Annotated in this window: 46 protein-coding genes and 2 rRNA genes; 14 read left to right on the forward strand and 34 right to left on the reverse strand. The window is 44.1% G+C overall.

Annotated elements, in window-relative coordinates; all coding sequences use genetic code 11:
• Positions 1–803 precede the first annotated feature (803 nt).
• Positions 804–1,028, forward strand: coding sequence for a DUF1659 domain-containing protein (locus A7D23_RS08790; RefSeq protein WP_025205451.1), 225 nt, complete (start codon positions 804–806; stop codon positions 1,026–1,028).
• A 38-nt stretch (positions 1,029–1,066) separates the two neighbouring features.
• On the forward strand, positions 1,067–1,306 hold the full coding sequence (locus A7D23_RS08795) for a DUF2922 domain-containing protein (protein WP_025205449.1): 240 nt from the start codon (positions 1,067–1,069) through the stop codon (positions 1,304–1,306).
• A gap of 81 nt (positions 1,307–1,387) precedes the next feature.
• Here A7D23_RS08795 and A7D23_RS08800 read toward each other — a convergent pair whose 3' ends face one another.
• The 4 genes from A7D23_RS08800 to A7D23_RS08815 all read right to left on the reverse strand — a co-directional run bounded on the left by A7D23_RS08800 (position 1,388) and on the right by A7D23_RS08815 (position 7,248).
• Complete coding sequence (locus A7D23_RS08800; protein WP_068883569.1) at positions 1,388–2,278, reverse strand: DUF3102 domain-containing protein; 891 nt, start codon at positions 2,276–2,278, stop codon at positions 1,388–1,390.
• Positions 2,279–2,875: 597 nt separating this feature from the next.
• Positions 2,876–4,324: an aminomethyltransferase family protein gene (locus tag A7D23_RS08805; protein ID WP_025205448.1), complete on the reverse strand. Its 1,449-nt coding sequence runs from the start codon at positions 4,322–4,324 to the stop codon at positions 2,876–2,878.
• Between the two features lie 357 nt (positions 4,325–4,681).
• On the reverse strand, positions 4,682–6,055 hold the full coding sequence (locus A7D23_RS08810; protein WP_019226671.1) for an aminomethyltransferase family protein: 1,374 nt from the start codon (positions 6,053–6,055) through the stop codon (positions 4,682–4,684).
• Positions 6,056–6,369: 314 nt separating this feature from the next.
• Complete coding sequence (locus tag A7D23_RS08815) at positions 6,370–7,248, reverse strand: LysR family transcriptional regulator (protein ID WP_019226672.1); 879 nt, start codon at positions 7,246–7,248, stop codon at positions 6,370–6,372.
• Positions 7,249–7,794: 546 nt separating this feature from the next.
• On the opposite strand from A7D23_RS08815, the gene A7D23_RS08820 reads away from it, so the two are divergent.
• Entirely contained in the window at positions 7,795–9,351 is a 1,557-nt protein-coding gene (locus tag A7D23_RS08820; protein ID WP_019226674.1) for a helix-turn-helix domain-containing protein, read from the forward strand.
• 356 nt (positions 9,352–9,707) lie between these two features.
• Here the strand turns inward: A7D23_RS08820 and A7D23_RS08825 are convergent, their stop codons facing one another.
• From A7D23_RS08825 to phoU, 10 genes are all read right to left on the reverse strand, one after another.
• Positions 9,708–10,964, reverse strand: a complete 1,257-nt coding sequence (locus A7D23_RS08825) for a malic enzyme-like NAD(P)-binding protein (RefSeq protein ID WP_019226675.1) — start codon at positions 10,962–10,964, stop codon at positions 9,708–9,710.
• Positions 10,965–11,310: 346 nt separating this feature from the next.
• A complete protein-coding gene (locus A7D23_RS08830; protein WP_019226676.1) occupies positions 11,311–12,192 on the reverse strand; it encodes a CoA ester lyase in 882 nt (293 codons plus the stop codon).
• Positions 12,193–12,320: 128 nt separating this feature from the next.
• Positions 12,321–13,217 (reverse strand): CoA-binding protein, encoded by an 897-nt coding sequence (locus tag A7D23_RS08835; RefSeq protein ID WP_019226677.1) that lies wholly within the window; start codon positions 13,215–13,217, stop codon positions 12,321–12,323.
• 105 nt (positions 13,218–13,322) lie between these two features.
• Positions 13,323–13,613: a hypothetical protein gene (locus tag A7D23_RS08840; protein WP_019226678.1), complete on the reverse strand. Its 291-nt coding sequence runs from the start codon at positions 13,611–13,613 to the stop codon at positions 13,323–13,325.
• 9 nt (positions 13,614–13,622) lie between these two features.
• Entirely contained in the window at positions 13,623–14,897 is a 1,275-nt protein-coding gene (locus A7D23_RS08845; protein WP_019226679.1) for an ATP-grasp domain-containing protein, read from the reverse strand.
• Positions 14,898–15,136: 239 nt separating this feature from the next.
• Complete coding sequence (gene rnhA, locus A7D23_RS08850; RefSeq protein ID WP_019226680.1) at positions 15,137–15,583, reverse strand: ribonuclease HI; 447 nt, start codon at positions 15,581–15,583, stop codon at positions 15,137–15,139.
• An 8-nt stretch (positions 15,584–15,591) separates the two neighbouring features.
• A complete protein-coding gene (locus A7D23_RS08855; protein WP_019226681.1) occupies positions 15,592–16,050 on the reverse strand; it encodes an N-acetyltransferase in 459 nt (152 codons plus the stop codon).
• Positions 16,051–16,096: 46 nt separating this feature from the next.
• Complete coding sequence (thpR, locus tag A7D23_RS08860; protein WP_019226682.1) at positions 16,097–16,636, reverse strand: RNA 2',3'-cyclic phosphodiesterase; 540 nt, start codon at positions 16,634–16,636, stop codon at positions 16,097–16,099.
• A 48-nt stretch (positions 16,637–16,684) separates the two neighbouring features.
• Positions 16,685–17,908 carry a hypothetical protein gene (locus A7D23_RS08865; protein ID WP_019226683.1) on the reverse strand — a complete coding sequence of 408 codons (1,224 nt, stop codon included), beginning with the start codon at positions 17,906–17,908 and terminating at the stop codon, positions 16,685–16,687.
• A gap of 168 nt (positions 17,909–18,076) precedes the next feature.
• Positions 18,077–18,730 carry a phosphate signaling complex protein PhoU gene (gene phoU, locus A7D23_RS08870; RefSeq protein WP_019226684.1) on the reverse strand — a complete coding sequence of 218 codons (654 nt, stop codon included), beginning with the start codon at positions 18,728–18,730 and terminating at the stop codon, positions 18,077–18,079.
• A gap of 217 nt (positions 18,731–18,947) precedes the next feature.
• Between phoU and A7D23_RS08875 the strand changes: the two genes are divergently transcribed.
• Positions 18,948–19,463: an HDOD domain-containing protein gene (locus A7D23_RS08875; RefSeq protein WP_242837048.1), complete on the forward strand. Its 516-nt coding sequence runs from the start codon at positions 18,948–18,950 to the stop codon at positions 19,461–19,463.
• Positions 19,464–19,595: 132 nt separating this feature from the next.
• Here A7D23_RS08875 and A7D23_RS08880 read toward each other — a convergent pair whose 3' ends face one another.
• The 17 genes from A7D23_RS08880 to A7D23_RS08960 form a co-directional block, all read right to left on the reverse strand.
• The gene (locus A7D23_RS08880; RefSeq protein WP_015042395.1) at positions 19,596–19,850 is read right to left on the reverse strand and encodes a hypothetical protein; all 255 of its coding nucleotides are present in this window, start codon (positions 19,848–19,850) and stop codon (positions 19,596–19,598) included.
• Positions 19,851–19,913: 63 nt separating this feature from the next.
• Positions 19,914–21,083, reverse strand: a complete 1,170-nt coding sequence (locus A7D23_RS08885) for an aminotransferase class I/II-fold pyridoxal phosphate-dependent enzyme (protein ID WP_019226686.1) — start codon at positions 21,081–21,083, stop codon at positions 19,914–19,916.
• Positions 21,080–21,922: a PHP domain-containing protein gene (locus A7D23_RS08890; protein ID WP_019226687.1), complete on the reverse strand. Its 843-nt coding sequence runs from the start codon at positions 21,920–21,922 to the stop codon at positions 21,080–21,082. Before A7D23_RS08890 ends, A7D23_RS08885 begins: the two co-directional genes overlap by 4 nt.
• Before the next feature lie 23 nt (positions 21,923–21,945).
• On the reverse strand, positions 21,946–22,899 hold the full coding sequence (locus A7D23_RS08895) for a dipeptidase (protein WP_019226688.1): 954 nt from the start codon (positions 22,897–22,899) through the stop codon (positions 21,946–21,948).
• A gap of 190 nt (positions 22,900–23,089) precedes the next feature.
• Complete coding sequence (locus A7D23_RS08900) at positions 23,090–23,350, reverse strand: stage V sporulation protein S (RefSeq protein ID WP_015042391.1); 261 nt, start codon at positions 23,348–23,350, stop codon at positions 23,090–23,092.
• Between the two features lie 152 nt (positions 23,351–23,502).
• Complete coding sequence (locus tag A7D23_RS08905; RefSeq protein ID WP_019226689.1) at positions 23,503–24,273, reverse strand: TIGR00282 family metallophosphoesterase; 771 nt, start codon at positions 24,271–24,273, stop codon at positions 23,503–23,505.
• A 33-nt stretch (positions 24,274–24,306) separates the two neighbouring features.
• Entirely contained in the window at positions 24,307–24,819 is a 513-nt protein-coding gene (locus A7D23_RS08910; protein WP_019226690.1) for a hypothetical protein, read from the reverse strand.
• A 286-nt stretch (positions 24,820–25,105) separates the two neighbouring features.
• Complete coding sequence (gene rny / locus A7D23_RS08915) at positions 25,106–26,674, reverse strand: ribonuclease Y (protein ID WP_176714405.1); 1,569 nt, start codon at positions 26,672–26,674, stop codon at positions 25,106–25,108.
• A 249-nt stretch (positions 26,675–26,923) separates the two neighbouring features.
• A complete protein-coding gene (locus tag A7D23_RS08920) occupies positions 26,924–27,454 on the reverse strand; it encodes a regulatory protein RecX (RefSeq protein ID WP_019226691.1) in 531 nt (176 codons plus the stop codon).
• Entirely contained in the window at positions 27,444–28,484 is a 1,041-nt protein-coding gene (gene recA / locus A7D23_RS08925) for a recombinase RecA (protein ID WP_019226692.1), read from the reverse strand. The genes A7D23_RS08920 and recA overlap by 11 nt, the downstream gene beginning before the upstream one ends.
• 133 nt (positions 28,485–28,617) lie before the next feature.
• On the reverse strand, positions 28,618–29,862 hold the full coding sequence (locus A7D23_RS08930) for a competence/damage-inducible protein A (protein WP_019226693.1): 1,245 nt from the start codon (positions 29,860–29,862) through the stop codon (positions 28,618–28,620).
• Positions 29,863–30,191: 329 nt separating this feature from the next.
• Positions 30,192–30,755: a CDP-diacylglycerol--glycerol-3-phosphate 3-phosphatidyltransferase gene (pgsA, locus tag A7D23_RS08935; protein WP_019226762.1), complete on the reverse strand. Its 564-nt coding sequence runs from the start codon at positions 30,753–30,755 to the stop codon at positions 30,192–30,194.
• Positions 30,752–32,077, reverse strand: a complete 1,326-nt coding sequence (rimO, locus tag A7D23_RS08940; protein WP_019226763.1) for a 30S ribosomal protein S12 methylthiotransferase RimO — start codon at positions 32,075–32,077, stop codon at positions 30,752–30,754. The genes pgsA and rimO overlap by 4 nt, the downstream gene beginning before the upstream one ends.
• A 60-nt stretch (positions 32,078–32,137) precedes the next feature.
• Positions 32,138–34,309 carry a YgiQ family radical SAM protein gene (locus tag A7D23_RS08945; protein WP_019226764.1) on the reverse strand — a complete coding sequence of 724 codons (2,172 nt, stop codon included), beginning with the start codon at positions 34,307–34,309 and terminating at the stop codon, positions 32,138–32,140.
• A gap of 229 nt (positions 34,310–34,538) precedes the next feature.
• Positions 34,539–35,336, reverse strand: coding sequence for a helix-turn-helix domain-containing protein (locus A7D23_RS08950; RefSeq protein WP_019226765.1), 798 nt, complete (start codon positions 35,334–35,336; stop codon positions 34,539–34,541).
• 32 nt (positions 35,337–35,368) lie between these two features.
• Positions 35,369–36,412, reverse strand: a complete 1,044-nt coding sequence (mnmH, locus tag A7D23_RS08955; RefSeq protein ID WP_019226766.1) for a tRNA 2-selenouridine(34) synthase MnmH — start codon at positions 36,410–36,412, stop codon at positions 35,369–35,371.
• A gap of 87 nt (positions 36,413–36,499) precedes the next feature.
• Complete coding sequence (locus A7D23_RS08960) at positions 36,500–38,917, reverse strand: DNA translocase FtsK (RefSeq protein ID WP_051408095.1); 2,418 nt, start codon at positions 38,915–38,917, stop codon at positions 36,500–36,502.
• A gap of 349 nt (positions 38,918–39,266) precedes the next feature.
• Between A7D23_RS08960 and A7D23_RS08965 the strand changes: the two genes are divergently transcribed.
• From A7D23_RS08965 to A7D23_RS09010, 10 genes are all read left to right on the forward strand, one after another.
• Positions 39,267–39,449 (forward strand): Flp family type IVb pilin, encoded by a 183-nt coding sequence (locus A7D23_RS08965; protein ID WP_025205434.1) that lies wholly within the window; start codon positions 39,267–39,269, stop codon positions 39,447–39,449.
• 188 nt (positions 39,450–39,637) lie between these two features.
• Positions 39,638–40,033 (forward strand): TadE/TadG family type IV pilus assembly protein, encoded by a 396-nt coding sequence (locus tag A7D23_RS08970; RefSeq protein WP_019226768.1) that lies wholly within the window; start codon positions 39,638–39,640, stop codon positions 40,031–40,033.
• Positions 40,034–40,044: 11 nt separating this feature from the next.
• On the forward strand, positions 40,045–40,989 hold the full coding sequence (locus tag A7D23_RS08975; RefSeq protein WP_019226769.1) for a pilus assembly protein TadG-related protein: 945 nt from the start codon (positions 40,045–40,047) through the stop codon (positions 40,987–40,989).
• Positions 40,990–40,999: 10 nt separating this feature from the next.
• Positions 41,000–41,746, forward strand: coding sequence for a Flp pilus assembly protein CpaB (cpaB, locus tag A7D23_RS08980; protein ID WP_019226770.1), 747 nt, complete (start codon positions 41,000–41,002; stop codon positions 41,744–41,746).
• Between the two features lie 16 nt (positions 41,747–41,762).
• Complete coding sequence (locus tag A7D23_RS08985) at positions 41,763–42,983, forward strand: response regulator (protein WP_019226771.1); 1,221 nt, start codon at positions 41,763–41,765, stop codon at positions 42,981–42,983.
• 4 nt (positions 42,984–42,987) lie between these two features.
• A complete protein-coding gene (locus tag A7D23_RS08990; RefSeq protein ID WP_019226772.1) occupies positions 42,988–44,358 on the forward strand; it encodes a CpaF family protein in 1,371 nt (456 codons plus the stop codon).
• Positions 44,359–44,389: 31 nt separating this feature from the next.
• The gene (locus A7D23_RS08995) at positions 44,390–45,337 is read left to right on the forward strand and encodes a type II secretion system F family protein (RefSeq protein ID WP_025205431.1); all 948 of its coding nucleotides are present in this window, start codon (positions 44,390–44,392) and stop codon (positions 45,335–45,337) included.
• A gap of 11 nt (positions 45,338–45,348) precedes the next feature.
• Positions 45,349–46,290, forward strand: coding sequence for a type II secretion system F family protein (locus A7D23_RS09000; RefSeq protein WP_019226773.1), 942 nt, complete (start codon positions 45,349–45,351; stop codon positions 46,288–46,290).
• Positions 46,291–46,364: 74 nt separating this feature from the next.
• Complete coding sequence (locus tag A7D23_RS09005; RefSeq protein WP_019226774.1) at positions 46,365–46,715, forward strand: DUF192 domain-containing protein; 351 nt, start codon at positions 46,365–46,367, stop codon at positions 46,713–46,715.
• A 277-nt stretch (positions 46,716–46,992) separates the two neighbouring features.
• On the forward strand, positions 46,993–47,757 hold the full coding sequence (locus A7D23_RS09010; RefSeq protein ID WP_019226775.1) for a hypothetical protein: 765 nt from the start codon (positions 46,993–46,995) through the stop codon (positions 47,755–47,757).
• A gap of 115 nt (positions 47,758–47,872) precedes the next feature.
• On the opposite strand, the gene A7D23_RS09015 is transcribed toward A7D23_RS09010, so the two are convergent.
• The 3 genes from A7D23_RS09015 to A7D23_RS09025 all read right to left on the reverse strand — a co-directional run.
• On the reverse strand, positions 47,873–49,162 hold the full coding sequence (locus A7D23_RS09015) for a methyl-accepting chemotaxis protein (RefSeq protein ID WP_019226776.1): 1,290 nt from the start codon (positions 49,160–49,162) through the stop codon (positions 47,873–47,875).
• A gap of 325 nt (positions 49,163–49,487) precedes the next feature.
• Positions 49,488–49,592, reverse strand: a 5S ribosomal RNA gene (gene rrf, locus A7D23_RS09020).
• A 154-nt stretch (positions 49,593–49,746) separates the two neighbouring features.
• A 23S ribosomal RNA gene (locus A7D23_RS09025) occupies positions 49,747–50,214 on the reverse strand; the annotation flags it as partial.

Genomic DNA, 50,214 nt, shown 5'->3' on the forward strand with positions numbered 1-50,214 from the left:
ATGATTACCTGCGCTGAAGTTTTTTCTCTATTTAATTGTATCAAAAAAGAGCTGGAATTACTTCTTTCTTCGTAATTCCAGCTCTTTTGCTTTTGAGGTTCAGGTACCACTTTTTCAGTGGCCTCGCCGTTTTAGGGCTCCTTTTGTTGAGTCTGCCATTTCCGACCGGATTAACCTCAGGCAGACTTTTTTAATTTTGAATTTTTCCTAACCAAACCAATTCTGAAGATTGACTGCCCGACACTCAGGCTCTTACGACCAGCAGTATTCAGCCAAATACCACTCCTGCAAGAAATTGCTCGTTTGCTGCTATCGATGACTCCCGGCCGCTTAAGCACTTCCTGACCGCCTGACATACCTCCTTTCAATCTTCCTGTCCTGACTTGGGCCTTTTTTCTGTTCCAGGCGATCTGGTCGCCAGCCATGACAACGCATTGCCATACGTCATTCAGAAAAAGGCTTTACGCTAACGTTAAAGATATTCTCTGTATTGCTTTGAATTCCTTGGTCAAATAGTTTCATATTGTTTCTAAGTTTGTCGAAACGGAAAGGGCATCTTACTATTGACAAATAACCTGAGATATGCGCATTTGTTGTAATTGCATACACTTTAGCATAAGAAAAGAACCGTAAATATACCGCCTAAGGTAAAGTGGCCAATAAGATATGCCCTGCTCCTGCTGTTTCCGGTAAACCGCTTATGACATAATCCGGCTGTCACCATCGGACAAACACCGGCATAAAATAAACCGATAAGCTGGACAAGCCGGCCTGTCATATAAACCGGAAAGGAGATGATGGAGATGGCGGTTACTGCTACACCATTAACTTCTACGCTGGTCGTAACATGCGAGTCCGGGGTAACGCCTGCCGGTGACCCGGTGACCAGAAAGAAAAGTTTCAGCGGCGTAAGAGCCGATGCCACGATCCAAGATGCCTATGACGTGGCAACAGCCTTATTCAGCCTAGTGCAGGATCAGGTATTGGAAGTGGTCTTGAGCAGCAATTCGGAGCTGGCGGATGAATAACCGGCAGCCAAAGCGGATAGACAAGGAGGTGAGACGCAATGGCGGTTACCACAAATAAAGTCGTGCGCTTAACGTTCTTAACCAGCGGGGGCAAGACATTCGCAATCACCCTGACCAATCCGAAAACAGGCTTGACGAAGGCTGAGGCTGAAGCCGTGATGGATATACTCATCACGAAGGACGTATTCATCACTGCGAGCGGCGCTTTGGCCGCTAAACGGGATATTAAAGTTATCAATACGGAAACGGATGATCTTTACGATCCTCCGGAAGCGTAAGCGATAACCGCAGCAACCTGGGGGAAGCCCCGTTGGAAGAACCTCCGCCGACTTAGCCGGCTGGGAGGTTCTTCCTTAAAATCATGGTGTTTCGGGAGCAGGAGCCTCGGGAACCGCCTGTTCTGTCGGTGCCGTTTGTGCATTTTTTTTGATACGTTTTAACTTACGCGCCGTCTTTGCGATAAACTCACTTGTTTGATTAACAAACAGCTTGTAAGCATTAGGATCTGCTCCAGCCATCTCCCTGATCGTGCTGAACAGGTCGTCGAATCCTTTGACGATTAGATCGTAGCGGGCGTCGGCCTGTGCCATGGCATGGTTGATCTTGGCTATATCGCGCTCCCGTTCGATCTCTTTCATACGCCGGGCGGCCACACTGTCGTTCTGAAGCACTGTCAGCTCCCGCTGCAGCTGCGTTACCCTGCTCTGCTCACTCCATAATGCCTGTTCTTTAGCCTCCGCCTCTTTTTTCGCCTGATCGCGCTCCTCAGCTAAGCCGGAAACTTTGTCTTGATGGATCTTCAGTTTTTTGGCCAGCGCTGTTTTCTCTTCAAGAGCCTCGTTCCTGTCCTTGATCACCTGCTGCAGTGCGCTCACCGACATATGCTCAATATCTAGCTGCGCGATAAACTCCGCCCGTTCCTCCGCGGGGATCCCCAAAAGGGCGAATGCCTGGCTGTAACCAAGTCTGGCAAAAGGCACATTACTCACATCGGCTTCGGATAGTACGGACAGCCCCGGTCCATACTCTTCGGCGATGCGCATCAGTTTATATGCTACACGCTCTGAGTAATCAACGGCTTCCTCCAGCCATTTGCAAAATTCCCCATAAGGGATCATTTCCTTGGCTTCCATCAAGCGCCGTCCGACTTCAACCGCGCTGACAAGCAATATCTTTCTTGTTTGTGCTTTGATGGCAGCGATTTCCCCGGCGACGACAGCCGGCGTTCTTTCAGTTGGCGTGCTCTCCATTTTTACATTCCTTTCGGTTGTATATATTCTGTATCATATGGTATCAAAACTTTCCCGGTGAAATTTCGTAATGCTTAACTTTTATAAGTCAAAACAATTGAATATGTATTCAATTGTTTTGACTTATGTATAATCGCCAATTATATCATGACCATAAAACGCCGCTAAAAAAAGCAGGAAAAATTCCTGCTTAAAAGAGCAAGCCCGCATGAACAACGGGCTTTTAGACAATTTATGGCAAGTTAGATGAATATAGATGCCATAGTATTTCTTCCTATTTAGAGTGATAATTATTGATGCATAGAGGAGCTGGATAATTAGTTTGCTCTTAGACTCAAAAATTTCAATCCTACCTTTGACCGTTTCCAGCTCCCCTGAATTTGACATCGGACTTCGAGAGCATTAGTTATACAAAGACTGATATTAATATCTATTCAAATGTATAGGTTACAGAAAGTTTGCTTTGCTTTTAGGATCTTGGAATATTATTTAAATCAACATCCTTACTACACCCGACATTGTTATATGGATATTTTGCATCCGTTGCTCTCTCCCATCTGACGTATTTCTGGATCTCCGAAGAACTTTAGCTTCTGTTTAACGTGATGAAAGGCTTCTTACATCGACCTGATCCCCCGTGCGGTCCTTATTGTCCCGGTTGTACGGGTAGTATGAAACTTTAGCGCGTATTTTCTTCTGCCGTGATCCAACCTCGCCCCAGAGTACATAAACCTCTGTGCCAAAATCCCGATACTCCAGATCAAGCAGTGCCATTGAAATTACTGTCCGATAGTAATGACTCTGCGTACGGCTTGTTGAAAGCCCGATTTCTTTTCCGTCTTTATTGTAAACGTAGTCTGTCGATAATACCCAATTGGCAGAGCCGTTGAGCATTGATTCAGGTCCAGGGAAATCCATCGGGCTGTAGTTCTCTTCACCCGGTCGGAAGTTTGAAGCATAAACATCGATGATATCCTCGGCGTTCCATTCAAGCGTCACAATGTCACGCTTCTGATTTTTTTTGTATTCCAGTAAAGCTGCTTTCCCGCGGAAATCATGGTTCCAGTTAATACACTTGCCAAGTCCACATTCGATTGGATTGAACACCACTTTCATGGGATCGCCGCCGGCGCTGCCTTTAAAGTCAAAGCCGAATGAAGAATAGTTGAGTTCTCCTTCTCCTTCTCCTTCTCCTTCTCCTTCGTCTGAGCCCTGCTTAGACCACTTCTGGAACCCTTCATCCAGGAACAAAGCAGACATGAAGCTGAGATTGGCTTGGAAGTTTCCGCCTTCGCTATGATTCAATAAATAGTTGGAGAATCCAAGTTGTCGAATACCATAAGGGTTGCCGATCTCGATTAATTTCTTTTGGATTTCTTTAGAGTATTGGGCCTCCCCATGAACCTCATAGGAAAGTGTACCCGCCATGCCAAAACGGAGAATACGTACTTTATGACCATTAATCGTACTATTGCGGTAATGGCGATAGTCAATGTCCTTCAAATCTTCGCCGGTAGCTTCCTCAAGAATTGACAGGCAGTTTGGGCCCTGAAGCTGTAAAATAAAGACTTTCATTGTCATATCTATCAGTTCTGCATTGTAATCCTTAAGGCCGAATAGATAGTTGAGGTACGGAGCGTGCCACCATAACTCATATTCTTCCTCGCCGGTACGCATAATAACGCCATGTGTCGCGATAAGCCCGTTCTCGAGGCACAAAATTCCATGCTTTATAATACCGATGGGGAAATCCTCCACATTATTGACAAAGTTTTCGCTCATGAACTTTTTCGCTTCCGGGCCTCGAAGGATCGTTACCACTGAAGGATTCAAACCTGCGTGCAATGAACACGTCAAGTGCCAGGATAATGCTTCATCCCTCCAATCCGTATGCCAGACAGGCATGAGATATGGAAATACTCCCATCTTATAAAGGCCGCCTCCGGGTGTAGATAGTGCAAACGGTCCACTGCTATAACTGACATCGTGCTCTGCATCAAGTGCGGTGGTATCGATGGGATGCTGATTTTTGTAGTTTTCGTACATTTTGTATTCCTCCCTTTAATTTTAATTTTTTTAGCAAATTAACTTTGCAATCACAGCATCGTTTTAAATACTTGCTTATGTAGATTATAATGATAGAGACTCTCCATTTCATCGTAAATAAATGGAGAATAATAACCAAGAAATTTCAGCACTATTGTACAATAAGAGCTCAGAAAATTTCATTAACACAGATACTACTGATTCCTGCGATAATTACGCTCTTACGGAACGGCAAGGAGTACTATGATTGGATTCGCCAAAATAATAAGTTAGCCACCGTCATACCACCTGAAGATTTCTGGCGGTATGATGGTGGTGCAATCTTATCGCCCCAAGATCAGCTAATTGTAGGTTTATCTATTTGTACTTCGCCAATCTCGGGATTGTGTTTACGTCGATGTTTTCATTACGATTCTCATTAAAATAAGGGAAGCGAGATACCGTTGCTCGTATTTCCTTCTGTTTAGTACCAGGATCTCCCCATAGAACGATTACTTCGTTGCCAATGTCACTGTGTTCCACATCGATCGTGCAGAGAGATAGCATCTGTCGGAAATGGTAGCTGTATAACCGCCCTGAGCTTATTCCGATCAGTTTTCCATTCTTAAGTACCTGATCGGCAAATAAGGTCATCCCATTGCCGTCATAGAGATTATGAATTGGAGTGTTAATGTTGGCATACGGTTCGCCGGGCTTAAATTTGGAGGCATAGATATCAAGAATGTCCTCTGCATTCCAAACCAACGTGACCATCTTGCGGCGGGGATTTGCGACTTCTTTTTCGAGTGCCGCACGGCCGACAAAGTCATGATTAAAGCTGATACGGTTGGCCCATCCAAGCTCGACAGGGTTACAGAAGCGAAGCCGGATATCAGGCCCCATGCTCCCTCTACAGGCAGTGTTACACCTAATTACGTCGCCACGCTTCTTGAGCTTGGCAACGAAGTTTTCATCCTCTACTATCCAGGGGTGAGTAAAATGTATAACAAACTGTGGAAATCCGTCCTCAGTGTGATTCATGAGATATGAGCGAAAACCAATACGCTTCAGCCCTAGTGGTTTCCCCGCTTCCAGTACACGATTGTAAACAACACGGCCATACTGAGCATCGCCATGTAACTCGTAGGCTAGCGAACCGGCCATACCCACTCGTATGACGTTTACTTCAACCCCAGCTATACTGCTTTTACGGTGGTGCAAGAAGCGAATATCGTGGAGGTCTTTACCGGCTGCCGCCTCGATGATCTCAAGTGAGCGAGGGCCGGCAATTTGATACATAAACTTTGTACCGGTCAGGTCTTCACCCACCGCATTCCAGTTGCCCTGTTCGAAAACGTGGGCGATATATAGTGCTCCCATTTCATAAAAGAGAAATTCATCTTCATCGAGTCGTAGCATCACACCATCACCCATGTTCAAACCTTTTTCGTTGCACATGATGGCATGTTTGGCCGTGCCTACGGGGAATTTTTCAAAGTTGTTAACAAGCACACTAGAGAGGTATTTGATCGCATCAGGGCCTTTGATACGCCATGTAGGCTGTGGATTAAGAGAGTGTGAGATATAAGCTCCATCTTTCCATGACTCGACCTCATCCATCCAGTTGGTGTATTCATATGGCAGAACGACATCACCTGCAGAGATGTAGATCATGACAGATGGATCATAAGGAATTAGTGGGTGGTGATCAAAACTCTTTTCTATCATATTTGCACTGTCTTCTTTTATCATATTATTGATCCTCCTTTTTACGGCATAGCTTAGTATTTTTTCTTATGAAAAAGTGAAATCGATTTATAAATCCGGATTTAGTTTTATTGTAGGTGATGCGTATTAATAATGGAAATACTATTCTTTATTTCCGGTTATGCATATATTGAATATTGAATAACCTGTAATAAAATGTTAAAAAAAAATTTTGAAATTCAAAAAAAAATCCCTATGTTTGACATCTCGTTATCTGATTGTCAATCATAGGCCTTTGTTTCTTAGACTTTTATAAATTAATACCGTTACTTTCCCACTTGTGAAAGTTGATTTAATAGTTAGAAAATTTTATTTACATTATTAATGAATAATGGTATTGCAGCATTATTGTTAGTTACCTTATAGGCAAGTGCCATATCGATAAAGAATTCACTATCGTTTATTTCAAGGAATGCTGTATTACTGATGGACATACTTTTTAAATGGTGAGGTACCACAAATATTCCATTTGTCTCTTTAATAGTAAATGAAACGGTGTCGATCTGATCAGTAAATGTGAAATGCTTTAAGCCTATGCCGTGGTTTGTTAATAATCTTTCAACACAAAATCTGTGCCACTCTTGGTCACCTAAGAAAATAAATAGTTGTTCATCAAGATCAGCTACGTCAACAGATTCCTTTGAGAAAAAGGGATGTTTGTCAGAAACTATCACAGCTAATTTTTCGCTGCGGATATCATGAAAAATTAGGCGGTCAGCATGTGGAAAGTACTCATGAAGAGTAAGACCAACGTCTATTTTATCATTTAATAAATCTTGTATAAGTTGCATTGGCTGATAGGATGATATTAAAAGTTCAATATTAGGATATTTTTCTTTGAAAAATCTCATTATTGGAGTTATATATTCATCACTGGCGTAGTATAACATCCCTACCTTGAGTTTACCTGTAAAACCGGAAGATAATAGCGTAGCCTTAGTAAGTAAATTTTCATATTGTTCAATAATTTTTTTAAATTCACTAACTACAATCATACCCATTGGAGTAAGCTCAACGCTATGTTTTGTTCGTTTAAGTAGCTGAATCCCTATATCTGTTTCAATCGCAGTTATGTGCCTGCTTAGTGCTGGTTGTGATATGAATAATTCCTCTGCGGTGTGTGAATAGTTCAGATTTTCAGCCAGTGCGATAAATTCATGCATATAGCTAATCTTCAAAATATCACCTCACAATTTTTATTCGTTCTCATTATACTGATGTATGCTTAAATGCCAAATTTACCATAATACAACGCTATAATTTTTCTTGCAATTATCATGTACTAGCCTCCTTTCAGAATTTGTGGAGTAAAATCGGCGTGTCGGGCTCATGCCGTCTGCATGAACGTCCAGTACATACCACGGTTTACCAGTACTGAGTAATAATTGGATATTATGCGGAGAGCGCTTAACAGTTTTATACTTGTCTTTTATAAAATTTTTGCATAACCAACGATAAAACGATTATTTCCATTATGATGCATTCTTTGTTAGAATGCATATACTTTAGCACAATAAAGGAGTTAAAACAAGAATTAACATTTTGAGTAATAAGGCTAATTGAAAGTCACTAGGAGCCAAAAGAAATCAATGAATAATACTGCTTCTTGTTATTTTTATTTAGTTAGGGAGGATTTATATGAAAGCCAGTTAAGCGAGCTGGAAATAATTGGGCTTGAAAAGGCAGATAAAATTTACCAGAATGTTGAACGGTAGGATAAGATTATGAAAATCAATATTTTTATTCTTTATGATGAATTAAAACGGTATCATCCTCAAATAATCGCAGATGATGAATTCCCGTTAAATTTATGCGGAGTTCGACGTTTACCTCTGGATCAAAAGAACATCACCACGGATTATTTATATCTGTTGTTTCCTGAAGAAATCCCGTCTCTAGATGTTAATCCAAAAAAACTTAACATTGTTGTATTAGGTAAGATTGATAAAAGTACCATACTGGCTTACGGTTATCAGGCAATTATCATAGACGGAAATATTAATTCAGAGCTCGTTTTTCAACAAATCCAGGACATTTTTGACAAGTATAATTGTTGGGGAGAAACTATGATGGAATATATTTTACAGCGCAAATCTCTCCAGATCATCCTTGATAAAGGGGCAGAGCCTTTATCCAATCCGATTGCGCTTTTCGATATTTCATTTAAATTTATTGGTCAAGGTGGAGTCTTGAATTCTAAAACAATTGAAGGAAGTATATGGAAAACCGCCTTTACGAAGGGATATGCTCCTGTAGATATTTTTCCCGATACTTATAGAAACATGTTTTATGAAAAACTGGAAGGATCTGATTCCAGTTTTCTTATTCGCCCTCCTAAAGAATTTCAAGACAATTGCTGGTTGTTAGGTCCTGTTTTTAGTCAAAACCATCTGAATGGATTTTTAGGGGCAACTGACATAAATTGTGATTTTACAAAAGGAGAGTGCTCAATTGTTACCTATTTTGCGAAGATGATGGGGATATATTTTGAAAATATCGTAGAAACTACTATCCCCGATAGAGATATCCCTTATTTTATTGATCGAATACTAAGTGGGTATTCTGTTGAAGAGGGCATCGTGGAGTATTACTTAAAGAAGCAAGGTTGGAAAATGAATGATACATTCAAGCTTTTTTATGTAAGCGGACAAGATCTTTCCAAGTCTCATCAGGAACTTTACTTTATTATGTTTCGTCTGAAAGTAATTTTTAAAAACTGTATTTTATTTAGATATGAAAACGGAATTGTTGTAATCGTAAAAACAAAAGAAAATAAATTAGTTTATGAAGGCGAAGGAGAAGCTGATTTTAAGGAATTTGAAAAACTATTATCAGAAATGAACGTAAACGCTGGTATAAGCATGGAATTTTACGACTTTATGAGTATAAAATATGCTTATAAACAAAGTAAAGCCGCATTAAAAGAAGGAGCGCCTTTTTCCCATAAAAGATATTGTTTTTTTGAAGAATGTTATAGTAAACACATCATTAGTTCACTGAATGAATCTACTGGGTTAAAAAGTTTATGCAATCAGCAAATCCTCAAAATTTCTGCCTATGATAAAAAAAATGGCGACATGCTCTTAACAACCTTACGAAGCTATCTTTTAAGTGGATGCAACATTTCACAAACTGCTAAAAATCTATACATTCACAGAAATACATTGATGTATAGAATTAACAGAATCGAAGATATTTTGGAAACTGATTTAAGAGAGATAAATGAAGAACAATTCTTGATTTTATATATAACTTGTTTGATATTAACAAATAAAAACTAAGAGTATGCGCATACATATAATAAATTTTCCAATTATGTATTCGGTATCAGCATCAAGCCTTACGGCTAAAGGATATGGACAGAAACATAATAGATCTCTCTGCCTATGAATAAATTGTAAGGAATCAGAAGCATACAAGAAGGACTATGCAAATTCCCCGATATAACATCCATATAGAATTTTATCTGTTGTTGCAGAGTTTTTTAGCTGCGGGAACGGGAGAGCTGTGATCTGTGCATGGCTGCACCGCTCAAGTTATGATAGAGCCTCTTCAAATCCAGAAATTATTTGATATCGAAGATTAACGCCGAGAGGCTTGACAACATATCATGCGGTGTAAGCGTCAAACCGCAATCTTATTTATACTGGTTCGCCAGTCTCTTCTTCAGATTTTCTGCCACTAAGGCAGGATCAATCGGATTCCTGGCAATACCGGATTCCATTGCAGCTTTGGCTGTTGCAGCAGCGACAGCAGCGGCAACTTCAGGATTAAAAGCACTTGGGATGATGTAGTCGGCACACAATTCTTCCGGTTTAACGCAGTTGGCAATTGCTTGAGCGGCAGCAATTTTCATTGCATCGTTGATATCGGTTGCGCGGACATCAATCGCACCGCGAAACATGCCCGGGAAAGCCAGAACGTTGTTGATCTGATTGATAACGTCGGAACGTCCGGTCGAGATGACAGCAGCGCCGGCATTGATGGCTCTTTCAATCGGCCAGATTTCTGGAATCGGATTGGCCTGAGCAAAGACGATCGGATCTTTGGCCATGGATTTAATCATCTCTTCGTCAATAGAATCTGGAGCTGATACGCCGATAAAGACGTCCGCACCCTTGATCGCGTCTCTGAGGCTGCCTGTGCACATTTCATAATTTGTCTTTTCAGCGATTTCGTCCTTATATTTATTCATACCTTCAGGGCGTCCTTTATAGATCGCACCTTTGGTATCGCACATAATGACGTTTTTCAGTCCCATACTCATCATCAGCTTGATGATTGCAATCCCGGCGGCTCCGGCGCCGTTCGTTACGACTTTGATTTTATCTATACGCTTGCCGACGACTTTCAGCGCATTAAAAAGACCCGCCAAGGTAACAACAGCCGTTCCATGCTGATCATCATGGAAGATCGGTCCTTTGAAAATATTACGGGCTTTTAACTTTCCTTCAATTTCAAAACATTCGGGAGCTTTGATGTCCTCAAGGTTAACACCGCCAAAAGTCGGGGCCATTAACTCGACAAGCTCAACAATTTTATCAATATCATTTGTATTTACACAAATCGGGAAGGCGTCAACGTCGGCAAAGGCTTTAAACAGAAGGGCTTTTCCTTCCATGACAGGCATAGCCGCTGCTGGACCGAGGTTGCCAAGCCCGAGAATGGCTGTTCCATCGGAAACGATACAGACATAGTTGGCATGGTTGGTGTAAACATCGAGATTCGCTAAATCTTTTGCAATTTCTTTCACAGGATCAGCCACTCCGGGGGAATAGGCCAGCGTCAAATCGTCCCTGTCATTGGCAGGAACCGTTACTTTTACTTCAAGTTTACCAGGCCTTACAGCGTGAAACGCCAAAGCCTCTTCACGCAGGTTTTTAATCCGGGACATTCACATCTTCCTCTCACTTTGTGGTTTTTTTCGTTTTATTTTTGGCTTAAGTCTTTTTTATTCAGTATGCTTTTTTAAGTAATACATTGTCGTTATTTGACACATTACTTATGTAAACAAATTATAAAGGCGTTTCGTTAAATTATCTCATGAATGAAAACAAAAAATCAACCATTTTGTTTTTGAAAGTAAGTATCAGAATCGGTGAAATTGTCCTCGGATGTTGGGATCAATACGTTATATTGATTTGAAGCGGATTAAATAGCTCACAATGTCTGGCCGCCCCTACAGGGGCAGCCAGACATTGTGTCACGCGAGTCATATAAAACTTTAGAGCAACCTTAGCTCAAGCTTCTTTCGCTTCAATCTCAGCCTGAGCAGCCAGAATATCTTTGGCATTCAGGTATACGGGAGTATCCACCATTTTTCCGTTGTAGGATACGGCTGCTTTTCCTTTGGCAATACCCTCTTCTTCAAACACTTTGACAACGCCGTTAGCCCATTCTACATCGGCCGGGTCCGGAGCATACAGACGGTTGGACGGTTCGACCTGGCCCGGATGAATAATCATACGACCTTCATAGCCCATCTGTTTGCCATCGGCAACGTTCTTCTCGAAAGCGGGAATATCCTGGTAAGCAACAAACGGTGCGTCAATTGCTACGATACCGGCTGCACGGCAGGCAACACCGACTTTGGCGCGTCCCCACAGCTGCTCATTCGCTTCAGAGGTTAGTTTAATCCGCATGTCGCGGCAATAATCTACAGCGCCAAAAATAGCATTCACGTTACGTTTGCTGGCCATACAGCACTCATATGCATTCATGATTCCTTTTGCTGTTTCCAGTAGCATAGAAATTTTGACGGAACCCACTTCCAGACCACGTCGGCGCTCCAGCTCTTCGAGCTTCCAGTCCAGACGCTTGACATCATCTGGATGTCCAGTCTTGGCAAGCGTTACGCCATGAAGACCTTCCCAAACGACAGCCTCAAGGTCATCGTTGGTTAATTCTGTTTCCCAGTTGTTAATTCTGACATAAACCTGGGAACCATTGGAACCGGCGTATTTCAGATTCTCGGCAATAATTTTGCGTGCATTTTCCTTTTCTGCCGGCGGTACGGAATCTTCCAGATCCAGCGTGATGATATCAGCAGGAAAGCTTGGCGCTTTCTCAACCATCTTCGGGTTATTTCCCGGTACATAAAGAATCGATCTCATAACAGCCATTTTGAATATGCCTCCTATTTTTACCTTTAAGATTTTTGGGTAACAATGCTAAGTACTTTGTCAACTCTAAAATGCATTAAATCACTGAGGGAATTTTCGTCTGACCGGACGATACCAAGAATCAATCATTATTCCTTAATTTTATCCTTCAAAATAATGGGGATATCTATTGGCGTTTCAGCGATAAAACCGCCCGCTTTAAGGACAGCTTCAATTTTACTCTTCGCTGACCCGCGGCCGCGTTCGACAATATTGGAAGCATGGGAAAAACGTTGGCCTTCGGGAGCCCAGGCTCCGGCTACGTAGATTACGAAAGGTTTTGTGAATTTGCCTTCCGCAATAACATCGGCACATTCCTCTTCCTGAGAGCTGCCGATCTCAGCATAGACGGCTACACCTTTTGTTTCAGGATCTGCTTCGAATAAGGGCAGCAAATCAGCCATAGATGTTCCAAGTATAGGCTCGGTTCCGGTATGCACAACCGTACTTACGCCGAAACCACCTTCTCTTAATACCCAAGGAATGGTCCCTGATTGTCCGCCACTGCGCGAAAAGACACCGATATTACCTTTCTTAAAGAACTTGTTAGCCCACTCGACATTGCCACCAAGCCAGCCAACAACTGCTTCTCCCGGTGTCAGAATGCCAATGGATCCGGGGCCGATTAAGCGGGTTCCTCTCAACTTGCAATAAGCGACCATTTCCATAATATCATGGATGGGTGTTCCTTCAACGCACGGAATAACATTTTTGACACCCGCGTCGGCAGCTTCAAAAACAGCGGTTTTCAGAACACTGCCCGGCACAAAGATGACGCTAAAGTCAATTTCATCGTGTTCTTTGGCAATTTCCTTAACCGTATTATAGACGGGGATGCCATGAACCTCGTCCCCTTTTTTCCCTGGGCTGGTTCCGCCGATGACTTTGGTGCCATATTCTTTCATGTATTTGGTTCTTACAGATCCTTCACGGCCGGTAATTCCCTGGATAATGACTTTAGACCGGTCACTGATTAAAATACCCATTCTTATCCCTCATTTTAATTTTGTAAAAGAAAATTGGCTGGTGACAGCCTTAGCTGCACTTAGATATATCAGAAAGTAATTTATACTTTCTGATATGCAAATGAACTATTGTAAACCGCGTTTGGTTAGATAGACATCAAGACCCGCAATCGGAATATTGATGGTCAAAGCCTTATTCCCTTCGAACTTGCAGGCGATCTCACAAGCCAGACATTCTGTTCCAAGCCGGAGAACTTCCTCTGCGCTCAGATGCTCGACGGATGGTTTCCCGTCAACAATTTGAAGTAACCCTCTGGCATATTTTTTACAAGCTGCTGCGCACGCTTTGGTTTCACATGTGTCACACTTGTTGGTATCGATGCCTATGGTAATACTTTTTTCTTTGATTTCCAGCATGGCATTTTCCTACTTTCCCTGAGCATCTTTTTCCGCTCTGTATTCTTTGGCCAGAGCCAGAAGTCTTTGACCGATAAACTTCGTATCCGTGACATGCTCTTTTCCGTATATTTCAATTCTTTTGCCAATTCCGTCCGAAGTCATAAGCTCTGCCAGACCCTTGCGCAGAATCTCCATGGATTCATCCTCGCGGTTGCCGCAGAGTAACAGAACGCAAGGCAGGCCGGGCTTCTTCGGAAGCTCTTCCCACAGTACTTTGACAATCGCATTGGCATGGTGCCATTGCTCCTGATTCGCCATCATAAAACCACCAAGAAGATAACCGTCAATATTGGGCTGCGACAGTACGCTCTTGGCAACGCGATAGATTTTGGATCCAACAGGATTGCCGCTCGTGTCGGCATAGTTGGCAGGTTTGAGTCCTACCTGATTCAGCGCATCAAGTCCCATCATCGCCGAACCGCCGCCGATCGGATGATAGCCAATATAGCCGGGGCTTACTTCGTCATAACCCATATTCATCAGAAAGCCGGTTCCACGGGCATCTGTTTCTTCAATGCTCCAGCCGATCATATCGAGTTCGGTGACTTCACCAGGCAAATCGCGGGCAATTTTAATGCCGAATTCCGGATGTCGGCCCACAGAACTGTTATCAATCTCCATTTTGCAGTCTGCGCAAATCAGGCTTCCATCCTCCGTCATGACAAACGGATTGATCTCCAGTGTCTGGCAGTCATACTTTTTGTAGACTTGGGACAGCTTCGTCAGGAAAGAAGCAAACTTACTCAATTCTTTATTTGGAATGCCAGCTCGGACACAAAAATCGATCGCATCGTAAATCTGCAGACCAAAAATAGGGTCAATATTCATCTTAAAAATAAGTTCTTCAGGAACACTTTCAATATCCATGCCGCCTTCTGAGCTGAACATCAGCATCGGGCAGCGGGCGTCTCTCGCATTGTTAATGACAAATGAACAATAGTATTCTTTTTTGATCGCCAGTTTCTCCTCAATTAAAACCTGTCTGACAGGGAGTCCTTTGACTGTCTTTACCAGTATTTCAGCAGCTGCCGCCGAAGCTTCGGACGGAGTTTCGACCAGTTTTACAATCCCGGCTTTTCCTCGTCCTCCTGCCTGGACCTGACCTTTGACAGCTACGGACTTGCCAATCCATTCTGCCGCTTGCTGTGCTTCTTCCGGAGAAGATGCCGACCTGCCCTTCGGTACGGGTATTCCCGCCTTGGCAAGCCATTCCTTACCTTGATACTCTAGAAATTTTGCCATCCATAATCCCTTCCATATCGTCATATTGATTCTAGTACCTTGTATATACTGAAAGAAAACTCAAAAAATTAAAGGAATATATGGTTATTCCTTTAATTTTTGTTCATTATTAAAGTAATCTTATGTATCGCTATTAACTTGCCTTATGAATTATTATAACGAAATTATTTGCAAAAACAAGACTAAATAAGCCGAATTGCATGATTTATTAGGGAAAAACCAATCTTTTAGAACTTGATTTAGGCCAAAGCTTCGGCAATCGCTTTGCGGGCAAGTTCGTCACATCGTTCGTTCTCGGGATGTCCGGAATGACCTTTGACTTTAACCCAGACAACGTCATGCTTTGCCGTGAGTTCCACAAGCGATACCCAGAGATCACGGTTCTCAACCGGTTTCTTTTGCGAACTCTGCCAGCCATTCTTTTGCCAGCGAGAAAGCCAGTTTTGTTCAAATGCATTAATTAAATAGGCACTGTCACTGTGGACCTGGACACTGCAGCTTTCTTTCAGGGCAGCAAGTCCTTGGACTGCCGCTGTCAGCTCCATGCGCTGATTGGTTGTATTGCCCTCAAAGCCGCTGATCTCTCTTTCATGTTCACCATACTTCAGGATTGCCGCCCAACCTCCCGGCCCGGGATTGCCTGAACAGGCTCCGTCCGTATAAATTTTTACACTTTTTACAGTCATTGAACCCCCTATTTTAAGTAAAGAATCAAGGCATTTTCATCACAATTAGGAAACTTAACACAATTGATGCATTCTTTCCAGACCTTATGGGGCATTGAATCCTTTTCGGTGATTTCGAATCCCATATGTTTGAAGAAATCTACCTGATACGTCAGGGTAAATACCTTGGGGCAATGGAGCTCCTTGGCCTCTTCCAAAAGTAGCTCAACAATCTTGCGGCCTAACCCCTTCCCTCTGTAGCTTTCCTCAACCGCCAGTGCCCTGATCTCAGCGAGATCGTCCCAGGTAATATGTAAAGCGCCGGTTCCGACGATCCGGTCATCCTCTACCGCTACAATGACCTCCCTGATTCCTTCATACAGCGCACTTCGGGTTCTGGGCAGCATGAGTCCCTGTTCTGCATAATAATTGATCAGGCTAATAATATCTTCCACATCGCTTAGCTTTGCATGTCTATAGGTTACCATCTTTTCTCCTTTATCTGTCCATGTTTCCCGACAAATGATGGAATGATCAGATCCGGTACCGGGCAACTGTCAGGTATTGCCGAATGCCTTTCTCCACTTTGCTTTGCATTAAAGCATAATGGACGGCAGTCTCTTTAAGATCAAGCGTACTGCCCCAATTTAGGATATTTTGGTCGATACCCTTGATGCCGCCGCTCGCTAAAGTAAGATGAGGTTTAAAAGGCCTGGTATCAGGCGGTGCTCCAAATTGGCTCGTCGCGTGCTGGATCTGCTTTTGCAGCTGAATCAGCTTCGGTTCTTTTCTTATCCCGGCCCATAGTATCCGAGGCTGTATGATATTCGGGAAGACACCAAGGGAATCAAAAGCAACCGCAAATTCACCGATACGTCCCGAAACACCCGTCAGGGTCTGTTGCAAAGCATCAAGATCCTTTTCTTCCACTTCTTCTAAAAAACGCAGCGTCAGGTGCAAGTTATCACGTCTGCGCCAATAGCCGCGGAGACCTTTAACCTTAAGTTCATCCTGCCATTTTTCGAATTGGTCAAGACTGTGTTCACTAAAATTCAGGCTGATAAATAATCGCATGCAGCACGGCTCCATCGTATGTGGCATTTTTTCCTTACCACAATCTTACTATGCATCGATGCCGAATGCAATGAAGTTATCTTTTACTCCTTTAAAGCCCTCCGTCCGCCATTCTTTGGGCATAATGATCAATGGATAGTTGTCGGGCTGCTTCAGCCAGGATTGGCACAGACGCAATTCTTCCATGTAATCGGCTTCGCAAAAAAGGAATATTTTGTGGTTCCACTCCAGTTGCGGATATCCCGGGAAACCTTGGTGATGCTTCGTATAGTTTTCAAAAGCTGAAAATGCCAGCAACGTTTGTACAACTTTTAGCGATGGTTTCTCCAAAACAGGTTTAATCATCCTAATAGATTGATCCCGTTGGAAAAAATACAGTTGCCGGCTTTCAATCAAATCACTGAAGTCTTTTGGATACCAGGGAACCTCCAGGTACTTTCCAAAATATTGGGGGATAAATTCCCTGTCATAGATGATCTTAAGATCTAATAATTCCCTGGAATCAAGGCTGCCATTGATCTCCATATTCTCCAGCAGTTCCAGTATCCCATTAATGGCTCTGCAAAATTCATCATTAAGATTTCCGGAGAAATCGACCCACCCCAACTTTAGAAATTTGGAAGCAATATTTTTATTCCTGGTCCATTTTACTTTAGTAGACAGTTCAAACTTGTTCCCTTTCTTTTTAAACTCGGCAATTTGAATATTTCCCCAGCAATAGGTGATTTTATTCTTTTCGGATACTGCCCGGACTCTTCTCTTGGCCAGGCTTTGAAAATAGCGGTTGATCACCGTCAGGTGATTCCAGGCCACCGGATTTAATTCTCTTTGCCAGTGTTCCCAACCGGGGTGCAACTCTCCTGTATCCAACCGAAAAAAGCCTTTATCGTAATCTTTTTCTGCCAGGACATATAAATTTGGGGTTAATTTTTCCCGCCAAAATACCGTCCTGGCAAACAGCATGCCTCCTATTTGAGAAACCGCACCTAAAAATACAGGAGAAAATTCTTTTGCCACATAATAAATCAAAGTCCTGCTGCCATTTCCTAGATGCCTTCCCCACAGAATCCCGCCCAAAAGAAAGTCTTCCTCCCGGTAGACTCCCTGCGCAGCGATGATTCCAACTCTGAAGCTGATATCCCCGGCACTGAAATAATCAAATTGGGAAGGCAGATGCCAACCTTTCCTGACTTCTTCTGGACATTCTTCCCATCCGGATACACTGAAAATGTCCGGATTAGCATCCCATAATTCCTTCCATTTTATGTTCAAGTCAAATCCTCCCTTTACAAGCTGTTTTTTTATTATTACGCTTGATAAAGGCAGGAAATGACAAGGTATCTTTCCAATCATAAAATTATAAAAAAAATTAACCCGGCAACGCCCGGGTTCTTTAGCAGATGGTCAAAATAGAATATAGAATTCCATGTATATTTCTGTCTATTTGTTTAAATTTTCCCTAACGCCTAATTGCATATAAATAACTTCTTCCCCGATATTTGTACAGTAATCGCCGATTCTTTCGATATAGCGGGTCGCTAGAAGCAGGTAGACCGCCTGGCCTGATATTGCCGAGTCTTTCGCCATCATCTCATTCAGTTCGTTAAAAATCAGTTTATAGTAATGATCCACTTTGTGGTCGGTCTCAGCCAGAGACCGTGCAAGTTCAACATCTTCACAGATAAAAGCCTGGACGGCCGTACGCATCATTTGGACTGCTATCTCAGCCATTTTCGGCATGTCAATCAACGGCTTGATCAGTGGATCTGGTCCGATCCGCAAGGATACTTTGGCAATATCGACAGAGAGATCGCCCATTCTTTCCAGAGAGGAAATGATTTTATAGCTTGCAACAATATTGCGGAGATCCGAGGCAAACGGCTGCTGGGTTGCAACAAGGTGGGTACAGAGCAGCTCGATATCCTGCTCAGAATCATTGATCTGGCCGTCATCACGGATGACCTTTTCCGCCAGAGCCATATCCCTGTTCTTCAAGCTTTCCATGGCCTGTTCTAGCGCCTTCTCAACTAACACGCTCATCTCTACTATTTTTTTCTTCAGCTCCTGAAGCTGGGCTTCAAATTTATGGCGCATCGTATCCCCCCGGTGTGACTTCCTCTGCAAAATGTGTAATGTAATACAAAATAGCATAACCTAATGTACAAATGATAACAATAGAATTTACTTAATAAAGAAAGCTATCTAGGACGATCCATGATTATGCCTAAGCTTATTAAGACACTAGAAATTATAAATCGTAAGGGTATAATAGAATAAGAATGAGATTAAAGTCAAAATAAAAAGGAACTGAATGATGTTCTATCGGATCAAACAATTACGCAGTGCGCTGCACCCGGTTGTAAATGAGAATGAATACTCCTGGCTAAATGCCGTACTGTCGGAGCGGGAAAGACAGCTGTTTCTGAAGCAGACCCTTACAGAGCAAAGGCATGCACTCGATGTCGCTCGGGATATCCAGGAACAGAGCAGTCTTATTGAAAATGGTTATGGAAAAGAAGTTTACCATAACCTATTAAGTGGTGCGCTTCTCCATGACTGCGGAAAATCAGTGATCCATCTGCTTCTGTGGCAGAGAATATTTATTGTTGTCTTTGATTATTTACCGGAGCGGATCAAAAACATCATTCGCCAAAGCAAATCAGTTTTCGGCAAGACGCTGGTGATTTACACACAGCATCCTGCTTGGGGGAAACGACTGGCTGCCCGGGCAGGACTCTCTCCCGAAATCCAGCGCTTAATCCATAACCACCATACCCCACAAAATTCTATGGAAGAAATCCTTCACTCGGCTGATAACAGGCACTAGTTTCCAAGTTACCTGTACAGCAATTCCAAAGCAACTTGTACGATTAAAACAAGCTTTCACAAACTACAGATGCAACTTACCGAAAGTGGCCATCCATTACGGAGACTAACCCGAGCAAAGACTTTATACTGCTTATTCTTTCAAATAATCCTTAAATTCATATAATTCAAAATCCTGCGAATAAACCGATTTATGCTGGTTTATCTTTTTGTATTTCTGAAGATGTCTGCTTTTTTGATCAAGCTTTTGCGTAAGGATCTTATTTTCCTTTTCAATCTGCTCAAGCAGGTCCATGAGGACTCTCCTGCTTAAACGCAGATTATCAAGCTGTTTTTCCAGTTCCATAATTCTATGAGTCAACAGGACGGTTTCCTCATTCGTGCTCAAACTTTCATCTCCCGGAACAGAATTATATTCTTATACAGCTATTCTATACGCTTCAGATTGTTTTTAATCCTTCCCGGCTAAAAAAGTTCCAACCCGCTGAACCGCTTCCTGAAGCTTCGTCTCATCCTGAACCAGCCCAACCCTGACATATCCCTCGCCATACCGGCCAAAGGCAATGCCCGGCACGACAAGAACGCCAGCCTCGCTGGCCAATTCAAACGCAAAGGATAACGAATCCTGCTTCGTGGGCACCGGGGCCCAGACGAACATGGATCCTTTGGGCCTGTTCATCTTCCAGCCGGCTCTGGCACATCCGTCGACCCAGATATCCCTTCTGTTTTTATAAGTCTGCTGATTGGCGAGGATGGTCTGATCACCGCCGCTTAAGACAGCAACTCCGGCCTTCAATACAGGCTGAAAACTCCCATAGTCAATATTGGATTTGATAGTTTCCAGTGCTCTGATGACTTCTTTATTGCCTACCACAAAGCCAAGTCTCACTCCGGCCATATTATACGACTTGGAAAGGGAATGAAACTCTACCCCTACGTCCTTTGCTCCTTTGGCCTGTAGAAAGCTTGATGGCCTGTAGCCGTCAAAAGCCAGTTCTGTATAGGCAGCATCATGACAAACCACAATTTCATGTTTGGAGGCAAACCTGACGACTTCATTAAAGAAAGTCTCCTGTGCAACAGCAGCGGTTGGATTATTAGGATAGTTAAGGACCATCAGTTTAGCCCGGTCAGCGGTCTGGGGGGGGATCCGATTGAGGTCCGGCAGAAAATCGTTCGTTTCCAATAACGGCAGTACAACCTTTTCACCTTCGACCAGCGCCAATCCGTCTGAATAAATCGGATAACCAGGATCAGGGATGAAAGCAGCGTCGCCTTTATCAATAAACGCCCAGAAAATATGCGTTAGACCGTCCTGGGAGCCCATGACCGGAAGCACTTCCGTCGCAGGATCAATATCGACGTTAAATCTTCTTTTATACCATAATGAGCAAGCTTCCCGGAACTCCGGAATTCCTCTGGTCAGTGTATACCCATACGCCTTTTCATCGAGGCTCTGCTCACTAATTATTTTTCTGATCTCCAGAGACGGAGGCAAATCAGGGCTTCCTACACTTAGATCAACGAGCGCTTTGCCTTCACGTTTAAGCTCTTCTTTCAACGACGCCAATTGTGAAAAAATGGATGTTTGCAGACTTCCCATTCTTACTGCGAGCTTCATGTCATCTTCCTCCTCAGCTGCTCAATTTGTTGAATGGCCTCCATACCAACTCCCCAAGAGCCTAATTTTATGCCAGGCTTAATCGCATGACCATGAAAATCAGATCCGCCTGTAATCAGAAGGCTCTTTCTTTCTGCCAATGCTTTAAAGTAATTTCGTTCCTCCACACCGTGGTCGGGATGATAGACTTCAATCCCCTGCAGCCCGGAGTCGACCCATGCGGCAATCTCGGGTTCCGTACATTGGCTGCCCGGATGCGCAAGCACGGCTACGCCTCCGGCTTCTCTTATAATTGCAATAGCTTCCACAGGGTCAAGCTTATACCTGGGAACGTAAGCCGGCCTTCCTATCTTTAAAAATCTCTCGAAAGCGTCTTTCAGATTGGCGGCATCCCCATGCCTGATCATGGCCTGAGCCACATGGGGCCGGCCGACAGAATCCCCATTGACAAACTGACTTACTTCCTCAAAGGTCAGGGTGATTCCGAGCTGTTCCAGCTTCTGAAGGATCTTTCTTATTCTTTGCACTCTTTTTTCCCGCAGTTCCTGCAACCTGGTATGAAGAACCTCATTGCCCTCTTGTAACTCATACCCGAGGATATGGACTTCCTTGCCCACCCAGTCGGTGTTGATCTCTATGCCTTTAACCAGACAGATCCCCGTCTCAGCTGCAGCCTGTTCTGCCTCCGCCCAGCCATTGATGCTATCATGGTCCGTGATGGCCAAAGCTTTCAATCCGACTTCTGCCGCAGACTTAACGACTTCTTCCGGTGTAAGGATCCCGTCTGAAGCAGTCGTATGACAATGCAGGTCGGCCTCAAATCTTGTCTGGTATTTCATGATATGTTTACCTCTAAGAATTTTCACATTAAGACATCGCTCAAAAACCTGACATAATTCCCATAACATATTCTGGCTATTTCGTTCTGATTAAAACCACACTGAGACAATTTTTCCACTAGATACGGGAATGTACCGACATTTTCCAGCCCTTCCGGCGTCGTCTCAATTCCGTCAAAATCCGATCCGAAGCCAACGGCATCGACTCCCGCTACTTCTGCGATGTGGCAAATGTGCCGGACAACATCATCTATAGTTGCTTTTCCGGTATCACTCAGGAAATCCTCACAGAAATTGACCCCAACCAGACCTTTCTTGTCTCCTAGCGCACGCAGCTGGTGGTCAGTCAAGTTCCGGCGATGGCCGCATAACGCTTTGGCACAGGAATGGGAAGCGATGACCGGACGTTCAGAATGCCGCAGCACATCCCAAAAACCTGCCTCATTTAGGTGGGAGACGTCGATTACCATCCCAAGCTGATTCATTCTTTCGATTACCTGAAAGCCAAAACTAGATAAACCGCCGCTTCCTTCGCTTTCCCCGACGCCGTTGCCGATCGCATTCCTTTCATTCCAGGTAAGGCCAATGCTTCTGACTCCGAGCCTGAAAATCAGATCAAGCATAAAAATGTTTTCGCCAAGAATTTCTCCGCCCTCAATATTGATAAGCAGGCCCAGCTTATTGGTCCGGCCTAACTGGGCTGCGTCTTCTTGGGTTCTTACTAAAAATACCTCACTGGAATTATGATCAATGAACCTAAGTGCGGCTTCGAGTAATTCCAGTCCCCTCCAGGCCGCCTGAAACGGTTTGTATTCACTTTCAATATAGGCAGCCAGAAACTGCAGACCGAGATTGGCCTGTTTTGCCCTAGTCAAATCCCAGTGTCCAAATTTTGCTGTTTCTTTCAAATTTCTTTTTCCGGCAGCATAATCTCCAATGCTGTCGCAATGACCGTCGGCAATCCATATATTTTTCATGGTCAAATTTTGCTCCTTTATTTGTATTCTAAAGGATAATCGGGCAGAAGGCTACTTATTTGGAAAGCTTGACTGATACCAATCCTTTAGCGACTGCCTTAGTTGCACTTAGCTAAATCAGAAAGTACAAATACTTTCTGATATATTAAAAAAACCCGCCCCCAAGCAGGCAGGTTTAGAATCATTGGGTTTATCTGGGTTCGACAATCAGTTTGATCGCAGTCCTCTCTTCTCCTTCAATCAGGATATCGGTGAAAGCCGGAATACAAACCAGGTCAAGACCACTCGGAGCAACGAAACCTCTGGCAATAGCAACTGCCTTTACTGCCTGGTTTAATGCGCCTGCGCCAATTGCCTGCAATTCAGCTCCGCCTTTTTCCCTAAGTACTCCTGCTAACGCTCCAGCTACTGAATTAGGACTTGATTTTGCTGAGACTTTTAACACATCCATTATCTAATACCTCCCAATCGATCCTTTTTACATGTATTTCCACTTTGATGCTATATACTATTCGCGTAATAGTAAAAAAATCCTCTTTTTAGAAATGTCTGATTTGGTATTTTCTGTGTGAAAAATCCTGCACCTTATTTGGTGCAGGATGTCTATTTTTGGATAGGAATAATACGCTGTGTTTTGCCGGTTTTTTCATCTATTTGAAGCACCACAGCATTCAGCTGGTTCACCCCGTCGGCCACTTCAAATCTCGCCGGCATCTGCGTCAGAAAATTATTAATAATGATCTCTTTTTTGACTCCCAAGACCGAATCACGCGGGCCGGTCATTCCAACATCTGTAATATATGCCGTGCCCTGGTCCAGTACCCTGGCATCCGCAGTCTGGATATGGGTATGTGTACCAAGAACTGCACTTACTTTGCCGTTAAGAAACCAGCCAAGCGCAACTTTTTCCGAGGTCGCCTCGGCATGAAAATCGACAATGATCACCGGGGTCTCCACAGCCATCATATTGATAATTTGATTGACCATCGTAAAAGGGTTTTCCAACGGAGGCAGGAAGATTCTGCCTGATAAATTGATAATCCCCGTCTTTATTCCGTTGCGAATAACAAAACCATAGCCTTTTCCCGGTGCCCCTTTCGGGTAATTGGCAGGCCGGATCAGCTTGGTTTCATCATCAATAAACTTTATAATTTCCTTTTGGTCCCAGACATGGTTGCCCATCGTCAAAAAGTGGATTCCGTAATCATATAACTCATAGGCGACTTCTTTGGTAAGTCCCCGCCCGCCTGAGGCATTTTCAGCATTGGCAATCACCAGATCAAGTTTATGCTCTTTCTGGAGTTCGGGAAGAAAAGCAGCCACCGCTTCTCTTCCCGGTCTGCCGACGATATCACCGATAAAAAGAATCTGCATAAGGTACTCCTTTACTTGCACTAACCCCTTGGTTCAACCATTGAAAACAAGTACTCTGCCGTCTTCCCGTACCGCTGTAATGTTTTTTTCTGTTCCGTTAGAACGTACAGCTGCCATCATATGATTAATGATTTCTTCCTGCAGTATGATCTCTTCTTCAGGCAGGCTGCATTCATCAGTAATCAGCTTAGCGCCAAGCTCGCTTTTCATGATTTCTACTATGAGGTTGATTTCGGTGTGGGTAATACTGCTTAAATCTCTGCTGATCACAATCAGGTTCAGTTCCTGTTCAAATTTTTCAATACTTAAAAGCTGAATTTTCCGACCTTCAATCTGATGAAACAATTCCAAGGCCTGCCGAAGTTTATTCTGAAGCGCTTCAAAGCCGCACTCCTTGACGACCAGGAATTTAAGTATCATGGTCTGCTGCTCCTGATTGCAGCTGATCGTTACAACTTCCGGATAGCACAGCAAAATAGAAACAAGTAATCCCGTACTGTAATTCAGATAATTTGATTCAGCAGTTATGACTTCTGAAGCGGCCATCTTGATAATCCTTTCCCGAATGTGAAATAGTAGAGCTTTCTCCAAAACATATAGTAATTCTTCAAGGAGACGCGAAGTCCTTCCCGGTGTGCCCTAGCAATTATAACCTATTTTGTCCCAACATACCAATATAAAGAAAATTTGGCTGGTTCAGAGAGTACTTAACTTTCTGATACATAAACAAAGCAGGCCTAACACCTGCTTTGTTATACGTAACGTATCAAAATCTTAACATCATCATCATCTTATACGCATGGTATCTCTGTGGCACCGACGTTGCGACAGATTACTTCGCGTAATCTACTGCGCGGGTCTCCCGCATTACGACAACCTTGATCTGTCCGGGGTATTCCAGTTCTTCTTCAATTCTCTTTGCAATATCATGCGCGAACCTTGGTGCAAGTGCATCATCAATCTTCTCCGGATTCACAATAATGCGAATCTCTCTGCCGGCCTGAATCGCGTAGGATTTTTCAACGCCTTCAAATGTCTCGGCAATTTCCTCAAGCTTCTGAAGCCTTTTAATGTAGGATTCCAAAGTTTCGCGTCTGGCACCAGGTCTGGCAGCTGATACCGCATCTGCAGCGGCAACAAGTACTGCGACAATTGTCTTGGGTTCAGTGTCGCCGTGATGGGCCTCAATCGCGTGAATGATATCCCATGATTCCTTGTACTTTTTGCAGAGATCAACGCCAATCTCGACATGCGTGCCTTCGGTATCATGGTCAACGGCTTTGCCGATGTCATGCAAAAGTCCGGCGCGTTTTGCGGTCTGGACATCAACACCAAGTTCGGAAGCCATTAACCCGGCCAGATGGGATACCTCGATAGAGTGTCTCAAAACATTTTGTCCGTAACTGGTTCTGAAACGCAGCCGGCCAAGCAGTCTAATCAGTTCTGGATGTATACCGTGAACCCCGGTTTCGAAGGTTGCCTGTTCCCCTTCTTCCCTGATTTTCTGGTCAACTTCCTTCTGCGCCTTTTCAACCATCTCTTCAATTCTGGCCGGATGAATACGTCCGTCCAAAATCAGTTTTTCCAGAGCGACTCTGGCAACTTCTCTTCTGATCGGATCAAATCCTGACAGAATAACGGCCTCAGGCGTATCGTCAATAATCAAATCAATGCCCGTTAAAGTCTCAAGAGCTCTGATATTCCGGCCCTCTCGGCCAATGATACGGCCTTTCATTTCATCGTTCGGCAGGGCAACCACTGAAACTGTGCTTTCAACGACATGGTCTGCCGCACAACGATGTATAGCCAAAGAAATAATATCTTTAGCGCGTTTTTCAGCTTCTTCTTTTGTCCGGGTCTCATATTCCTTAATCATGATTGCCGATTCGTAACGTACTTCTTCCTCGACACTTTTTAGCAGCAATTGTTTGGCTTCTTCAGGAGTCAGACCGGAAAGCCTCTCCAGCTCAGCTACCTGTTTAGCCAGGAGTTCATTTAAATCAAGTTTTTGTTTTTCAACGTCTGATTCTCTGCGATGTAAATTTTCTTCCTTACGTTCCAGAGCTTCGGTTTTTCTTTCAAGGGTTTCTTCCTTCTGAAGATTGCGTCTTTCCATACGTTGGATCTCGCTACGTCTTTCTCTGGTCTCTTTTTCAATATCATTGCGAAGCTGCATAACCTCTTCTTTAGCTGCAACGATTTTTTCCCTTTTTTTGGCTTCAGCTTCTGCCTCAGCATTCTTTAAAAGCCTTTTTGCTTCTATTTCAGCAGATCCAATCATTTTTTCCGCAGATGATTTGCGTATGAACCAGCCGATCAGACTGCCAATCGCCAATCCGGCGAGTACAATAACAACTGCAATTAAGCCTGATATTTCCAAAGCTTCACCTCCTTTAATTATAGTATTAAATATTTCGTAAAAATAACAAAAAACTGGTCAGACCAGTTCCGTAAAATCTATAACCCTCGTTCGATTATTTTTCCCTTAAATATAGCTACACCGATACCCGGTGCAGCTGAGATGTTCAGTTTAATATAAGAGAAAACCTTGAAAGGTTAAAAATTTACTAGAAACAGATCCATTTAATATTAGTTTAATGAAATGTGCAAATAATGTCAAGTTGGTGGGATAACAAAGTATACTAAATACTTACAGATTATCGAAAATAATAATCTCTCCAAGTACTTTTTTGACTATATCCAATTGATAGCCCTTCGCTAAAAGCTTGTCCCCGACCTTTTTCCTTAAGTATAACTCTTTTGGAGGGATACTTCTGTTTTGATCGTTTAGGGATTTTTTCTGGTATTTCCTATACTCCTGCTCAAACATTTTACGGCCAAGCAGCAGGCAGTTTTCAACCTCCTGCTGCTCGGGAAAGTATTCATCCATGACGCAAGAGATCATCCGATCGTCCAGACCAGCTTTTTGCAGTTCAATACATATTCTGGTCCGGGAAAACCTTGTTTCCTTACTTTTAATATAAGACAAGGCATATTGCCGGTCATCAATATATTTCCATTCTTCTAGCTTTCGGAGAGCTTCAGCATTTTCCTCTGCGGAATAGCCTTTAGCCTCCAGTCTGCCGGCAAGCTGGCTGGCAGACAGCCGCCTGCGGCTCAAGAAATCCAGCGCAGCACCTAGCACACTTTTTTTCGATGAGGCCTGCTTTCTACTCATCATTCATGCTGTCGTCCTGAGCGCCCTTGGTCTTGTCTTTCGAGACCAGAACCAGATTGCGCACTTTGCTCTCAATCTCTGCAGCAATATCTGGATGCTGACGCAGAAAGTCCTTGACATTCTCTCTTCCCTGTCCAAGCCTTTCGCCATTGTAGGAATACCAGGCGCCCGATTTCATAAGGACACCTGTTTCCGATCCCATATCGACAATACTGCCTTCCCTGGATATCCCTTCGCCATAAACCAGGTCGAAATCAGCAAAGTTAAACGGCGGTGCAACCTTGTTTTTGACGACCTTTACGCGGGTCCGGTTGCCGATGATTTCCTGCCCCTGCTTGATGACATCCTGCTTTTTGACTTCCAGCCGGACTGAAGCATAAAATTTCAGCGCTCGTCCCCCGGTCGTCGTCTCCGGGTTGCCGAACATCACGCCGACTTTCTCCCTGATCTGATTAATAAAGATGACACAGGTATGGCTTTTACTGATGCACCCGGTAAGTTTGCGCAACGCCTGGGACATCAGACGGGCATGCAGCCCCATATGGGAATCGCCCATCTCCCCTTCGATTTCAGCCCGTGGCACGAGTGCCGCCACCGAGTCAATAACAATGACATCAACCGCGCCGCTGCGAACAAGGGCTTCACAGATTTCCAGCGCCTGCTCGCCGGTGTCGGGCTGAGAAACCAGCAGATCGTCGACATTCACACCCAGCGCACGGGCATATACTGGGTCAAGGGCATGCTCTGCATCAATAAAAGCTGCAACGCCGCCTGTTTTTTGTGCTTCAGCAATAATATGCAGCGTTACGGTGGTTTTCCCCGAAGACTCCGGTCCATATACCTCTATTACCCGGCCTCTGGGAACTCCGCCAACGCCTAAAGCCAAATCCAGTGCCAATGAACCTGTTGAAATCGTCTCAACAGCCATTCTGTCCGAAGCTTCGCCGAGTTTCATAATCGCTCCCTTGCCAAACTGCTTTTCAATTTGGCTCAGCGCAATATCCAATGCTTTTAGTTTATCTGGAGTAGCCATTTTTTCGTGCCTCCTCTTGATTATACAAAACATATGTTCGGTTTCTATTATACTTTTTCTGACTGTCTATTGTCAATCCGTTTAAAAGTAAAATTTTTACATAGCGGTTAGTCTTGTCTCGTTTGGCAAGCATCTACTGCTTACATTTCCTAAGCAAATACAGCCGCAGCATATTCAAGGCAGTTTCTACGATCATATTTCTGACGGATTCCCTGCTCCCGACAAACTGGTTTTTAGTGATCTCGATACCTTCCGGATGAGCCAGGGCGATATAGACCAGACCGACGGGTTTGTCCGCAGTTCCGCCTCCGGGTCCCGCAACTCCGGTCGTCGCAATCCCAAGATCTGCGCCGAGGGCCTTCCTCGTCCCTTCAGCCATTTCCCCGGCTACAAGTTCACTGACCGCACCTTCCTGCAGCAGACTGCTGCTTTTCACCCCGAGCAAAGTCTCTTTGGCTGAATTCGCATAACTCACAACGCCGCCAAGATAATACGCCGAGCTTCCGGCTTCGGCGGTGATTCTTCCGCCCAGAAGACCGCCGGTACAGGATTCAGCTGTTGCCAGCGTCAGGTTGTTTTTCAGAAGCAGTTTTCCAACTATACCGGCCTGGGTATCCGTACCGCTTCCGAATACCCCGTCCCCAAGCCTGCTGCGGATCTCTGCTTCCGTCTGATCCAGGAGCCGGACAGCCTGACTGACATCCCCGCTTCGGACCGTAAGCCTGACATCCATGTAGGTATGCCTGTCCAGCAAAGTGAGAGACGGGGATTTACGCTGCATCAGAACGGTTAGTTCCCGTTCCAGTTCCGGTTCCCCGAGTCCAAATATTTTTAGAATACGCACCTGCATCCGTCCGGAATCCTGAAGGATGATCTGCTCCAGTTTGGGCAGCAAATATTTTTGGAACATAACCTCCATTTCGGAAGGAGGTCCGGGAAGGATCGCGCAAAACTGGTCATTTTTGCAGATAAGGGCCCCCTGTGCAGTTCCTTTATCGTTCGGCAGCAGGATCGAACCTTCCGGAAAATAAGCCTGTTTTTCCGTACTTGGTGGCATCCGGTCATTGATATAAAACTGCGTCAGCGACTGCATGCTTTCAGGATCATAGCTCATTTTCAGGCCTAAGACTTCAGCAGCAATTTCTTTGGATAGGTCATCTACCGTTGGTCCAAGCCCTCCGCTGACAAGCACAAGTCCGGAACGCTGCAGCGCATTCTTTAGTGTTTCGGTCAGCCGTTCTTTGTTGTCTCCTACCGTCGTATGGTAGAGGACTTCTATCCCGAGATCCGAAAGTTGTCCTGTAAGATAATGGGCACTCGTATTCAGCGTTTTTCCGAGCAGTAATTCTGTTCCCGTGGAAATAATTTCGGCCTTCATTTTTTTCACACTCCCTCAGTCATTATCTCACCGCGGGAGAATCTTATCCCCGAACTTTGTTACCTCTCAATTCATGGCTCAAATAATTTCATTCAAGCCTGATTACCCCATATTAGGTCTGGGTGCCACAAGTTCCAGCGTCAAGCGGAGCATGGATGCGGAGCGCGGCTGTTAGCGCCAGGGAGGGCGCTATCTGCCGTAAGCGGAATTGTGACACCCAGACCAACCCTAGATACTTAACTAGATCATCGCAGCCGTTGACACCCTTAGCTGTTACGCCGGCAACTAAACAGGTAAATTCAAAACCGGAACAGTTAGAACTACTCTTTTTATTTGGAACGCACAAACAGCTGTTTTGATTTCATGATATAATCCACGCCGGAGATGATGGTCATGATCAGCGCAAGATAGATCATAGGCTGGGCAATATGTATGTTAAGGGTTGATAATGGCCAATCTCTCAGAATCAACAGTGCTATGGCAATGATCTGAGTGACCGTCTTCAGTTTTCCAAGCTTGCTGGCACTGATCACTACGCCTTCGGCGGCAGCAATCGCTCTTAACCCTGTGACTGCAAACTCCCGGGCCAGGATAATCCAGACAATCCAGGCTGAAACGAGGTTTAACTCGACCAGGGCAATCAGCGCGGCTGAAACCAGAAGCTTGTCGGCAAGCGGATCCAGAAATTTACCGAGATTGGTCACTTGTTTCAGCTTGCGTGCGAAATAACCGTCCAAACCGTCTGTCGCAGACGCCAGGCTAAATATCCCCGCGGCTACAAAGTCCTGATAAGGAAAATAAGCAGTACCGTCAGGCATTTTTACCAATAAAAAGGCCATAAACAAAGGTATCATGGCAATTCGAATCAGAGTCAGCGTGTTAGGCAGATTCACTCGAGCTCCTCCCCTCCCATATCATAGCTGTCCGCTTCTGTAATTCTGATCTGTATGATTTCACCAGCCAAATGTTTCTTCTGAACCTTGAGGTAAATCTGACCGTCAATCTCCGGGGCATCCCCCGCGCTCCGTCCGACCCATTCATCGGGGGCAGTCTGTTCTTCGAGAATGACCCGGATGATTTGCCCGACCCTTTGCTGCTGGATCTGATCTGCAATTTCCGTTTGGGTTGCCATAACAGCATTTTTGCGGGCTTCCCGGATCTCAGGCGGCACCTGGCTCGCCATGTTCGCAGCAGGTGTATTTTCCTCCTGAGAATAAGCAAAAACCCCAATGCGGTCTAATTTCATTTTATTAACAAATAACAGTAAATGCTCGAACTGTTCTTCGGTTTCCCCAGGGAATCCGGTAATGAACGTTGAACGAATAAAGATACCCGGTACAGCCTCACGGAGCTTTCCGATCAGCGTTTCTGCTTCTTCGGCTGTATTTCTGCGGTTCATTTTTGAAAGTATGGCGTTATCGGCATGCTGAAGGGGCAAATCGATATAATTGCATATCTTGGGTTCCGTCGCAATCAGGTCAATCAGTTCATCAGATACTGCCTCCGGGTAACAATACATCAGCCGAATCCATTGTATACCGTCTATTTCTACTAGTTCCCCCAGAAGATCCGGCAGCCGGTAAGCGTGATACAGGTCAATGCCGTAACGGGTTGTATCCTGGGCTACCAGCGCAATTTCCTTCACACCCTCGCCGGCGAGCTTCCTTACTTCTTGTACGATTGACTCCATTGTCCTGCTGCGGTAGCTGCCTTTGATCTGCGGAATGACACAATAGCTGCAGCGGTTATCACAGCCTTCGGCTATTTTGACATAGGCAAAAAAAGAAGGGCTGAAACGGACCCTCGGCATCTCATTGTCATAAAGATAGTCCTGCTTTTCTTTTTTCCTGTATACTCTCTCGCTGCCGGAGCTTTCCAGGACCTCGGGGATTTTATCCAGATCCCCGTCCCCGAGCACACCATCAAGCTCAGGAAGTTCTTTAAACAGCTCTTCACCATAACGCTGAGCCAGACATCCCACAGCATAGACCTTCTTCTGAGCACCGCTATTTTTCAAATTGATCATTTCACAAAGGGTGTCAATCGATTCTGCTTTGGCATCTTCAATAAAACCGCAGGTATTTACAACAATCATATCGGCTTCAGACGGTTCGGCTGTTATCTCGAAGCCTTTCGCCAGCATGCCGGTTATTACTTCACTGTCAACCTGGTTCTTCGGGCACCCAAGGTTAATCACTGCAACTTTTTTCTTCAATTTCCAACCCTCTGAAATCGTTTTTTATCACTTTAGTATATATCAGGTTCCGACCTGCTGTCAAAACGAATGCTTTCTCTTTACCTTCCCTGATGGCTTCCCCGGAGACATCCTTTTGACTTTCCCTGTCACCTTGCCTGACGCCTCTGTGCGACTTCCCTGGTGCTTTTCTTTTTGATTTTCTTTGAGATTTCTTTTCTTATTCCCCAGGCTTCTTTGTTGTCTTTCTTTTTCCATCTTTTCGTTTTTTACGGTTCGCCGAGATTTTCTGCTGTCCTCTGTAATCTTTTTTTTATGTTCCTTATTTATTCGTGCCTTAGATAAAAGGTCTTTATTTACTTGCTCTTTATTGAGCTTGCCTTTAACAATATTTTTCTGTTTATTTTGGTTATAACCGGAATCTTGTTCCTTGTTCTGATCGGAATAGGCGGTTTTGCCTTTGGGCCTGATCAGACATTTGGGACCGAACCCTATCAAATCCGTCCTATCTGCTTCAACAAGGGCAGCGTGGACCAGTGCATATTTTTTTGGTTCTCTGAATTGCAGCAACGCTCTCTGCATTGCTTTTTCCGTTTTGCTTTTTGGAACATAAACCTTCTGCATAGTCAGCGGATCGAGCCCTGTATAAAACATTGCCGTAGACAGCGTTCCCGGAGTCGGATAAAAGTCCTGGACCTGTTCCGGCTGATAATGAATGTCCCGCAAGTATTCGGCCAGTTCAACGGCTGCTTCCAGCGTACTCCCTGGGTGGCTGGACATAAAGTAAGGAACAATAAACTGCTTCTTGCCAAGACGCTCGTTAATTTTAAAGAATTTTTCCCTAAACTGTTCAAAGGTTTTCCCGGCCGGTTTACGCATATCGTGCAGGACCTTAGGTGAGATATGCTCCGGAGCTACCTTTAGTTGACCGCTGACATGGTGTTCGAGCAATTCTTTAAGAAAATGCTCGCTTTTATCCGCCATGATATAGTCATAGCGAATCCCCGAGCGCACAAATACTTTCTTGACTTTAGGCAGTTTTCTGAGTTTCCGTAAAATCCCGAGGTATTCCTGATGGTCGATATGCAGGCTTTTGCATGGCGAGGGATGCAGGCATTGTTTTTCCTTACATGCGCCAGTTTTCAATTGCTTAAGACAGGCTGGCTGACGAAAGTTTGCTGTCGGTCCGCCAACGTCATGAATATATCCTTTGAAGTCTTCCAAATTGGTGATTCCCACAGCTTCGTGTAAGATCGATTCCTCGCTCCTGCTCTGAACGATTCTGCCCTGATGAAAGGTCAGCGAGCAGAAAGCACAGCTTCCAAAACATCCCCGGGAGCTGACAATACTGAATTTAACTTCCTCCAGCGCGGGTATTCCCCCGTCTCTATCATACATTGGATGTGCGTTTTTTAGATAGGAAAGACCATAGACTTTATCCAGCTCCGCCTGAGACAAAGGCATCTCCGGTTTATTCTGCACCAGATATTTTATGCCGTGCTGCTGGACGATGGTTTTCCCTCTGACCGGGTCCTGCTCCTGATATTGGATCTTGAAAGCTTCCGCATACTTTGTTTTGTCTTCTGCCGTCTTTTTGAAGGAAGGTATCTCAATATAGCCGTTGCTTACCTCTTCCAGAGAATCCGCCATATAGCAGGTTCCGGGGATATGGCGGATATATTTCACTTCCAAACCGTCATTCAGATACGCGGCAATCTCCACAATCTGCTTTTCCGCCATGCCATAGACCAACAAGTCCGCACTGCTGTCAATCAGAATTGATTTTCTGACGGTATCGCTCCAATAGTCATAATGGGCAAATCTCCGCAAACTGGCTTCTACACCGCCAATGATGATCGGAACGTTCTTATAGGCTTCCCGGATTTTATTGCAATAGACAATCGTCGCCCGGTCCGGCCGTAAACCCATTTTGCAGCCGGGTGAATAGGAGTCTTTTTCGCGTATTTTTTTATTGACTGAATAATGATTGACCATAGAATCCATATTGCCTGCTGACACCAAAAATCCGAGCCGGGGACGCCCAAGTCTCTGAAAATCTTCTGTCTTTTTCCAGTCCGGCTGAGGAATAATTCCAACCTTGTATCCTGCGTCTTCAAGGACCCTGGAAATGATAGCCGGACCGAAACTGGGATGATCGACATAGGCATCCCCGCTGACCAGGGCGAAGTCCACCTGGTCCCATCCCCGGCATTCCATATCTTCTCTGTTCACTGGCAGATAATTTACAGGCACTTGATTTTGCTCCTAACTATATCAGCATTAGCTTACTGCCATGCAGTTATCTAATATCAAACTGATTATTCAAATATTCTTTTGTCCTTCATTTAATCTATTGGATTCTAATCTTTGCAGCCGTATTTATTCTAAATCGATTTGACGTGATTCGCAAACATAGGAAGAGGGTATCCTGGTCTTCCGGTATACCCTCTTAACAATCTTATCTTATCAGCTTGGTGTAAAACTAACTTCCTGCAAGCTCTTTCACTTTATTCTCATCAATGATGTAGCTTCGAAGGACATCACCGGTCTTCCCGAGCGGCGGGACGTTATGTCCGTTCACTTTGAGTGACAGTCCGCCGGCGTTGCCGATCGATACAAATTCAATTTGCTTGTCAGCCTGCAGCGTTTGTATTGTTCCTGAAGGGATCGTCCCGCTCAAAGCCTGCTTGCCGTCCACATTGACCACGACCCAGCAATCAGCAGTAAACGTAAGCTCGGCGACAATGCCCTCATATTGTTCAGGCTGCTGAGACGGCTGCCCGGCATTTTGTTCCTGCCCGGCAGTATTCGTATTCTGCCCCGTACCGGAATCGGCAGTATTTTGATCGCTCGCCTTCGGTGCAGCCGGCAAAGGGGTGGGTGTATAATGAAAAGTACCGGATTTGTTGCCCAAGTTTGACACAAAGATAATCCCGCCGACAATGATCACAGCCAGGATGGCCATTCCTGCAAGGACGACAGGTCTGAACCATACCTGATTGCTTGGAATCGGACTTAAGCGTGGCTCAATGTCAGGCTCAACTTCTTTGACCAAAGAAGCATTATAGCTATCTATAATCTCCTGCGGATTAATGCCAAGATGTTTAGCATACGTCCGTAAAAAGCCTCTGGTATAGGTGGTTCCGGGTAGCACGCCATAGTTCTCATTCTCCAGAGCTTCCAGATACCGCACTCTAATCTTAATGCTGTCTTCAACCTCCTGATAACTTAAACCTTTTTCTTCTCTGGCCTTCTTAAGAACGGCCCCTTCACCAGCCATTTCTACACCACCCTATTAATATTTAATTTAAATCAATTACCATAAGCAAACCGGTCATTCAAAAATTGTTTCAGTATTTCCAGTGATAATAACATAGATTCCTGAGAAATACATAAGGCATAGTCTTCAGATTCCTGATTGGGATAACCATACAGCTGGTCATAGTATTCCATAATAAGATACCGGGCAAAGTCTTCGTAAGCCTGTTTCTGCAGAGAATCATAAAGCTGATCAATCTTCTTTCGTCCCAGTCTTTTCGTCAGTCTGTCCAGAGCCGTTTTAAGTTCTTCAGTTATTCCCGGGTTATCCGTATACTCGAGCATCAACCGTTTGGCTCTGTTGTCCAGCGAATCATAAACAAGAACGGAAGTTCCCTGCTGCATGGCCTTAAAAACTGCGTCAGGGAGTGTGATTTTGCCGATGCGCCGGCTTTCGCATTCCATCACCAAATACAGATCTTGATTATAGCGATGAATTTCCTCGTAAAGCAAAGATTCAAACGTTTTTTGAGTAGGCTGAGCACCAAGACCAATGCAGCCAAAAACTGAACCGCGATTATTGGATAGCCCCTCAAGATCAATGACCGGATAACCCTCTCCCTTGAGTTTTTTCAGCAACTCTGTTTTTCCGGTTCCGGTATTCCCTTTCAGGACGACAACCTGATGATGAAATCCAGTCTCAAAAAAGGAAACAATCGAATGCCTATAGGCCTTGTATCCGCCAATCAGCCGAAATACCGGCAACCCCATCAGGTCGAGTACTGCAGCCAAAGACTTGCTTCTCATTCCTCCGCGCCAGCAAAAGAGCAGAATCGGTCTTTTCCCGGCAGCTTCTTCAACTTGCTTATATAAATCCGGCAGTTTTCGGCTGACAATCTCTAATCCGATATCTCTGGCTTTTTGGGGAGACTCTTTGGTATATATCGTTCCAATGACGGCTCTCTCTTCATTATTGAAGATTGGTATGTTTACCGCTCCGGGAATCGTTCCTTCCTCAAATTCGTTTTTTGACCTCACATCTATATATAATGCATCTGATAGCTCAGAACATTCATCGATGGAAATTTCACGCAGCATAATCTTCCCCAATCTTTTTTATTCTACAGTATTTTAACTAATCCTTCCTGAAATTAACCAAAAAGCGCAAATATTTGGTAATCATGGCTAAGAATTTAAGTTTTTCCCGAATTTTTGTTCAAATTGGCCTTTGGTCATCAAAACTTCCCTGGGTTTCGAGCCTTCATGCTGGCCGACGACCCCTTTTTCCTCAAGCATATCAACGATTCTAGCCGCCCTGGAATAGCCAATCTTTAGTCTGCGCTGAAGCAAGGACACGGATGCCGTATTGCTCTCCATAAAGATATTTGCAGCCTTGTAGAAAAGTTCATCTTCCGGCTCCTCAGAATTTCCGGAACTCAAGCTCACCTCCGGAATTTCAAAATACTCCGGCTTGGCCTGTTCCAGCAGATAATCCACAATATTTTTGACTTCCTTGTCTGACAGGAAACAACCCTGGACCCGAATCGGCTTGCTGATCCCGATTGGATGATAGAGCATGTCCCCGCGGCCGAGCAGTTTTTCTGCACCGCCCATATCCAAAATAGTTCTGGAATCGATCTGGGAAGAAACCGCAAAAGCGATTCTGGAAGGAATATTGGCTTTGATCAGACCGGTGATGACATCAACCGAGGGTCTCTGCGTCGCAACAATCAGATGAATACCTGCTGCCCTGGCCATCTGGGCCAGCCGGCAGATAGACTCTTCAACCTCTCCCGGAGCAACCATCATCAAATCGGCTAACTCGTCGATGATGACGACAACATACGGCAGCGGCTTCGATTCAGTATCCTTTTTTTCACTAACCAGGAAATTATATCTGACGATATCGCGAACTCCGGAAGCTGCAAAAAGTTCATATCTTGTCTCCATTTCGGTAACAATCCACTTCAAAGCTCCGGCGGCTCTCTGTGGCTCTGTTACCACAGGAGAGATCAGATGCGGAATTCCATTGTAATTGGCCAGTTCAACAACTTTGGGATCAATCAGCAACAGTTTTACTTCATCCGGTTTTGCTTTATAAACGATACTTCCGATAATCGTATTGATGCAAACCGATTTTCCTGCTCCGGTCGCTCCGGCAATCAGTAGGTGTGGCATTCTCGTCAGATCGCCGATAATTGGCGTGCCAGTGATATCTTTGCCGAGCGCCAAACTAAGCTTGCTTGGTGAGTCCTGAAAATCTTCCGTTTCCAGCACTTCCCGGAAATGAACAATGGCAATCTCCTTATTCGGGACCTCTATCCCAACTGCAGACTTTCCCGGGATCGGCGCTTCCATCCGCACATCGGAGGCTGCCAGGCTCAGTGCAATATCATCTGAGAGGCTGGTAATTTTACTGACTTTGACACCAGGTGCAGGCTGAACCTCATAGCGGGTAATCGTCGGCCCCTGTGTGACTCTTGTGACTTTGACCCTGACCCCGAAACTGGCCAGCGTATCTTCCAGCAGACGGACATTATCGGCAATGTCCTTGCCGCTTTTTTGGCCTTTTTTCATTGATTTATGGACAAGATTCAAAGGTGGCAGCCTGTAATGTTCGTTCTTCTCGGTCTGTCTGGAAATAGGCGTCCCGGTAAGCTTGCCCGGCGGTGCCGCTGCAGTCTCCATGCCTCCTGCTGAATCCCCTAAATTTCCAGTCCTTCTTTCGGCTGAATCGTCCATCCTTGTGTTAATCAGGTAATGATCCGTTTCCGACTGCGGAACCTGCTTGTTTTTTTTATTCCGTTCTTCTCCTCGATTCCGTTCTTCCCCAAAAATTTCGATCACCGGGCTACTCTGCTTTGAATCGAAATAATCACCCGGGGTTGGGGACTTTACAGGCTCACCTTTCTTTGCTGCGGCAAACATGCTGTTCCGGTCATCCTCTTTGCGCTTCTGTCTTTCTTGGCGTCCGTCCGCCAGTACTTGCAGAAAATCCCTGATGTGACGATCGACCATCTGTGCGAAACTTGCTGTGAGGGACAACAGGTCTTTGATCGTCCCGACCAGAGAGCGGTTCATTACCAGGATGGCGCCGATCAAGGCCAGCACTGCCAGAATCACATAACCACCTGTCACGCCGACCAGCATGACCAGCATGATACTGATCACCGCGCCAAGAAGGCCACCTCCTAATCCTGCTTTGCCAAGCTCAAGCAGCCCTGCAGTATCATACGCAGCAGATGACCCGAGATGCAGGAATCCTTCCGCTACGAGCCATAATAAAACCGCACCGATTATCCTGGATTTCATACTTCTCCGGTTGTTGCTCATCAGGCTGATCCCGATAACTCCGAGGATGATAAAAATCCCGACACTGCCATCGCCTGCCGCAATCCTGAGTGCTTTAATCATCAGCGTGACAATAGCACCCTTACTGTTGGAATAGAGCATGACGAATCCCAGACAGGCCAAGCCCATCACCAGGATTCCAATAATCTCATTTCGAATCGTATCATGAACGGACTGTCTTTTTTTACGTGACCCCCGTCGGTTCTTTTTTGTCGTCTTCGTCGCCAACGTTCCAAACCCCCAGCTTTTCATTACAACAGTAATATTTCCACAATTCTAAGCTAATTCCTTTAATTATTCAACATATAAGGCCTTTGAATAATTCCTTGTTGAGTCCTCGATATCATTTTTACCTATATATGATGGTTATATGATGGTATATATAATGTAAAGTATTTATCACCCAAAAACAAGAAATTCTCAGGACAATCAACCCTTATTTGATAAGATTCTTAAAAAGCACAGGATATTAATAAGTCTTTAGTCCTATCACATCGTGACTTACGGTGAATTGTTTCAATTGTCAAACTGTTGTAAATTTGTAATACAAACCAGAACACTAAAAAACGAAAATATATTATTAAAGGGAGAGATTATCATGATGTTATACCTTGTTCAATTCCTTCAAAGATTCCAGAAAGATGAAAAGGGTCAGGCACTTACAGAGTACGGTCTTATTATCGCTTTAATTGCAATTGTTGTAATTGGCGCGGTCACCGTTATCGGTACAAACTTGGATAGTATTTTGGATTCAATTGGCACTGCTCTCAAACCAGCATCATAATCTTTTGGGTTCTCAGAGAAAGCTCTACTGTCAGAGAACAGTAGGGCTTTCTTAAACTAAGAAAGGTTACCTCTCTTATCAGGTATTCAAACAGTCTTTGAATTGTTAATTTTCCCATATCTGCTCAGTGATATTTGGGTTGATGGGGCGAACGTTTATTAGAATCTGCATTGGGAGGGTATTGAAAAATGCTAAAAAAATTAATAAAATCCTCCAATGGCCAGTCTCTTGTCGAATTTGCGCTGGTCCTGCCCATCTTTCTGCTCCTTGTCTTTGGCGTGGTTGAGTTTGGGCGGCTCGGCTATTCCTACGTGACTCTCAATAACGCTGTCCGAAGCGGTGCCCGGACAGCCAGCTTAAGCGGATTGGATAGCGCTATCCAGGCTTCAGTGGCTGATTCCGCCCCCTTGTTAGACCGCAACCTGCTGACCATTCAGATCACCCCAATTGAGTCCAGCAGACATTCCGGCTCAAATGTTACGGTATCTGCCTCTTATCCTGTATCTCTTACGACTCCGGTATTAAATCATATTCTTCCGGATCCGGTTGTGATCCATGCGAGCCTGTCCATGCGCATTGAATAGGAGTATTTGCTATGAAGAATCATCCCTTCAAAAATGAAAAAGGCAGTATTGCCGTTCTTACGGCAGTACTTTTAGTTGTTCTTCTGGGCTTTGGTGCCCTATGTACAGATATGGCCGTTCTCTATGTGGAAAAAGCAAGGTTACAGAATGCGGTAGATGCAGCAGCGTTAGCAGGCGCTCAAAAATTACCGGATAGTCCGCAGGACGCTTATCTAACTGCTGCAGAATATGCTGCCAATAATGATGTCTCCCTTCCCTCAATTTCGATATCCAATCATAACCGGGAAATTGAGGTATCTGCTTCTGAAGAACATTCCATGTTTTTGGCCAAAGCACTGGGTATTACCAAAGGAAAAGTCAGTGCACGTTCCAAGGCAGGTGTTTACCCTGTCCGCAGTATCGCCGGAGCCGCTCCTTTAAGTGTTACGATACAGGACTTTGTCTATGGCCAGGAATATACACTGAAAAATGCCCCTCCGGAAGGTGAAACCGGCTGGTATGGTCCTGTCAGGTTGGATGGATCAGGTGCCAGCACCTACGAAGATGCACTCGCCTACGGAAATAATACCCCGCTATCTGTCGGCCAGACCCTGCAGATAGAAACCGGTAATATGAGCGGTCCGACACGAAAAGGTCTTGATACCCGGCTTGCTTCCGATACGCGTGTCCCTGGGAATACTTTTACTGATCATGACAGCAATGCTCCCGAGATTGTCTTTATCCCTATCGTAGAAGTCCTCACTCGATCAGGTGAATCCATCCAGGAAGTCAAGATTCTTGGATTTGCAGCCTTTTTTATTGAAAATGTGACCCGAAATGGCAATGACTGTTTTATCACGGGGCGTTTTTTAAAGACCTGTTCCACACTCGGCAAAGAAACAAGTTCAATTATTGATGACGGAAATAACCCCGTACAGGATTACGGTTTATATTCTATAAAACTGCTAATGAATTGAGGGATGACTAGTGAAAAGAAAATTCTATGTTTTTATGGCGATTATCTCAGGACTGATTTTTAGCTTGGCTGTCTTTTTCTACCTAAACTATGGTTCGGGAGCATCAAGCCAAGACTTAAAACCACTGGTTGTTGCAGCAGCGGATATTTCCTCCCGAAGTATCCTAAAGGCTGATCAGCTCCAAATCAAACAAGTTCCGCTTTCAGCCTATCCTCAGGGGGGGGCCTCTACCGTGAAAGAATTGACAGGCCGGGTACTCCTGGTTGACGTCAGTCAGGGTGATGTACTGCTGAGTCCTATGCTTGGAGATCCGTACCAAACCGGCAGCAGTTCAGGTGCCTCAGCCGACAGCTTTTCACTGACTGTTCCTTCAGGTAAAAGAGCCGTTGCTATTCCTGTCGATCTGGTGGGCAGTGTCAGCTATAAGGTAAAGCCCGGTGACCATGTGGATATCCTGATTACCATGGATATTAAGGATAGCCAGGGAAATCAAAGAACAATTACTTCTTTAGCTGCCCAGGATGTTTTGGTCTTAAACACGGGTGATACCATTCTCAAAGAAGGAGAAACTGCCGAAAATCCTGGCTCTTATGTCCTTGCTATGAGTGTTTCCCAGTCTATGGCCGTAACACTGGGCAGTGAAAAAGGTTCCATCCGCTTACTGCTGAGAAACCCCGCCAATAAAGAAACTTACACCGAAGCACCCATTGATCCTAATGTCTATACAAACGCCGATTATTTCAGTCATTATAAATAAAAAGGAGGTATAGCGCATGCAAGGTATACGGATTCTCATTGTTGATGATATCAGAAATACCCGCGAAAACATTCGCCGGATCCTTGCTCTTGATTCCGGCTTTGAAGTCATCGGCGAAGCAGGCTGCGGTTCTGAAGCAATCCGTCTGGCAGAATTGTTGAAACCGGAAATTATTTTAATGGATATCAGCATGCCCGACATTGACGGGATAAAAACAACAGAACTGCTTTCTTTCCGCATTCCAAATACCTCCATTATTATGATGTCCGTTGAAAACGACCCCGACCATATGACCAAAGCCATGATGGCCGGAGCCAAATCTTATATCGTCAAACCGTTTACCGGCAAAGAACTTACCAGTACAATCCTGAACGTGTATCACAAGGAAAGCCGCAAAAGAGAAATGATCAATTCCCCTCTGTCCCCCGATTCCGCTGTAAAAACATCCGACACTGCAGCAAAAGTAATCAGTATTTTCAGCGCCAAGGGAGGGGTAGGCAAAACGACGACCGCTGTGAACCTCGGTGTTGAATTGGCGAAGTCATCCAAAGTCCTTTTATTAGACTTGAGCCTGCAATTTGGGGACATCGCCTCCTTCTTAAATCTTGTTCCGAAAAGAACCATTACCGATCTGGTCCAGGCCGGTTCGATCAAAGAAGAAGATATCCGGCTTCATACCCTTAGCCATTCTTCCGGACTGGAAATCCTGGCGGCTACGAATCGCCCTGAATATGCAGAAAAAGTAACCACAGAACATATTGAGCAAATCCTGGAAGAAATTAAACCCCATTATGATTTTGTAATTCTTGACAATACCAGCCGTTTTGATGATATCAGCCTTGCCGGCTTAGAGGCCGCAGACGAGATCTGGGTTGTGGCCGGCATGGACATTCCGTCAATCAAAAATACCAAGCTGGCGCTGGAAATCATGCACACGCTTGAGTATTCCCCAAAAATCAAGTTAATTCTAAATAAATTTGAAAAGAAAATCGGTATCAGCATGAAGGATATTGAAAGCAGTCTCGGCCTCAATGTAACCTATCTTATTCCTTATGAAGAGCAGCTCACATCTGTGCTTAATAAAGGTGTACCGTTTGTTGAGGCTTTAGCCCGTTCGGCTCCCGCTCTGGAAATTAAAAAAATGGTGAGTACGCTAGGTGTTAATTCGGAAATTACTAAAAAAGGTCAGGACAGCAAAGAAACCAGCCGTCTTTCCTTTTTAAGATTTGGAGGTTGATCGCATGTCGCTCCTTAGCCGTTTAGAACAGGAAAGAGGTAAAGAACGCGAAAGAACCGGATCAGAGAAACAAAGCCTGATTGAAATCAGACAAGCCTTTACCTCTTCTCCTTCCTCTCAGCCCGTTGATCCCTGGAGGGAGCTCAAAAGCATTATCCATAAGGAAACCATCAAAAATATTCAACTCAATGATGTTGATCCTCAAGAAGTCGAGCCGATCGTTCAAAAAGTCATAGACCAGTATGTTGAAGCCAACGGTGCCCTTCTGCCCCGGAATGAAAGGCAAAGAATCGTTCAGGAAGTGGTAGATGAGATCCTTGGTTTTGGCCCCATTTCCCCGCTATTAAATGACGACAGTATTTCAGAGATTATGGTCAACGGACCAAGTCAGGTCTACGTAGAACGTCATGGGATTGTCGAACTATCCAATGTAACTTTTAATGATGACCAGCATGTTCAGCATATTATTGAAAAAATTGTCGCGCCGATTGGCCGAAGAATTGATGAAAGTCAGCCAATGGTAGATGCCCGTCTGCCGGATGGTTCCAGGGTAAATGCAATTATCCCGCCTTTGGCGCTTAAAGGGCCCACCATCACGATCCGAAAATTTTCACGTGACCCCTATCGTGTCGAAGATCTGATTAATTTTGGCACAATGACCAGAGATATGGCACTTGTCTTGGAAGCCTGCGTCAAGGCCAGACTGAATATTGTCGTTTCCGGCGGTACCGGGTCAGGTAAGACCACAACCTTAAACGTCCTATCTTCCTTTATTCCGGACCACGAGCGGATCATTACCATTGAAGATGCTGCTGAACTGCAGCTTGATCAAAGCCACTTGGTAACGCTTGAAACCCGGCCGCCAAACATAGAAGGAAAAGGTGCCATCACCATTCGTGACTTGGTCAGAAACACGCTGCGTATGAGGCCTGACCGGATCATCGTCGGTGAAGTCCGCGGCGGAGAAGCCTTGGATATGTTGCAGGCCATGAATACTGGACACGATGGTTCCCTGACCACAGGTCATGCTAACACCCCGAGGGACATGCTCTCCCGTCTCGAAACCATGGTTTTAATGGCAGGCATGGATTTGCCGATCCGGGCCATCCGTGAGCAAATTTCCAGTGCGATTGACTTAGTTGTTCAGCAAAGCCGGCTCAGGGACGGCACCCGGAAAATTACTCATATCACTGAGGTCCTTGGTATGGAAGGAGACACCATTGTCACCCAGGATATCTACAAATTTGAACAAAAAGGTGTTGATTCCAATGTCCACGTCCTCGGTGGCTTTAAGGCTACCGGTGTCCGCCCCCGCTTTATGGATACGCTGGCTGCCACGGGCCAAATCCTGCCGGACAATATTTTTGTTAGTTGATTAGCCATCTATGGCCGTCGGAGGTATTTATATGACAAAGGTCATCGTCGTGGCCTCGATTATGGGATTTATCCTAATATACTCACTGATCATGGCCCTGAAACCAAAAAATGAAAGCGTTGAAGATAAAGTTAAGCGACTGGTGGCAGAAAAAGAAGATACCCCGGTTAAAGCCAAAAAGGCTGCTTCCTGGAAAGAGTATCTGACTTCCCTGTCCAAATATACACCTCGGAAATGGGGCAAACAACTTGATAAAGATCTTTACAGCGGTGACATTGGGTTAACTGGCAGAGAATTCATCGTAATGCAAATTTTCTTGTTCATTCTTACTTTCCTTATCGCCTTAATTCTCCTGCCTTTGAGTGCTGTTTTTATTGTTCTGCCACTGTTAAGTTTGATCTTTCCCAAGCTATATATCAGCAGTGCTAAAAATAAAAAAATAAAAAAATTCAATAACCAGCTGCCGGATATACTTCTGACCCTTGCTAATTCCTTAAAAGCCGGTTTTAGTTTATTTCAAGCCATGGAAATGGCAGCCCAAGAAATGCCAGATCCGCTCTCCTCCGAAATCAAAATCACCCTGAAAGAAATGGCCTATGGGGAATCTACCGAAAATGCTTTGTTAAATCTCTCGCAGCGGGTTGAAAGCAAAGACCTGGAATTAATGGTAACTGCCATCCTGATTCAACGGCAAATTGGTGGTAATCTAGCCGAAATTTTAATCAATATTCACGATACGATTCAGGAACGTTTACAGATTCAAGGCGAGATCAAAACACTTACTGCTCAAGGCAGATTGTCGGGATATATTATTGGTGCTTTGCCTATCTTAATTGGCCTGGTTATCACGATGATGCAGCCTTCATTTATGATGCCGCTGTTCCAGGATCCACTCGGAATTATGTTATTATGCTGTGGCGCTGTTCTGGAAATCATCGGTTTTATCGCCATCAGAAAGATTGTTAATATTAAATTCTAGGGGAGATTGTCATGGAGTCAATCTTGATTTTCAGTGGTTTTTGCCTTATTTTCTTCTTAGTTCTGGCGATTCTGTCCAGGAAACAGCCTTCTCTTTCCCAGAGCAGGATTATGCGTTCCCTTGGAAGATCTTCAGTGCCAACAGAAAATGAAGAAAATCAAAAAGAAAAATCCAAAAAAGACAAAAGCAAGCAAGATAAAAACAAGCAAGAAAAATCCGAGAGCAGTTTTTTTCGCAGATTAATTACTGTCTTCTCAAAGAATAACAAAGAAACGGACCAGAACGACCAGGAATTAATTGCAGCCGGATTAAAAGGGTGGTCGTCAGCTGAATGGAAAGCGCTTAGGTTCATCCTTGGCCTATGCTTTGCAATAGCAGCTGCTGCTTTAAGCTTTATATTAAGCTTTCCAATCCTAACAAAAATTGAATTTCCATTATTTTGTTTTGTTATTGGAAATATTGCTCCCAATTTCTGGCTTAAATCAAAGATCAAACAACGTAAAAGTGAGATTCTTCGTACGCTTCCTGACATCCTAGATCTCGTTATGGTCAGTGTCGAAGCCGGACTTGGCTTTGATGCAGCGATGATGAAAGTCGTAGAAAAACAAAAAGGCATTCTTGCTGAAGAGTTCAACCTGGTTCTGCAGGAAATCAAAATCGGCAAACCACGCCGGGAAGCTTTGAGAGACATGGCCAAAAAAAATGACGTAGAAGATTTAAGCAATGTAATTGCCTCATTGGTTCAAGCTGACCAGCTCGGTATCTCTATGGGAAATGTCCTCAGGAATCAGTCGGCACAAATCCGTCTGAGAAGAAAACAACGCATACAAGAAGCTGCGCAAAAAGCCCCCGTAAAGATGATGGTTCCACTTGTTTTCTTTGTTTTTCCAAGCCTTTTCATCGTGATACTTGGCCCGGCAATCATTAATATCATGGATATTTTGGGTAAATAATTTTTTGTCTGTGGACGAAGAATATTCAAAGAATAATCTAAGATTCTCTCTAAGAAAAACGAGGAAATCGACTAATGAAAGAGTTAACTGTTATCAACCAAAGAACACAAAAGAATCTTGGGACGGTTCTAGTGGCTGACACCTTTTTCACCAGACTGAGAGGTCTGCTGGGAACCAGGCAATTGGATGATTTTCATGGTATGTTGATTAATCCCTGCAACCAGGTCCACATGATCGGGATGCGCTATCCCCTCTCTGTCTGGTTTGTCAGCAAGGATCTGAAAATTGTCAAAATCATTGATGATCTCTCTCCGAAAAAGGTCTCCCCATGCATCAAGAATGCCGCTTTTGTGTTAGAGTTCCCACATAACTGGGCAGATTCCACTGGAAGCATGGAAGGTGACAAGCTTGAAATGCAGTTTTAATTCTCTCGTATTTCTCTCTTGTCTTATTGTCTTTAGGAATATATCGCTTTATCAAAAGAAATAAGTGTCTGCAAAAGTGTTATTAGTGTTATTAATGATAGCTCGTATTCAGAGCTTTTCCAGTTTCACTTGCCTTGCCGCAAAAGGACAGAGCAGCGTAATGCTCTGTCCTAACTATATGCAATTACAATTTATTCACTTGTTATTTCGCTCCAAAATCAATTTTACTATATAATAGAATTAATAAAAGCAATTCTTGGTACTAAAGGAGCTCTCAATGAAAAATACGATAATTTTAGCCTGCCTTTTCCTACTTTTATTATCTGGTTGTTCTAAAAACGCGCCGACAACAACTGCTCAACAGACTGATTCTTCAGCAGTGGCCAGTAGTTCCAGCTTATCTTCAAAAACTCAGCCATCAACGCCCAATAATGAAAACAGCCAGCAGCTGATATTATCAGCTAATCTCAAAGATATCTCAGCATCTGCAGACTTTCAGTACTTAAATTCTAAAAATCAAAGAAAAGTGAACATATCTGTTTCCAACTCTTCAGAGTATATATTCTCCGGAAAAGTGTATGTTACGTACCGGGACAGCGGCAACAAAATTCAAGGTACAGATACCCTTTTAATAAAAAGCTTATTACCGAGATCCAGTACCAGCTTGACATCATTGGCCATGGCCAATGCAAATCGTGCAGATTTTACGATTGACGGGGACTTTACAGTAAACTCTTCTGCAAAGCTTACTTACACTATCCTGTATACGCAGTCTGAAACGAACTCTCAGGTCTTATATATCCAGCCACCTTCTATTGATGAAAATGTTCTGACCGGTATTATTAGAGAACAGCGGGATCAGCTTTCAAACAGCAATCTTCGCAAGTTTAAAATCTTTTTCTACGATCCTTCGTATAAAGGACAGCAAGGTACTCAGCCTGCGGAAACCGACAGTGTCAAAGCCAAAGCGGATATCAGTTATATCGATGGTATTTCCGAACTTTACTTTATTGATTCCGGTAAAGTCGTACTTATACAATAGGACTTCTCGTTTTCTTCAAACAACAAGCTCACGATAATATAATCATAGGCGTACATGTACGCCTATGATTAGTTGGAACAGAGTATTTCTCTATAAATTTAGTAGAACCTACCAATTATTTGCGAAAGCGGGTAATTGCAGTTGTCAAAATTTCTGACTGTATTCTTAAATTATCTACAAGGGTTTCAACCTGATCGACGATTTCCGCTTGTTGCTTTGTAGCAATAGCAAGTTCCATTGCACTTTCTGAAGTTTTTTCTGCAATCTGGGCTACTTCGCGAGACTGATGTGCGCTTTTGTCAATGCCCTCCATTTGATGATCGACAAGTTTTGATATTTGTTCAACGCTACGTGCCACTTCAAGAATTGTTTTTGTCATTTTTTCTATTACTTCATTCGTCCTGGATCCTTTATGCGCTTCCATATCTGCATTTTGAACTTGTATTGTAATTTGATTCACAACATTTAACACTTCAGCCTGGATATTCTCAATAAGACTTGAAATTCCTTGAACGGCATTTGCGCTTTCATCGGCTAATTTTCGTACCTCTTCGGCAACGACCGCAAATCCTCTGCCATGTTGTCCTGCTCGAGCAGCTTCAATGGAAGCATTCAATGCAAGTAAATTTGTTTGTTCCCCAATGTCTCCTACTAACTGGATGATCTGACCAACTTTCTTAGCATTATCTTCGAGACTTTTAACAATTTCAAGTGATTGCTGGTTTCCTTTGGCTAGATTATTAATTCCCTCAACTAAAGAACGAATTACTTCTTTACTTTCTGTTAGTTCCATTAACATTTCTGCCGAGACTTTTTCAGAAGACTTGGCATAATTTTGTACTTCTTTGGCAATAAGAGTGACCTTTTCAACTGATTCTGCAGTTGATTGAATCGCAATCGAGGAAGTTTCTGCACCTGCAGATATTTCTGTGATGGTATGTACAATAGAGTCGGCTTGGTGAGAAGCAGCCGATGACGCTTTTAAAATTTCAAACATATTCTCATTGGTCTTCGCACAATTTGTTTCAATACTCTGGACAATTTCCCTAAGATTATAAAGCATATTGTTAAAAGCTATTCCTAATGAACGAATCTCATCATCAGTGTTTGATACTTCAACATCACAACCGATATCCCCTTCAGATGCCTGATTTGCAGCTTTTTCTAACTTCTGCAAAGGTTTAATGATAAAACTTGCCATAAAGAAGGAAAGTAAACCCGACCAGAAAACCCCTAGTACTAAAGTCGCAATCGTAAATATAACCTCATTAATATTCGGAACAAAATTGGGTTGAACAAAATAGATAAAAAATGCACTTGTAGAATAAGTAACAATTGCCAGAATAATAACAAATAAGGAAATCTTCTTTCTAATGCTAAATTGATGGTTCTTTGATTTTTTCATTAATCTGCGCTCCTCTTAAGCAAAAATCTTTGTCGCCAAAACTAGAAAATCTTGCTGCGTTTATTGTTATTTCGCAACAATCTCAATGAGCAGGCGATAGTTATATTTTCTATCAATTACATTATAATGTAAATATTACTTTTTTTGAAGTAATGTTTTGAATTAATTATGAAGAGACTACATCCTACGATGTAGTCTCTAGTTTACCGTCGCAACGTCTTATCTTCTTGCAGTATCGTGCCCCAGAAGGATACTCAAACTTCCTAATTGAACACCCTTTGCAAATAAGAAACAGAGCACCAAAATAGATGCTCTGTTCTTAATTACCTGGCAACGTGCTATTTTCCCTTGCAGTATCGTCGCCCCAGGAGGTCTTAACTTCCGTGTTCGGGATGGGAACGGGTGGTACCCCTCCGGTATAGTCACCAGATCTTTTCGAGGCTCGAGGTTTGAAGCTCAAGGTTCGATCTAGTTGGAATCGGCTTACCGATTCCTTCTTTAATCTTTCCCGTGCTTCTAGCTCGTTCTCTCAAAACTGCACAACAAATCAGCTTCATGCATTCAATCATCAATCTAGGAATCTAAAGGTCAAGACCTCGACCTATTAGTACCGGTCCGCTCCACATGTCACCATGCTTCCACTCCCGGCCTATCAACCTGATCATCTTTCAGGGGTCTTACCAGATTAACTCTGTGGGAAATCTCATCTTGAAGCTGGTTTCGCACTTAGATGCTTTCAGCGCTTATCCATTCCGGATATAGCTACCCAGCTATGCCTCTGGCGAGACAACTGGTACACCAGTGATCCGTCCAACCCGGTCCTCTCGTACTAGGGTCAGATCTCCTCAAATTTCCTGCGCCTGCGACGGATAGGGACCGAACTGTCTCACGACGTTCTGAACCCAGCTCACGTACCGCTTTAATGGGCGAACAGCCCAACCCTTGGGACCTACTACAGCCCCAGGATGCGATGAGCCGACATCGAGGTGCCAAACCTCCCCGTCGATGTGAACTCTTGGGGGAGATAAGCCTGTTATCCCCAGGGTAGCTTT

Source organism: Dehalobacter sp. TeCB1 (assembly GCF_001707455.1).
Taxonomy (GTDB): domain Bacteria; phylum Bacillota; class Desulfitobacteriia; order Desulfitobacteriales; family Syntrophobotulaceae; genus Dehalobacter; species Dehalobacter restrictus.

What these genes read in the sequence shown, in the direction of transcription:
- A7D23_RS09000 (WP_019226773.1), top strand. Translation starts at nt 45,349, where the DNA reads ATGGAGTCAATCTTGATTTTCAGTGGTTTTTGCCTTATTTTCTTCTTA.
- thpR (WP_019226682.1), bottom strand. Translation starts at nt 16,636, where the DNA reads ATGCGATTATTTATCAGCCTGAATTTTAGTGAACACAGTCTTGACCAA.
- A7D23_RS08840 (WP_019226678.1), bottom strand. Translation starts at nt 13,613, where the DNA reads ATGCTGGAAATCAAAGAAAAAAGTATTACCATAGGCATCGATACCAAC.
- A7D23_RS08995 (WP_025205431.1), top strand. Translation starts at nt 44,390, where the DNA reads ATGACAAAGGTCATCGTCGTGGCCTCGATTATGGGATTTATCCTAATA.
- A7D23_RS08845 (WP_019226679.1), bottom strand. Translation starts at nt 14,897, where the DNA reads ATGGCAAAATTTCTAGAGTATCAAGGTAAGGAATGGCTTGCCAAGGCG.
- A7D23_RS08960 (WP_051408095.1), bottom strand. Translation starts at nt 38,917, where the DNA reads ATGAAAAGCTGGGGGTTTGGAACGTTGGCGACGAAGACGACAAAAAAG.
- A7D23_RS08920 (WP_019226691.1), bottom strand. Translation starts at nt 27,454, where the DNA reads ATGATGAGTAGAAAGCAGGCCTCATCGAAAAAAAGTGTGCTAGGTGCT.
- recA (WP_019226692.1), bottom strand. Translation starts at nt 28,484, where the DNA reads ATGGCTACTCCAGATAAACTAAAAGCATTGGATATTGCGCTGAGCCAA.
- A7D23_RS08810 (WP_019226671.1), bottom strand. Translation starts at nt 6,055, where the DNA reads ATGATAAAAGAAGACAGTGCAAATATGATAGAAAAGAGTTTTGATCAC.
- A7D23_RS08895 (WP_019226688.1), bottom strand. Translation starts at nt 22,899, where the DNA reads ATGAAAAATATATGGATTGCCGACGGTCATTGCGACAGCATTGGAGAT.
- A7D23_RS08930 (WP_019226693.1), bottom strand. Translation starts at nt 29,862, where the DNA reads ATGAAGGCCGAAATTATTTCCACGGGAACAGAATTACTGCTCGGAAAA.
- A7D23_RS08820 (WP_019226674.1), top strand. Translation starts at nt 7,795, where the DNA reads ATGAAAATCAATATTTTTATTCTTTATGATGAATTAAAACGGTATCAT.
- A7D23_RS08825 (WP_019226675.1), bottom strand. Translation starts at nt 10,964, where the DNA reads ATGTCCCGGATTAAAAACCTGCGTGAAGAGGCTTTGGCGTTTCACGCT.
- A7D23_RS08805 (WP_025205448.1), bottom strand. Translation starts at nt 4,324, where the DNA reads ATGTACGAAAACTACAAAAATCAGCATCCCATCGATACCACCGCACTT.
- A7D23_RS08835 (WP_019226677.1), bottom strand. Translation starts at nt 13,217, where the DNA reads ATGGGTATTTTAATCAGTGACCGGTCTAAAGTCATTATCCAGGGAATT.
- A7D23_RS08975 (WP_019226769.1), top strand. Translation starts at nt 40,045, where the DNA reads ATGAAGAATCATCCCTTCAAAAATGAAAAAGGCAGTATTGCCGTTCTT.
- A7D23_RS08900 (WP_015042391.1), bottom strand. Translation starts at nt 23,350, where the DNA reads ATGGATGTGTTAAAAGTCTCAGCAAAATCAAGTCCTAATTCAGTAGCT.
- A7D23_RS09010 (WP_019226775.1), top strand. Translation starts at nt 46,993, where the DNA reads ATGAAAAATACGATAATTTTAGCCTGCCTTTTCCTACTTTTATTATCT.
- A7D23_RS08855 (WP_019226681.1), bottom strand. Translation starts at nt 16,050, where the DNA reads ATGGTAACCTATAGACATGCAAAGCTAAGCGATGTGGAAGATATTATT.
- A7D23_RS08970 (WP_019226768.1), top strand. Translation starts at nt 39,638, where the DNA reads ATGCTAAAAAAATTAATAAAATCCTCCAATGGCCAGTCTCTTGTCGAA.
- A7D23_RS08885 (WP_019226686.1), bottom strand. Translation starts at nt 21,083, where the DNA reads ATGAAGCTCGCAGTAAGAATGGGAAGTCTGCAAACATCCATTTTTTCA.
- A7D23_RS08990 (WP_019226772.1), top strand. Translation starts at nt 42,988, where the DNA reads ATGTCGCTCCTTAGCCGTTTAGAACAGGAAAGAGGTAAAGAACGCGAA.
- A7D23_RS08800 (WP_068883569.1), bottom strand. Translation starts at nt 2,278, where the DNA reads ATGGAGAGCACGCCAACTGAAAGAACGCCGGCTGTCGTCGCCGGGGAA.
- phoU (WP_019226684.1), bottom strand. Translation starts at nt 18,730, where the DNA reads ATGCGCCATAAATTTGAAGCCCAGCTTCAGGAGCTGAAGAAAAAAATA.
- A7D23_RS08905 (WP_019226689.1), bottom strand. Translation starts at nt 24,273, where the DNA reads ATGCAGATTCTTTTTATCGGTGATATCGTCGGCAGACCGGGAAGAGAA.
- A7D23_RS09015 (WP_019226776.1), bottom strand. Translation starts at nt 49,162, where the DNA reads ATGAAAAAATCAAAGAACCATCAATTTAGCATTAGAAAGAAGATTTCC.
- A7D23_RS08790 (WP_025205451.1), top strand. Translation starts at nt 804, where the DNA reads ATGGCGGTTACTGCTACACCATTAACTTCTACGCTGGTCGTAACATGC.
- A7D23_RS08830 (WP_019226676.1), bottom strand. Translation starts at nt 12,192, where the DNA reads ATGGCTGTTATGAGATCGATTCTTTATGTACCGGGAAATAACCCGAAG.
- A7D23_RS08965 (WP_025205434.1), top strand. Translation starts at nt 39,267, where the DNA reads ATGTTATACCTTGTTCAATTCCTTCAAAGATTCCAGAAAGATGAAAAG.
- A7D23_RS09005 (WP_019226774.1), top strand. Translation starts at nt 46,365, where the DNA reads ATGAAAGAGTTAACTGTTATCAACCAAAGAACACAAAAGAATCTTGGG.
- A7D23_RS08950 (WP_019226765.1), bottom strand. Translation starts at nt 35,336, where the DNA reads ATGGCTGGTGAAGGGGCCGTTCTTAAGAAGGCCAGAGAAGAAAAAGGT.
- rnhA (WP_019226680.1), bottom strand. Translation starts at nt 15,583, where the DNA reads ATGACTGTAAAAAGTGTAAAAATTTATACGGACGGAGCCTGTTCAGGC.
- mnmH (WP_019226766.1), bottom strand. Translation starts at nt 36,412, where the DNA reads ATGCTGCGTGAAATTTCCATCGATGAATGTTCTGAGCTATCAGATGCA.
- A7D23_RS08890 (WP_019226687.1), bottom strand. Translation starts at nt 21,922, where the DNA reads ATGAAATACCAGACAAGATTTGAGGCCGACCTGCATTGTCATACGACT.
- A7D23_RS08795 (WP_025205449.1), top strand. Translation starts at nt 1,067, where the DNA reads ATGGCGGTTACCACAAATAAAGTCGTGCGCTTAACGTTCTTAACCAGC.
- A7D23_RS08910 (WP_019226690.1), bottom strand. Translation starts at nt 24,819, where the DNA reads ATGGCCGCTTCAGAAGTCATAACTGCTGAATCAAATTATCTGAATTAC.
- A7D23_RS08985 (WP_019226771.1), top strand. Translation starts at nt 41,763, where the DNA reads ATGCAAGGTATACGGATTCTCATTGTTGATGATATCAGAAATACCCGC.
- A7D23_RS08875 (WP_242837048.1), top strand. Translation starts at nt 18,948, where the DNA reads ATGATGTTCTATCGGATCAAACAATTACGCAGTGCGCTGCACCCGGTT.